This is a genomic window from Alloyangia mangrovi (genome assembly GCF_002300555.2).
Taxonomy (GTDB): domain Bacteria; phylum Pseudomonadota; class Alphaproteobacteria; order Rhodobacterales; family Rhodobacteraceae; genus Salipiger; species Salipiger mangrovi.
In genome coordinates this window covers 1-53,715 of record NZ_NTHN02000005.1, presented here as the reverse complement: position 1 = coordinate 53,715, position 53,715 = coordinate 1, and the positions used below count along the sequence as shown (strand labels likewise).

The window sequence follows — 53,715 nt, the reverse complement described above, 5'->3', positions numbered from 1 at the left end:
CCGCGCCCGAGCGTCCGAAGACGGTCTTCGGTGCCATTGTCGCCGCGCTCAAGCTGCGCAAGGACGCCGGGCTGCCGCCCTTCACCGTGATGAGCTGCGACAACATCCCCGGCAACGGCGAGGTGACCCGCGATGCGGTCGCGGGCACGGCGCGGCTGTCGGATCCCGACTTCGCCGGGTGGATCGAGGCCAACGTCGCCTTCCCCAATTCCATGGTCGATCGCATCACCCCCGCCACGGGCGAGGGCGAGCGCGCGCTGGCTCGCGAATTCGGACTCGACGACCCGGTGCCGGTGACCTGCGAGCCGTTCCGGCAATGGGTGCTCGAGGACAACTTCCCGCAGGGCCGCCCGCGGCTCGAAGAGGTCGGCGTCACCTTCACCGATCACGTGCACGACTACGAGCGCATGAAGATCCGCATCCTCAACGGCGGCCATGCGATCATCGCCTATGCCGGCGCGCTGCTCGGCTGCGAGTTCGCCGACGATGCGATGGCCCACCCGCTGGTCAGCGCCTACCTGCGCAAGGTCGAGACCGCGGAAATCCTGCCCCACGTCGACCCGGTGCCCGAGTTCACCCCGCCGGCCTACCTCGAGCTGATCGAGGGGCGCTTTGCCAACCCGGCGGTGAAAGACACCATCCGCCGGCTCTGCCTCGACGGCTCGAACCGGCAGCCGAAGTTCATCGTGCCCTCGATCGCCGACGGGCTGCGCGAGGGCACGCCGATCGAGGGGCTGGCGCTGGAGAGCGCGCTCTGGTGCCGCTACTGCGCCGGCACCTTCGAGGACGGCACCGAAATCGCGCCAAACGATCCCAACTGGGAGGCGCTCACCGAGTTGGCGGCAAGGGCCCGCGAGACCCCTGCTGCCTGGCTGACCCAGCGGGCGGTCTACGGGGAGATTCAAGGCAATAGCCGCTTCGAAGAGAGTTTCGCGCGCTGGCTCGATAGGCTCTGGTCCGAGGGCGCGCAGCGCAGCATCGAAACCTATCTGAACGGCTGATCCCATGACCACTCACGGCGCCTCCTACCTCGGCATCGATCTCGGAACCTCCGGCCTCAGGGCGCTGCTCTGCGACGAGGCCGGGGTGCCCGTCGCCAGCGCCGAGCGCCACTACGAGGCGCGCCACCCGCACTCCGGCTGGTCCGAGCAGGACCCCTCCGACTGGATCGACGCGCTGGAGGGCGCGGTGGGCGAACTGCGCGGCCACCCGGCCTGGGCCGGGCTGCGCGGCATCGGCGTCGCGGGGCACATGCACGGCGCGGTGCTGCTTGGGGCGGATGACACGGTGCTGCGGCCCTGCATCCTCTGGAACGACACGCGCGCCTTCGCCGAGGCCGCGCAGCTCGACGCCCTTCCGGCGTTCCGGGCGCTTTCAGGCAATATCGTCTTTCCCGGCTTCACCGCGCCCAAGCTCGAATGGGTCCGCGCGCAGGAGCCCGAGATCTTTGCGCAGGTGACGAAGGTGCTGCTTCCGGCGGCCTATCTCAACCTCTACCTGACCGGCGATCACGTGGCCGACATGTCCGACAGCGCCGGCACCTCCTGGCTCGACACCGGGGCGCGGCGCTGGTCGGAGGCGCTGCTCGAGGCCGGACACATGACGCGCGGGCAGATGCCCCGGCTGGTCGAGGGCTGCGCCTCGGCAGGTTCGCTGCGACCCGCACTGGCGCGGGCCTGGGGGCTCGCGCAGCAGGTCACCGTGGCGGGGGGGCGCGGGCGACAATGCCGCCGCGGCCTGCGGCACCGGGGGCGCTCGACGGAGGGGCAGGGCTTCGTCTCGCTCGGCACCTCGGGCGTGCTGCTGGCGGCGCGCAGCGGCTATCATCCACTGCCGGAGAGCGCGCTGCACACCTTCTGCCACGCGGTGCCTGGGCGCTGGTACCAGATGGGGGTGATGCTCTCCTGCACCGACAGCCTCAACTGGCTTGCCCGGATCGCCGGGATGCGCCCGGCCGAGCTGACCGCGCCGCTCGGCGAGGCGCTGATGCCGCCGGGTCGGGTCCGCTTCCTGCCGTATCTCTCTGGCGAGCGCACGCCGCACAATGATGCCGCGATCCGCGGCGCCTTCACCGGGCTCGGGGCGGAAACCGGGCGCGACGACATGACCCGCGCGGTGCTCGAAGGGGTCGCCTTCGGGCTGCGCGACAGCGCCGAGGCGCTGCGCGGCGCCAAGGCAGAGCTCGGCCATCTGCTGGGCGATCGGCGGCGGCAGCCGCTCGCGCTATTGGCTGCGCCTGATCGCGACGGTGCTGGACACGCCGCTGCACCTGCCGGCCTCGGGCGAATTCGGCGCGGCGCTCGGCGCCGCCCGGCTCGGCCAGATCGCCGCCACCGGTGCCGCCCCCGACGAAGTGATCACCCCTCCCGTCACCGCCGAGGTGATCGAGCCCGTCGCCGAGCTGGTGGAGTCATATGACGCCGCCTACCGCCGCTTCGGCCCGGCCTACCGCGCGATCCGCGAGATCCAGTGACCTCGCGATCCCCCTCTTTCTTCTAGGCAAAAATATCCCCGCCGGAGGCGCAAGGGGCCAGACGGCGGGGACAGGCTATCCGTGTCCAGAGGCGCGGCCTCAGATCACCCGCACCTGCGTGCCGACCGGGCAGAGCTGGAACAGCTCGGCGATCTTCTCGTTGTAGAGCCCGATGCAACCGTCCGACGAGGGCCGGCCGATCTTCCGCGTGTCATGGGTGCCGTGGATGATGTAGGCGGGCCAGCTGAGGTACATGGCGTGGGTGCCGAGCGGGTTTTCGGGGCCGGGGCCGATCGGCTTCCAGTCCGGGTAGCGCTCCATCTGCGAGGCGGTCGGGGTCCAGGACGGGCCGACCTTCTTGCGCACGATCGAGGTATAGCCGCGCTTGGTCAGCTCGTCGGTCAGCGGCACAGAGGTCGGGTAAGCGCGGTAGTCGGTGTCGTCGGCGTTCCAGTAGTGCAGCGTGCGCGAGGCGGTGTCGGCCACCAGCGTGGCCTTGCCGAGGGTGTCGAAATGGTCGCGCCAGTCCTGCCTCACCCAGCTCGAGGCGTTGCGGCGGGGGACGCCCTGCGCGTGCAGCAGCGCGGGGGTGGCCAGAAGCGAGGCGGCGGCGAGAGAGCCGCGCAGGGCGGCGCGGCGGGTCAGCGAGGGGCTCATCTTGGTCTCCTGTCTTGCGGCGGGGGTACGCCCCGTCCTTGCCGCGAGAGACCGGCTCCGGCTTAACCGGAGCTTAAGCTTTGACCACGACCCGCCGCGCCTCACGCAAATGCGATCACCCGTGGCGGGTCGCCCTGGATCAGGCGCCGCTGTCCGCGAGGTCGCCGGTCATCGACAGCATGTCGGAGGGCGGCACGGTGCCTTCGCCAGAGCGCTCCTTGGGCAGGACCACGACCTTGGTGCCCTTGGGCGTATTGTCGTAGAGGTAGAGCGAATCCTGGTTGAACATGCGGATGCAGCCCGAGGAGGTGGCGTGGCCGACCGTCCAGGGCGAGGGGGTGCCGTGGATGCGGTAGAGCGTGTCGCGGCCGCCCTTGTAGAGGTAGAGCGCGCGCGCGCCGAGCGGGTTCTCGAGCCCGCCGGGAAGCCCGTTCGCCAGCGGCTTGTAGGTCTCGGGGTCGCGGCGGATCATGTTCGCGGTCGGGGTCCAGTTGGGCCAGTGGCGCTTTACCGCGATATTGGCGTTGCCGGAGAAGGCCAGCCCCTCGGCGCCGACGGCGACCGAGTAGCGCATGGCCGTGTTGCCATCCTGCACCTGGTAGAGCCAGCGCGCGCCGGGATCGACGATGATCGTGCCGGGCTTCTCGTCGGACCAGTAGTCGACCACCTGGCGCTTCTTCTCCTCGGTCAGGTACTTGTCCTCGATCGCCGGGATGGTGATGTCGCCGTCCTGCACCTCCGCATACATCATCCGGGTCTCGTCGGTGATCGCGCCGGGCGTGTTGGGCGGCAGGGCGGAGGTGGTGGCGCAGGCCGACAGCAGGCCGAAGAGGCTCAGCGAAAGGGCGGCGAGGGGGAGGCGTCGTGTAAGGCGACCGGAGAGGGTGTCTGTCATCTGGCGGGTCCGTTGCTCTTGGAATTGGGGCGCAGGGCGGCTGCGCGCCGAAGTGCGTGTGGCGCAGCTAGGGGTGCGCCGTCACGTCGATGGGACGTAGGTAGGGTGAATTCGGCGGTTGTCCGCTGGCTGGTGCCGGCCTGTGGCGGGCGGGCAACAGAAATGGGGGCAGGGCGCACGGCGCGGCGCTGGGAAAAGGCTCTGGGACACATCGGAGGCAACTAGGAATTGGTGCTTAAGTAAGTCTTAAGGTTGACCAGAGAGCCCGCCCGCGCAAGGAGGTTTCATGCGCATCTTGATCGTCGAGGATGACCCTGTGCTTTCCGAGGGACTCTCGGTGGGCCTCGGCCTGTCCGGCTTCACCGCCGATGCCGTGGCCACGCTGGGCGACGCGCGCGCGGCGCTGGCGGGCTCGGAGTTCGCCGGCCTGGTGCTCGACGTGATGCTGCCCGATGGCTCGGGGCTGGAGCTGCTTTCCGAGATCCGCCGCGGCGGTTCGGAGCTGCCGGTGCTGCTGCTCACCGCCCGCGACCAGGTGCGCGACCGGATCGAGGGACTGGACGCCGGGGCCGACGACTACCTCGGCAAGCCCTTCGACCTGCACGAGTTGGCGGCGCGGCTGCGCGCCATCCTGCGTCGCTCCGAGGGCCGGGCGGCCGCGGTGCTGCGCTGGAACGGGCTCGAGCTGGACCCGTCGCGGATGCGCGGCGTGCTGCAGGGTGCGCCGCTCAGCTTCTCTCGCCGAGAGTTCGCCGTGCTGCATGCGCTGATGGAGCGCCCGGGGCAGATCCTGTCGAAGCCGGTGCTGGAGGAGCGCCTCTACGGCTGGCAGGAGGAGATCGAGAGCAACACCGTCGAGGTCCACGTCCACCACCTGCGCGCCAAGCTCGGCCGCGGCTTCATCGAGACGGTGCGGGGCCTTGGCTACCGCGTCGCCGCCGAGGGTTGAGCCCATGTCCCTGCGCCTGCGCCTCTTCCTGATCCTCGCGCTGGCCACCGGCGCGATCTGGTTCTCGGCGGTGATCTGGATCGAGCATTCCACCCGCGCGCAGGTCACCCGTGTGCTCGACGCGCGGCTGGCCGAGGCGGCGCGGATGGTCTCATCGCTGCTTGAGGACCGGCGGATCGCCATGGCCGGCGAGGGCGCGCCGGTGGCGATCCCGCTCGACCCCCATGGCGATTACGCGCATCAGCTCTCGTGCCAGATCTGGTCGTTGCAGGGCACGCTGGTGGGCCAGTCCGAGGGCGCGCCACAGGCGCAGCTCACCGGGGCGCAGGGGACGGGCTATTCGGAAAGCACCGTCGGTGGCGAGACATGGCGGGTCTACACCGTCGAGAACGCCGCGCTCGGGGTGCGGGTCATGGTGGGCGACAGCCTCGGGGTGCGCGACCGGCTGGTCTCGGGGGTGATCGAGGGGCTCCTGCTGCCCATGGCGCTGATCCTGCCGCTGCTGGCGGCGGCGCTCTGGGTCAGCCTCGGGCGCGGACTGGCGCCGATGCACCGGCTGGCCGAGGCGCTGCGCCTGCGCAGCCCCTCCGATCTGGCGCCGCTGCCCGCCGGTCCGGTGCCCGCCGAGATGCGCCCCATGCGCCGCGCGCTCGACGACCTCTTTGCCCGGCTTGCCAAGGCGCGCGAGACCGAGCGCGATTTCACCGCCTTTGCCGCGCATGAGCTGAAGACGCCGCTTGCGGGGCTGCGCGCCCAGGCGCAGATCGCCCGCATCGCCCCCGACGAGGCCACGCGGACCCGCGCGCTGCAGAATATCGAACGCTCGGTGGACCGCACCGATCGGCTGGTGCGGCAACTCCTCGAGCTTTCGGCGGTCGAGCGCGAGGGCGCGGCGGCGGAGTGTGTGGACCTCGGGCAGCTCGGCGGCGAGATCTGTGCCGACCTCGCCCCCCCTGGCCGAGGCGCGGGGCGTCACGTTGCGGTGCGAAATCCCCGAGGGCCGCAAGCAGCCGCTGCCCGCCAGCGCCTTCCTGCTGCACATTGCCCTGCGCAACCTGGTGGAAAATGCCGTGCAGGCCTCGCCCGAGGGCGGCACGGTGCGTATCCAATGCGATGGCGCGGTCGTTGCGGTCGAGGACGACGGCCCGGGTATCCCCGAGGCCCTGCGCGCGCGGGCCTGCGAGCGTTTCGTGCGCGGCACGCAGGGCGGCGATGGCAGCGGGCTTGGCCTCGCCATCGCCCGCGCCGCGATGGAACGGCTCGGCGGAGGTCTCGAGCTGCCGCCGAGCGCCGGGAAGGGCCAGCGCGCCGAGTTGCACCTGCCGGGCGCCTGATCTTCCCTGCCGCACATCGCATGTGCGCGGCAGGGGGCTGTCGCGGTGCCGCCGGGGCCCCTAGATTGCGCTCCAAGACAAGGAGAGTGCAATGGAACTCGGACTTTACACATTCGGCGACGTGGGGACCAACCCGGTCACCGGCGAGAAGGTCGATGCGCAGAAGCGCCTGCGGAACCTGATGGAAGAGATCGAGCTGGCCGACCAGGTCGGGCTCGATGTCTTCGGCCTCGGCGAGCACCACCGCCCGAATTACGCGATCTCGTCGCCCGCCACGGTGCTGGCCGGCGCGGCGCGCACGACGAAGACTATCAAGCTCAGCTCGGCGGTGACGGTGCTCAGCTCGGACGATCCGATCCGCGTCTACCAGCAGTTCGCGACGCTCGACAATCTGACCGGCGGGCGTGCCGAGATCATGGTGGGCCGCGGCAGTTTCATCGAGAGCTTCCCGCTCTTCGGCTACGATCTCGACGACTACAACGCGCTGTTCGAGGAAAAGCTGCAGATGCTGCTCGCGATCAACGAGCAGGAACGGCTGACCTGGCCCGGCTCGGCGCATACGCCCAAGGTCGAGGGCCTCGGGGTCTACCCGCGTCCTGCGCAGGACAAGCTGCCGATCTGGATCGCCGCGGGCGGCACGCCGCAGAGCATGGTGCGCGCCGGCGCGCTGGGGGCGCCGCTGGCGCTGGCGATCATCGGTGGCCAGCCGCGCCGCTTCAAGGCGCTGGCCGATCTCTACCGCAAGGCCGCCGCGCAGACAGGCCACGCCGAGCAGGCGCGGGTTTCGCTCAATGTGCACGGGTTCGTCGGCGAGGATGGCAAGACGGCCGCCGATCTCTTCTTCCCAGCGCAGAAGCAGGTGATGGACCAGCTCGGCCGCGAGCGGGGCTGGCCGCCGCAGAGCCGCGCGCAATACGACGAGAGCATGGGCCCCGAGGGCGCGATGTTCGTCGGCAGCCCGCCGCAGCTGGTGGACAAGATCCTCGGGCTGCGCGAGGATCTCGGCTTTGACCGGGTGACCATCCAGATGGCCATCGGCGTCATCGAACACGCCGAGATGCTCAAGGCCATCGAGGTGCTCGGCACCAAGGTCGCTCCCGAGCTGCGCAAGGCGGGCTGAGCGGCGCCGCTGGCCTGACTTGCCCCCGGCGCAACGCCGCACTGCCTCCGGCGCGCTTGATTTGCCGCGCCGGAGCCTCTAGGTAACTTGGCCGAGAGAGGACGACCTCCCCCATACCGGGACAGCAGACGGGACGGCCCGACGCCATGGAGAGTGTCATGCGCAGCCGGTCCGATCGTATTCGTCACGCCCTCAGCTTCGAGCTGCTCGGCCTTGCCCTCGTCACCCCGCTCGGCGCCTGGGCCTTTGACCGGGACATGCACGAGATCGGCCTCGTCGCGCTGGTCTGCGCCACGGTGGCGACGGGCTGGAATTATCTCTACAACCTGATTTTCGACCTGTGGATGACCCGCCGCTACGGCCACACGCAAAAGAGCGTCGGCCTGCGGGTGATCCACGCGGGTCTCTTCGAGCTCGGCCTGCTGCTGGCGCTGGCGCCATATATCGCCTGGGAGTTGGGCGTGAGCCTCGGCCATGCTCTGGTCATGGACATGGGCTTCGCGGGTTTCTACCTTGTCTATGCCTTCGTCTTCAACTGGCTCTACGACCTGGTCTTCCCGATCCCGCGGTCCCGCGCCGAGGCGCGCGGCTGACGCCGCGGTCCTCGTTCCGCAAGGCGCTTTCTTCTAGGCACAAATATCCCGGGGGGCCGCGCATCGCGCGGCGGGGGCAGCGCCCCCGGATCTGCCGGAACAGATGCCGCAAAGCCTCAGAGCGCGCAGCCGCCGTCCGCCTCCGCGCAGAAGGGCGCGGGCACGGTGTGCTGCGCACGGGCGCCCTGGTAGGCGCCAAAGACGACAAGAGCCACCAAGGCCCCCAGCTGGATAAGGGTTGTTCGTTTCATCTTCTGCCTCGCCCGGGAATGTCGGGGTCGTTGCCCCTGTCCCTTCAGTGCTCCCTCACATGGAGAGCTTTTTCCCAGAATACAGCAGGTTGCGGGCGGGCTGGTGTCGCGAATGCGACGCGAATGCAGAGTTTTGCTCAAACACCGCACATCTGCGCGGAAATCCGGCATTTTGTGGCTTTCAGGTCACGATTTTGCGGCTGACGTTGCGCCAGAACACCACAAAACCGCCCGGAGCAGGCGCTCCGGGCGGTCAAATCGCGACAAGTCGTACGATGGGGTCGCCCGGGACGGGCCGACGTGACGGGGATCAGGACGCCGCGAGGTCGCGCAGCACGTAGTGCAGCACGCCGCCGTGCTCGACGTATTCCTTCTCGATCGCCGTATCGATGCGGCACTTGAGCTGGATGGTCTTCGACGTGCCATCCTTGAAGGTGATCGTGCAGGGCACCTCGGCCAGCGGGGTCACCGTGTCGAGCCCCTCGATGCTCACCGTTTCCTCGCCGGTCAGCCCCAGCGTCTTGCGGGTGTCGCCGCCGGTGAACTCGAAGGGGATGACCCCCATGCCGACGAGGTTGGAGCGGTGGATGCGCTCGAAGCTCTCGGCGATCACTGCCTTGACGCCCAGCAGTGCCGTGCCTTTGGCCGCCCAGTCCCGCGAGGAGCCGGCGCCGTAGAGTTCACCGCCGAAGATCACCAGCGGGGTGCCCTGATCCTGGTAGGCCATGGCGGCCTCGTAGATCGAGGTCTGCGCGCCGTCGGGGCCCTTGGTGTAGCCGCCTTCGACCCCGTCCAGCATCTCGTTCTTGATGCGGATGTTGGCGAAGGTGCCGCGCATCATCACCTCGTGGTTGCCGCGCCGGCTGCCGTACGAGTTGAACTCGCGCACGGGCACCTGGTGCTCGACGAGGTACTGGCCGGCCGGGGTGCTTTCCTTGAACGAGCCGGCGGGCGAGATGTGGTCGGTGGTGATCATGTCGCCCAGCACCGCGAGCACGCGTGCGCCCTCGATGTTGGTGATCACGCCCGGATCCTTGGACATGCCCTGGAAGTAGGGCGGGTTCTGCACGTAGGTCGAGGTCGGCGGCCAGCTGTAGGTCTCGCCGCCTTTGACTTCCACGCCCTGCCACTTCTCGTCGCCCTTGAAGACGTCGGCGTATTTCTCCTGGAAGGCCTTGCGGGTCACGGTCTTCTCGACCAGCTCGGCGATCTCGGCGTTCGAGGGCCAGATGTCCTTCAGGTAGACGTCGTTGCCGTCCTTGTCCTGACCGATGACGTCCTCGGCGATGTTGACGTTCATGTCCCCGACCAGCGCGTAGGCCACCACCAGCGGCGGCGAGGCGAGGTAGTTGGCGCGCACGTCGGGCGAGATGCGGCCCTCGAAGTTGCGGTTGCCCGAAAGCACCGAGGTGGCGATCAGGTCGTAGTCGTTGATCGCCTTGGAGATCGGCCCATCCAGCGGGCCGGAGTTGCCGATGCAGGTGGTGCAGCCGTAGCCAACGAGGTTGAAACCCACCGCATCCAGATCCTCCTGCAGGCCCGCGGCCTCGAGGTATTCCGACACGACCTGCGAGCCGGGGGCCAGCGAGGTTTTCACCCAGGGCTTGCGATTGAGGCCAAGCTCGCGCGCCTTGCGGGCGACGAGACCGGCGCCGATCATCACGTAGGGGTTAGAGGTGTTGGTGCAGGAGGTGATCGAGGCGATCACGATCGAGCCGTCGTGCAGCTGGTAGGCGCCGTCGTCGGTCTTGTACCAGCCCTTGGCGTGATGGCCGACGTCGCCGGGGATGTCGCTCGGCTCGGGGGCGCCGCCCTCGGCCTCCCAGCGGGCCTCGGCGCGGTCGGTCGCCTTGCCGTTGCGCTGGCCCTCGACGAACTTGGCGAAGGCGGGGGCGGCGGCGTCTAGCGCGATGTAGTCCTGCGGACGCTTCGGACCCGAGATGGCGGGCACGATGGTGCCCATGTCGAGCTCGAGCGTGTCGGTGTAGATCGGATCATAGCCGGAGCCGCGCCAGAAACCGTTCTCCTTGGCGTAGGCCTCGACCAGCGCGATGCGGTCCTTGTCGCGGCCGGTCTGCTCGAGGTAGCGCAGGGTCTCGGCGTCGATCGGGAAGAAGCCGCAGGTGGCGCCGTATTCGGGGGCCATGTTGGCAATGGTGGCGCGCTGCGCCAGCGGCAGCTTGTCGAGCCCGTCGCCGTAGAATTCGACGAACTTGTTCACCACGCCCTTGGCGCGCAGCATCTCGACGACCTTGAGCACGAGGTCGGTGCCGGTGGTGCCCTCGACCATCTCGCCGGTCAGCTTGAAGCCGACGACCTCGGGGATCAGCATGGAAATCGGCTGACCGAGCATCGCGGCCTCGGCCTCGATGCCGCCCACGCCCCAACCCAGAACCGCGGCGCCGTTGACCATCGTGGTGTGGCTGTCGGTGCCGACCAGCGTGTCGGGGTAGGCGACTTCGGCGCCGCTCTGGTCAACGTCGGTCCAGACGGTCTGCGCGAGATATTCGAGGTTCACCTGGTGGCAGATGCCGGTGCCCGGCGGCACCACGCGGAAATTGTTGAAGGCCGACTGACCCCACTTGAGAAACTCGTAGCGCTCGATGTTGCGCTCGTACTCGCGGTCGACGTTCATCTGGAAGGCGCGCGGGTTGCCGAATTCATCGATCATCACCGAGTGGTCGATGACCAGATCGACCGGGTTCAGCGGGTTGATTTTCTGCGGATCGCCTCCGAGCGCCTTGATGCCGTCGCGCATCGCGGCAAGGTCGACCACCGCCGGAACGCCGGTGAAATCCTGCATCAGCACGCGGGCGGGACGATAGGCGATCTCGCGCGGGTTCTTGCCGCCCATCTTGCCCCAGTCCGAGAAGGCCTTGATGTCCTCCACCGAGACGGTCTTGCCGTCTTCGAAGCGGAGCATGTTCTCGAGCACGACCTTGAGTGCTGCGGGAAGATTTGCGAACTCGCCGAGACCGGCAGCCTCTGCCGCGGGGATCGAATAATAGGCGATGGTCTTGCCATTCACCTCGAGCGTCTTGCGCGTCTTGGACGTGTCCTGACCAACCGTGATGGGCATGTGTGGCTCCCTCTTCTTGGGTGGAGAAAATCTGGGTCGCTACTGGGTAGATGGCGCAGGGACCATGTTGGATCAAGTCTGGAGGTATATAAATTGTATTCGATGGTATACAGTTGTTGAAAAACCTGCATCACCCGCTCTCGCAAAACCTTGATTGGTTATTTCAATGAGGGTTTTGTACCTCAATTGGGGCAGAGCTACGGGGAAAACTGGCCAAATGATCCGACTCACGACTTGGATGGCACCCATTGCCATGTTGCTGGCAGGCAGTATGGCGCAGGCGCAGCAGGACACGCCGGTCCTCGTCGAGCTCTTCACCTCGCAGGGATGCGCCGCCTGTCCGCCCGCCGACGCGGTGCTCTCGGAGCTCAGCGGGCGCGAGGATGTCATCCCGCTGGCGCTGCATGTGGACTACTGGGACTACATCGGCTGGAAGGATGATTTCGCGGATCCAGCCTTCACCAAACGCCAGAAGGGCTATGCCCGCGCGGCCGGGCGCCGCTCGCTCTACACGCCGCAGATGATCGTGGCGGGGCGTTTCGACGTTGTCGGCTCGCGCCCGATGAAGGTGGTGGATGCGATCCGTGCCGCCGCCAAGACCCCGTCGCCGGTGAAACTGCTGCTGGCGCGCGACGGCGACGAGCTGGTGATCCGCGCCGAGCCGCTGTCCACGCTGCCGCCCGAGACGGTGGTGCACCTCGTGCGCTACTCGCCGGAAAAGACGGTGGACATCGAGGATGGCGAGAATGCCGGGCTCGAGATGACCTACACCAATATCGCCCACGGCTGGCGGGTGATCGGCAGCTGGGACGGGCAGGGCGCCTACGAGACCTCGGTGCCGCTCGAGGGCGACGATCCGGCGGTGGTGCTGGTCCAGGAGCCGCCCTTCGGCCCGGTGCTCGCTGCCGCGCGCTGGCGGAACTGACCGTCCGGCGCGGCGCTCAGGCCGCGCCTTCTGACCCCATGAACATCAGATCCGGCCCGCTTCCGTCGGGCGCCACGAGGCAGCGCCAGGGCGCGCCATTCGCGCCGACGCGCATGTAGATCGCCGTGGCCGCCTCGGAGGTTTCGCTGCCGACCACGCTCACGCCGCCTTCGGTCTGTGTCTCGAGCGCGCTCTGGCAGGAGGCGACCGCGGCGTTGGTCACCTCGGGGGCCATGGTCTCGATGAAGGGCGGGCCTGCGGGCGAGGCGGGCATCGTTGCGCCGGTCGGAGTGGTCGCGGTGTCGGCGCAGGCCGAGGCAATGACGATCGCGGCGAAGCCGGTGGCTGTCCTGAGCAAGGGCATGTGGGATTTCCCGAAAATTGATGAACCAAGGCAGTGCGCAAAGCCTAGGGCAGTGCCTTCTCCGGGAACAAGCGCCTTGCGGCCGGCTCAGGCCTCGCCTTGCTGCCGTGCGCGCTTTTCCGCCCGCTTGCGCTGACGCTTCGGCTTCCAGCGGCGGTGGATCCAGAACCACTGCCCGGGGTCGGCCTCGATCCGCGCCTCGAGCCTTCGGGTCACCTCGCGCATCATCTCGACCGGATCGCCATGCGGGATCGGCGCCTCGAAGACTGCCTCGAAGTTCACCCCGTCGGGCTTGCGGATGCCGAAGAACGGCACGAAGAGCGCCCCGGTCTTTACCGCGATCTCGGCGGCGGAGGTCAGCGTGGGCGCAGGCTGGCCGAGGAAGTCGATGGGCACGCCGGCGCTGTCGTAGACATCGAAGAGCAGCACCCCCATGCCGCCGCCGCGGATGTGCTTGAGCAGCCCCATCGTGCCGCGGCGTCCCTGTTCGAAGACCGGATCGCTGAGCGCGTGCATGTTGGCGGCGTAATGTTCGTTGAAGAAGGGGTTGGCCATGGGCCGGTAGAGCCCGCCGATGCGCCAGCCGCGCGCGACCAGCGCGGCGCGCGGCGCCTCGAAGTTGCCGTAGTGGCCGGTGACGAAGAGGATCGGCTTGCCCTCGGCCCGCGCCGCCTCGATGGCGGCAACGCCCTCGCCGGTGACCGGCGTGTCCTTCATCCGCTCGAGCAGCCCCGGCACGTCGTAATTCTCGATCATCGTGCGGCCGGCATTCTGCGCCACCTCGCGGGCGATGCGGCGGCGCTCACGCTCTGGCATCTCGGGCCAGACGTGGGCGAGATTGGCCATGGCGCGGTCGCGGTAGCCGGTCAGCGGGGCGACTATCCGCGAGACCAGGGCCGCCATCATCCGGCCGCGCAGCGCGGGCGGCAACAGCAGGGCGAGCCGGATCATCCCGCGCAGCGCCTTGTCCGACAGGAGGTCGGCCATGCCGCCGCGTTGCTCCTCGGTCTCCTGGGCCGGAACCGCGCGCGTCGCCGCAGCGCGGCTGGTCGCGTCTTCGTCTGTCGTGGCCTTATGTGTCTTGCCCTTGGTCACATCCCGCTCCGCTGGTCTGAGCGGCAGACTTAAGCCGAGGAACGGCGCGGCACAAGTTCCGGGGCTAGTCCTCGTCGTCGTCACCTGACTTCAGCTCGATCTCGCCGACGCTGACGAGCTCGCGGATGGCACTGACCACGGCGTTCATCGCCGCCTCGCCCTTCTTGCCCTTGACGCTCATCCCCGCCGCATCCTCGCGCAGCGCCGCGGCCATGCGTTTCGACATGTTTTCAAGCAGGTACTCTGCGGCGGGCAGGTCCCCCTCGGAGCTCGCGGCGGCGATGGCCACGGTGAGCTGCTCGGGCGGCACGTCACGGGTGATCTTGGGCACGTCCTGCTTGCGCAGCCGCGCGGGGATGTCGGCGAAAGTGAAGATGGCGCGGCGCACCGCCTCGGCGAAGTCCTTGTCGGTCTCCTCCAGTCCCTCGAGCACTTCGTCGCGTTTGGCCGAGGCGGCATAGTTGAGGATGGCGCCGACCCGTTCGTCGGCGCGCTTGGCAAAGGCCCGGGGTGGCTCGGCATCGAGCTGGGCGGCGAGGCTGAGGCCGATGCGGTCCACTGCTTCGGGCGAGATGCCCGCCGTCATCGAGACGGCATAGGTGATGCGGCGGGCGCGGTCGCCGGGCATCTGCGCCAGCACGGCGGCGGCCTTGGCGGTGTTGATCTTCGAGAGCATGACCGCGGCCACCTCGATCGCCTCGGCGCCGGCGATGGCGGCGATGCGCTCCTCCGGCAGGGCGCCGATACGCTCCCAAGGGTCTCCGCTCTGGCGCACGCCCGCTTCCTTGCGCAGCCGGGCGGCGGTGCGGGCGCTGATCTTGCCCTCGAGCGCGGAAAGCGCGCCGGCCATGTCGCCGGGAAAGGAGAGTCCGACGCCGTCGAGCTCCTCGGAGAACTCCTCGACCACGGTGTTGAGCGTGGCGCGGTCGATGTAGCGCATCCGTCCGAGCTGCAGCGTCAGCTCGGCCTGCAGGTCCTCAGGCAGGGCGGAGAGCGGCACGTCGGTTCCCTCGTTGAGCAGGAACTGCACGATGATCGCCGCCTTGGCGCGCCGCGACAACGGCGGCCGCCCACCGGCGGGCGCGAGATCGGACGGGGAAGGCAGCTGCGACATGGGGGCATCCAGGCTCTTGCTGCTGCCAGAGCTAGCGCAGCGAGGTTAACGATCCCTCATTCCCGGTATGGAAAAGGGCAACCTCGGCGGGCTGCCCTTCGACCTCGGATCAGATGTGCCGCCGCTTTGGTCAGCCCGAGACGACCTTGCAGGTGCCGGTGGCGGAATCATATTCCGATCCGGCGGCGCAGGTCATCTTGGCCTCGTCGTGATAGCTGCAATCCGCCCAGGCGGCGAGCGGGGCGGCGAAGAGGGCCGCGGCAGTCAGCAGGGTCTTGATCGTCATGCGTCGTCCTCCGTGGTGACTGGAGGCGAGGGTAGCATGGCTTGCCGCACCGACCAAAACGAAACGGGCCGGCACCTTGTCTCACGTTCCCGCGAGCGCCGCGCCGGCCCTTTCTTCTAGGTCCAAATATCCCGGGGGACCCCGCGCATCGCGCGGGTGGGGGCAGCGCCCCCGAACCCCTTGGCCGGATCAGCTCTCGCCGAAGACCCGGCGGAAGATCGTGTCCACGTGCTTGGTGTGGTAGCCCATGTCGAACTTCTCGTTGATCTGCTCGACGCCGAGCGCCTTGACCACGTCCTCATCCGCCAGCAGCTGCTCGCGGAAGTCGACGCGCTCTTCCCAGACCTTCAGCGCGTTGCGCTGCACCATGGCATAGGCATCCTCGCGCGACACGCCGGCCTGGGTCAGCGCCAGCAGCACGCGCTGGCTCATCACGAGGCCCGGGAACTTGTTCATGTTGTCGAGCATGTTCTGCGGGTAGATGATCATCTTGTCGACGACCCCCGCGAGGCGGTTCAGCGCGAAGTCGAGGGTGATGGTGGCGTCCGGGCCGATGCCGCGCTCGACCGAGCTGTGCGAGATGTCACGCTCATGCCAGAGGGCGACGTTCTCCATCGCAGGGATCACCGTCATCCGCACGAGCCGGGCGAGGCCGGTGAGGTTCTCGGTCAGCACCGGGTTCTTCTTGTGCGGCATCGCCGAGGAGCCCTTCTGGCCCATCGAGAAGAACTCGGCGCCTTCCAGCACCTCGGTGCGCTGCATGTGGCGGATCTCGATGGCGACGTTCTCGATCGAGGAGGCGATGACACCGAGCGTTGCGAAGAACATCGCGTGGCGGTCGCGCGGGATCACCTGGGTGCTGATCGGCTCGGGGCGCAGCCCCAGCTTCTCGCAGACGTGTTCTTCAACCGCCGGGTCGATGTTGGCGAAGGTGCCGACGGCGCCCGAGATCGCACCGGTGGCAATCTCGTATTTGGCCTTCTCGAGGCGGTTCTTGTTGCGGTCCATCTCGGCGTAGAAGCGCGCGAAGGTCAGACCCATGGTCGTCGGCTCGGCGTGGATGCCGTGGCTGCGGCCGACGCGGACGGTCATCTTGTGCTCGAAGGCGCGCTTCTTCAGTGCGGCCAGCACCTTGTCCATGCCCTCGAGCAAGATGTCGGCGGCGCGCACAAGCTGCACGTTGAGGCAGGTGTCGAGCACGTCCGAGGAGGTCATGCCCTGATGCACGAAGCGCGCTTCCTCGCTGCCGACATGCTCGGCGAGGTGGGTCAGGAAGGCGATGACGTCATGCTTGGTGACGGCCTCGATCTCGTCGATGCGGGCGACGTCGAATTCCACGTCCTTGGCCTTCCAGACGGCCTCGGCGTTCTCCTTGGGGATCACCCCCAGCTCGGCCATGGCATCGCAGGCATGCGCCTCGATCTCGTACCAGATGCGGAACTTGGTGGCAGGTTCCCAGATGGCGGTCATCTCGGGGCGGGCGTAGCGGGGGATCATCGGCTAACCTTCCGTCTCATGCGTGGCAGACGCGGGCGTCATAGGGCGGAAGTGGCGCGGCGGCAAGACCGGTGAGGGCGTGGGGGGCCGGGGCGCGGCCCCGGCGCCGCGCAGCATGGACTGGCGATGGCGTGGCCGGGGGCTCTGCCCCCGTCCGCTGCGCGGACTCCCCCGGGATATTTTTGCCTAGAAGAAACGCGGGCGAGGCGGCTTCGGCGCGCCGGGTCAGCTCAGCTTGTCGAGGCGGGCGCGCAGGTTTTCGAGGACGTGGACGCGGATCGCCGAGGCGAGGCCCGCCTCGACACCGCGGCCGGCGTCGATCTCGGTGGCCAATGCGTTCAGGGTCTTGCCCTCGGCCTCGGCAAGGCGGCGGAACTCGTCCCAGAACGGTGTCTCCAGCGACACCGAGGTGCGGTGGCCGCGAATGGTGAGCGAGTGCTTGACCGGGCGGCCCGTCATGTCTCGGGCTTCTGCTCGTCCGGCGCGTCCAGCTTGTGGCTCTCGAGCGCGCGGGCGGATTTCGCGGCCTCGGCGGCCTCGCGCTGCTTATCGGCCTTGCTGCGGCCATGGCGCGCGGCATTCTCGTCGGCCTGCGCGCGTTTTTCCGCGCGGGCGCGGTCCTTGCGGACGCGGTTGAGGTTGATCACGTTGCTCATGGCTGGAGAGAATAGCGTGGTGCTGCGGGGCGGCAATGGCCAGAGCTGGAAAAGCGGGGCGGGGGGAGCGGTTCCGCGCAGGGCGCAGCAAAACGGGGCCGCGCGGGCCCCGTTTCTGGTCTTGGTCGGGGAAGGCTCAGCCCTTGGGACCGATCATGTCCTCGGGACGCACGATGCGGTCGAAGGTTTCCTCATCGACGAAGCCGAGGGCGATCGCCTCTTCCTTCAGCGTGGTGCCGTTCTTATGCGCGGTCTTGGCGACCTTGGTGGCATTGTCGTAGCCGATGGTCGGCGCCAGCGCCGTCACCAGCATCAGCGATTCCTTCATCAGCTTGTCGATGCGCGCCACGTTGGCCTGCGTGCCGACCACCATGTTGTCGGTGAAGGCCGAGGCCGAGTCGCCCAGCAGCTGCATCGACTGGAGCAAGTTGTAGCTCATCATCGGGTTGTAGACGTTGAGCTCGAAGTGACCCTGCGAGCCGGCAAAGCCGACGGCGGCGTCATTGCCCATGACGTGGGCGCAGACCATGGTCAGCGCCTCGGCCTGGGTCGGGTTGACCTTGCCAGGCATGATCGACGAGCCGGGCTCGTTTTCCGGCAGGATCAGCTCGCCAAGACCCGAGCGCGGGCCGGAGCCCAGCAGGCGCATGTCGTTGGCGATCTTGAACAGCGAAGCCGCCACGGTCTTCAGCGCGCCGGAGAACATCACCATGGCGTCATGCGCGGCGAGCGCTTCGAACTTGTTGGGCGCGGTGACGAAGGGCAGGTCGGTGATCTGCGCCATGTTCTTCGCAACCATCTCCGCCCAGCCTTTCTGGGTGTTGAGACCGGTGCCGACGGCGGTGCCGCCCTGCGCCAGCTCGTAGATGTCGCCGAGGCAGGCCTCGACGCGCTCGATGCCCTTCTTCACCTGGTGGGTGTAGCCGCCGAATTCCTGGCCCAGCGTCAGCGGGGTGGCATCCTGCGTGTGGGTGCGGCCGATCTTGATGATGTCCTTGAACTCTTCGGACTTCGCCTCGAGCGCGGCGTGCAGCTTGCGCAGGCCCGGCAGCAGCACGTCGCGCGCCTGCATGGCGATGGCCACGTGCATGGCAGTCGGGAAGGTGTCGTTGGACGACTGGCCCATGTTGCAGTGATCGTTCGGGTGCACGGGCTTCTTCGAGCCCATCTCGCCGCCGAGCATCTCGATGGCGCGGTTCGAGATCACCTCGTTCGCGTTCATGTTCGACTGGGTGCCCGAGCCGGTCTGCCAGACCACCAGCGGGAAGTTGTCGTCGAACTTGCCCTCGATGACCTCACCGGCGGCAGCGATGATCGCGTCGGCGACCGTGGCCTCCATCGTGCCCAGCTCCTTGTTGGCCATGGCACAGGCCTGTTTCACCACGCCGAGCGCGCGGATGATCGGAACCGGCTGCTTCTCCCAGCCAATGGGGAAGTTCATGATCGAGCGCTGGGTCTGTGCGCCCCAGTACTTGTCGGCGGGAACCTCGAGCGGGCCGAAGCTGTCGGTCTCGGTGCGGGTGTTGGCCATCTGTGCCTCCTGCAAAGCATACCATTGTGTGCCGTTTAGCCGCCTCCCGGTCCGGGGGCAACGGGCAAGCGGCGGGCAAATCGGCTGTTAGCGCCGCAAGACCGCGGGTTTGAAGCGGGGCGACACCCGCCCCGGGTCGACTGGCGGGCGGAAACGCAAACGCGCCGGGGCCCTAGGGCCCCGGCGCGCTGAAGCTGGGCAGAGGGGCGCGGTGCCCCGCCGGCTCACTTGCGGAAAGAATCGAGGCGCACGACCTCGGCGTCCTGCTTGACCGTCTCGCGCGGGCCGTCGTCCGGGCCACCCTCGGGCGGGGTCGGCTCGTCGTCGTCGTCATCCTCTTCCTCGTGGGTCTCGAAGCGCAGGCCGAACTCCACCGACGGGTCGACGAAGGTCTTGATCGCGTCATAGGGGATGTAGAGCCGCTCGGGCGCATCGCCGAAGTTAAGCGTGACGGTGAAGCCGTCCTCGGTGACCTCGAGGTCTTCGTACCAATGCTGCATCACCACGGTCATCTCGCCCGGGTAGCGGTCCGAGAGCCAGTCGGCCAGTTCCACGTCGGGGTGCTGGGTATCGAAGGTGATGAAGAAGTGGTGGTCACCCGGAAGGCCGGTCTCCTGGACCCCCGCGAGCACGTCGTTGATGAGCCCGCGCATGGCGCGGTGCATGAGATTGCCATAGTCGATGCCGCCGGGCATTGGCTGCTCCTCGTCGCTTTCTTTTCACCATATTAGATTTGGCGGCGAGGAAAAGGGGACATGATGGAAAAATACCAATGGCGCGATATTTCCTGAAAATCGCATTTTTAATAATTGGTTAGCATATATCCGGCGGTTGCCGTGAGGGCAAGCGTCAGTGGCACGGAACGGCGCAGCGGGCCCAGCAGGAGCGCGGCCAGAAGCGTCAGGCCGAGCGCGGCGGGCTGCAGGCTGGGCAGCACGGGCAGCTCCGGGGCAAGCGGGCCGAGGCGCGGGATCCGGGTCTCGGCGAAAAGCACGTGCAGCGCGAACCACAGCGCGAGATTGGCGACCACGCCGAGCACGGCGGCGGTGATCGCCTCGAGCGCCGCCTGCAGGCGGGGCCGCGCGAGCAGCCGCTCGAGGTGCGGGGCAAAGGCGAAGATCCACAAGAAACAGGGGATGAAGGTGACCCAGAGCACCATGGCGCCTGCCGCCAGCGCCATCGGCCAGCCGCCTGCGGCGAAGCCGGTGATCATGCCGACGAACTGCGTCACGAGGATCAGCGGGCCGGGGGTGGTTTCGGCCAGACCCAGCGCATCGGCCATCTGCGCCGCCTCGAGCCAGCCGCGGGCGGTCACCGCCTCCTGTGCCAGCCAGGCGAGCACCGCGTAGGCGCCGCCGAAAGAGAAGACCGCCAGCTTGGAGAAGAGCATGCCGATGTCATAGAGGAGCATCTGCCCGGCGAGCGCCGCGGCGATCATCGGTGCGAACCAAAGCGTCACCCAGAGCGGCCAGACCCAGAGCCGGTCCGTCACCGGTGCGGGCACGGGCTGGACCTCGGACGAGGGGCTGGCAGGCTGGCCGATCCAGCCGATCAGCGCGGCGCAGGCGATCACCAGAGGGAAGGGCAGGTGCAGCATGTAGAGTGCGGCAAAAGCGGCGAGCGAGATCAGCAGCGCGCCGCGGCGGGTCAGCACCTTGCGGCCGAGCTTCAGCAGCGCCTGCGCGACCAGCGCGATCACCGTGGCCTTGACCCCGAGCATCAGCCCCGCGACCTCGGGGCGGGCGCCGTAGCTGGAATAGGCCAGCGCCAGCACCGCGATCAGCACCGCGCCGGGCAGCACGAAGAGCCCGCCCGCGATCAGCCCGCCCATGGTGCCGCGCAGGCGCCAGCCGATCCAGGTCGCGAGCTGCATGGCCTCGGGGCCGGGCAGCAGCATGCAGAAGGAGAGCGCCTGCAGGTATTGCCGCTCGGTCAGCCACTGCCGCGCCTCGACAATTTCGCGATGCAGCAGGGCGATCTGCGCGGCGGGGCCGCCGAAGCTGAGCAGGCCGATCCGCAGGAAGGTCGTGAAGAGCTGGGAAAATGGCGTCATGGCAGGCTTTTGCGCCGGCACCCGTGACGCTTTCATGACGCGCTCAGCCGACGACCTGCGCGATCTCGCGCAGGATTTTTCGGCGCAGGGTCTCGGCATAGGCCTGATGGCTGCGCGCGGTCATCACGAAGCCGTCGCGGGTGATCAGCACCTGCCGGTAGTAGTTGCTGACCGGCAGGCCGCTGCCCGGGCCCTCGATGGCGAGCCCGTTGATCGTCACCCCCATGCGCTCGGCCCGGACCCGAGCTGCCGAGGCCGACGGGCCCGAGTTCGGCGTGCCGTCGCCCGACACGTCGATCACCCGCCGCTTGCATGGCGGGGCGAGATCCATGACGTCGAGCGCGGCGCCGAGGGCCGCGCCGGGGGCGGTGTCCGACAGGACGAAGGCACGCTCCATGCCGCCGGCGGCGGCGGCGAAACTGGCAAGATCGGCGGGCTCGGCAATCTCGGTCCAGTCCAGCGTGAGCGCCTGGTGGGCGGGGCCGGACCATTGCAGCACGGCAAGGGCGATGCGGTCCTCGACCATGATCGCCGCGATTTGGGGATCGGTCAGGGCAAGGGCCAGGCCCTCGGCCTGGATGGCGTATTCGGCGGGGTCGATGGAATTCGACACGTCCATGGCCAGCAGCAGCGCGGTCTCGCAGGCGTGGAGCTTCGGCGCACTAAGCGCTGCGAGCAGGGCGATACTGGCAACGGTTACTGGGGCCATGCCGGTCATGCTGACAGGCGGCCTACCTTCGGTCAATCGCGCCGAAATGCGCTGGCCGAATGTCGCGGATGGAGGGGGGGGAGAAGTGCAGGTTTCTGTTGCCAGGTACCTGCGAACCCCGCCTTAAGCTGCTAGGCCCAAGGGCTTAATTTTCGGTTTTTCGGACTGCTTACGCAGCCAGAGCAACCGGAGCACGATTGTTGTTGGCAACTATGCTTTATGAACCGATAACGGTGGTATCTCACCGGGACAAAGCTACATCTTTACGCGTTCGTCGATCCTATTTCGGCCCCATGAACCCCCAACAAGGGTTTATTGGTGGAGCCGCCGGGTACCGCCCCCGGGTCCGATCCGTTTATTACATGCGCGTTTATGCCCATAGTCCCTTGCGGAACAGGGTTGATATAGGACGCGGCGGCGCGGCTTTCAATGGGGATCTGCGCAGGAATGCAGGGTGGGGCGCCGGTGGGCGCCTCCGCGCGGCGTCAGGCGGTGGCGGAATAGAGCTCGGCGAGCGCGGTTTCTTGCTGTCCGAGCTTAGCTAGCGCTGGCGCGACGTCGCGATAGACGTGGATCCGGAAGGGAAACCGCGAGGTGAGCACTTGCTGGGTCATGCGGGCAATGCCGAAAGCGAGATCGGACGGAGCATAATAGACGATCTCCATGTTTGCGCTTTCAAAGGCGTCGGTGTCCATGAGCTGACCGCAAAAGCGCTGCAGATTCTCGAAATCGCCTTGGTAGGAAGTGACCCCGGAGTTATCGATGAACACCGCGTAATCGGAGCACCACTCGGGCGAGGAAATGAGCTCTGATACCGTTTCGAAGCAATCCTCGATTTGGGCAGCACCGGAAAACTTCAAGCAGGCCAAGCGGCGCTCGGCAAATATCTTGAAATTTCCTGGCATATTGTCTCTCCCGAAGATGAGGAAAAGGGGGTTAGCCTTTCACTCGTTTCCTATGTCCGGAAGCTTGTGTCAAATGGTATGTCGCCTATGCGACATATCTTTGGGGGTGACGCTGCGGAAGAGAAATCATCCCGTATTTTCGAGCAATTGAGCGAAACTGCGCTCCGCGAGGCCCAGCAATGTCAGGCAGCCAAGCTCGCTTTGTTGGACCCGGGCGACCACGCTGTCGAGCCCGTCCCAGGAATTGAGCGCCAGCTTGGCGAGTCGGAAACTCAGGGCGCTGGGGGCGAAATAAAGCAGCAATGTGGCGTTTTCACCGCCGAAAAAGGCCTCGGCTTTCAGGGCCTGGACTTTCATGAGTTCGAGATAGTCACCGTCCCAGCCGGTCAGCGCTGACAGGTCTACGAGCTGTTTCTGTCCGCGGCGGTAATCCGTGTGACCCACGTAGTCTGCAAGAACCCGGGTCGTATCGGCGAGGCAAGCATGCCCCTCGTATCGCACATAGACAAGACCGTGATTCTTAAGAATGCGGAAGCTGACGGACATTTCCCACCGGCAAATTAGAGGCTTAGTCGATGGTGACGATGACGTTTAGTTAACGTCAATGATATCTGTGAGATACATGTTTGTGCGGGCGGCAAGCTGCGCGTGCAGCAAGCAAGACGGGCCGCCCGGAAGGATCCGGGCGGCCCGCGTGTCAGTGAAGGGTCCGGGTCGGCAAGGCCCGTGGGATCAATCCATGGCCTTGAAGTTGAACTCGCCGCCTTCCTTGATGCCCGAGAACCAGCGCGCCGTGACGGTCTTGGTCTTGGTGTAGAAGCGGAAGGCGTCGGGGCCATACTGGTTGAGATCGCCGAAGGCCGACTTCTTCCAGCCGCCGAAGGTGTGGTAGCTCAGCGGCACCGGGATCGGGAAGTTGATGCCGACCATACCGACGTTGACCCGGTGGGCGAAGTCCCGCGCGGTGTCGCCATCGGCGGTGTAGATCGCGGTACCGTTGCCGTAGGGGTTGTCGATCACCAGCTCCAGCGCTTCCTCATAGGAGTTCGCGCGGACGGTGCTCAGCACCGGGCCGAAGATCTCTTCGCGGTAGATGTCCATGTCCGGCGTGACGTTGTCGAAGAGCGACGGGCCGACGAAGAATCCGTCCTCATAGCCCTGCAGCGAGAAGTCGCGGCCGTCGATGACCAGCGTCGCACCCTGCTCGACACCCGAGGTGACAAGGCCGTTGATGCGCTCCTTGGCGGCGGCGGTGATGACCGGGCCGTAGTCCACGTCTTCGCCGGCGGTGTAGGGTCCGACCTTCAGCTTCTCGACGCGCGGCACCAGCTTCTCGATCAGCGCATCGGCGGTTTCCGCGCCGACCGGGACGGCCACCGAGATCGCCATGCAGCGCTCGCCCGCGGCGCCGTAGCCGGCACCCACCAGCGCGTCGGCGGCCTTGTCGAGGTCGGCGTCGGGCATGATGATCATGTGGTTCTTGGCGCCGCCGAAGCACTGCGCGCGCTTGCCGTTGGTCGCGGCGCGGCCGTAGATGTACTGCGCAATCGGGGTCGAGCCGACAAAGCCCACGGCCTGCACAGTCTCGTTGTCCAAGATCGCGTCGACCACTTCCTTGTCACCGTTTATCACCTGCAGCACGCCCTCGGGCAGGCCGGCCTCGGTGATCAGCTCGGCAAGCCGCAGCGAGGTCGAGGGGCAGCGCTCGGACGGCTTGAGGATCATCGCGTTGCCGGCGACCAGCGCCGGGGCCATCTTCCACAGCGGGATCATCGCCGGAAAGTTGAACGGGGTGATCCCCGCGACCACGCCGAGCGGCTGGCGCATCGAGTAGAGGTCGATCCCCGGGCCGCCGTCATCGGTGAACTCGCCCTTGAGCATGTGCGGCGCGCCCATGCAGACCTCGACCACCTCGAGACCGCGCTGCACGTCACCGCGCCCGTCGGGCAGGGTCTTGCCGTGCTCGCGCGAGACCAGCTCGGCAAGCTCGTCCATATGCTCGTTGATCAGCTGGCCGAACTTCATCATGACGCGGGCGCGGCGCTGCGGGTTGGTCGCGCCCCAGGCCTTCTGCGCCTCGGCGGCCTTGGCCACCGCGTCGTTCAGCTCTTCGACGGTCGCCAGCGGCACCTTGGCCTGAACCTCGCCGGTGGCCGGGTTGAAGATGTCGGTGAAGCGGCCCGAGGTGCCCTTTACATGGGCGCCGTTGATGAAATGGGTCAGTTCCTGCATTGCAGCCTCCTTCTGTTGGCGGGCACAGTAGCCTTGCGGAAATGCAGCGAACAGGGGTAATTCGGCAAATAGGTTTTGCAAAAATACAGGTACTCCATGCGCGAGAACTGGGACGACCTGCGGATCTTCCTTGCCGTGGCGCGGGGCGAGAGCCTCTCGGCGGCGGGCAGGGTGCTGCGCATGGACCCGGCCACCGTGGGGCGGCGCGTCGCGCGGCTCGAACAGGCGCTCGGGCATCCGCTCTTTGCCAAGTCGCCGCAGGGCTACACGCTGTCCGAGGCCGGTGCCCGGCTGCTGGTCCATGCCGAGACCGCCGAGCAGGCGCTGGGGCAGGGCGCGCAGGCGCTGATGGGCTCGTCCGAGGGCTTCGCCGGGCAGATTCGCATCGGCGCGCCCGACGGCTGCGCCAACTTCCTTCTGCCACAGGTCTGCGCCAAGATCGCCGAGGCCAACCCCGGCCTCGACCTGCAGATCGTCTCGCTGCCGCGCGTGGTGAACCTGTCGCGGCGCGAGGCGGACATGGCCATCGCCGTCTCGGCGCCCACGGCGGGGCGGCTGGTCGTGCAGAAGATCTCGGACTATCGGCTGCATCTCGCGGCCTCGGATCAGTATCTCGCGCAGCACCCGCCAATCCGCAGCCGCGCCGACCTGCAGGGGCACCGGATCGTCGGCTACATCCCCGACATGATCTTCGACCGGGAACTCGACTACCTCAGCGATCTCGGGCTGGAGCGGGTGCGTCTGGCGTCGAACTCGGTGGCGGTGCAGTTCCACTGGCTGCGGCTCGGGGCGGGGCTGGGAATCGTGCACGACTTCGCGCTGCCCACGGCGCCGGGGCTGCGCCGGGTCCTGCCCGAAGAAGTCTCGCTCACCCGCAGCTTCTACCTCGTGCGCCATGCCGACGACCGGCGTCACGCGCGGCTTAACGGATTCGCAGCGCTTCTGGCCGACTCTGTGCGGCGCGAACTCGCGGCACTTGAAGCGGCGGCCTGATGCCGGGCGGCCCGCTTTTCAGCGCCATTCGGCGGGGCGCGGGATCGACCGGAGGTCGGTGTTGACAGAACCTTACGTCGGGCGGACGCTAGGGAATGTGAGCAGCGCTTAGGAGGAAAGCCGCATGCAGGTACAACAGATTCTCAAGGACAAGTCCGACGACGGCGTGGTCACCGTCACCCCGGGCAGCAGCGTCGGCGACGCCGCGCAGGTGCTGGCCGAACGCCGGATCGGCGGGGTGGTGATCTCGGAAGACGGGCAAAGACCGCTGGGGATCCTTTCGGAGCGCGACATCGTGCGCGCGCTGGCCGCGCAGGGCGCGGGCGTTCTGTCGCTGACTTGCGATGACCTGATGACCCGCAAGCTGCAGGTCTGCACCCGCGACGAGGACACCAACGTGGTGCTGGCCCGGATGACCGAGGGACGGTTCCGGCACATGCCCGTGGTCGAGGACGGCATGCTCGTCGGCATCATCTCGATCGGCGACGTGGTCAAGGCGCAGATCGCCGAACTTGCGATGGAGAAGGATGCCCTGCAGGGCATGATCATGGGCTTCTGAGCGGAGGATCCGCTCGGGGAATGCTGGTTTCGGGGTTGCATTCCGGCGCGCAATATCGTTGCGTGCGCCGGACTGCCCCGGCTGGCACTCCTGGAGGACCCTCATGCGCATCGGCCTTTATCCCGGCACCTTTGATCCGATCACGCTGGGCCATATGGACATCATCCGCCGCGCTTCGGCGCTGGTGGACAGGCTGGTGATCGGGGTCGCGATCAATCGCGACAAGGGGCCGCTCTTCACACTCGAAGAGCGCGTGGCGATGATCGAGACCGAATGCGCCGGGCTGTCGGAACAGACCGGCACGGAAATCGTCGCCCACCCGTTCGAGAACCTGCTGATCAACTGCGCCCGCGATGTCGGGGCGCAGATCATCATTCGCGGGCTGCGCGCCGTTGCGGATTTCGAGTATGAATTCCAGATGGTGGGGATGAACCGTGCGCTCGACACGAGCATCGAGACGGTCTTCCTGATGGCCGAGGCCAAGCACCAGGCGATCGCCTCGAAGCTGGTGAAGGAAATTGCGCGGCTGGACGGCGACGTGAGCAAATTCGTCACGCCCACCGTAAACGAAGCGCTGAAGGCGCGCTTCGCCAAGCGCTGATCCGGCGCTGCTCAGCCTCCGTAGACGGCGGCGCGGGCGGTTTCTTCTTCACGGCCGAGCAGGTCGCAGTCGATGCGGGTGCGCATCGGCAGCGACATCAGCGCCTGATGGGTGCGGCGATAGGCGAAGCGGCGGGCGAAGCTGTCACGAACGGCATTGATGGCTTTGGTCATGGCATTGTTCCATTTCATCGGCGGCGCCTCCATCGGGAAGGCGCTGCATTGGCGGATGGGTGTTTGTGAAAACTGGGGATTGTAAACGCGGCTAAGGTTGCGTTGTCGTTGGCGCTAACTTAGGCCTTGCTGCGCCGCAGAACAATTGACAGTTCCCCAAATCCGCCTTGCAATTGCTGCATGGCCCGATGGGCCGCTGCCCCTGTCGCCGTCAAGGCAATCTCAATGTTTGGCCATTAACCCTAATGGCGGATCAACGCGGCGTGGCTGCCCGATCCGACCGCCGCAGAAACGCGGTGTCCAGCCTGCCAGAAGGGAGATGTGTGATGGAAATTCCCCGCGATACGGCCGGTTACGCCCGGCAGAGCCGCCCACGGCAGAGTCCGGCCCGCAGCCCTCTTGGGGCCGATCCGCCAGGCGAGTCGCTGCAAAGGCCACTGCCGCCCCCGGTCCCAGTCACCACGCAAAGCCTGCCGCTTTCGGTCCTGTCGCAGGTCACGCCACGCGCCCGCCCGCCCGGGCTCGTCGCCGAAGAGGGGTACGGTGCGGCGCTGGGAATCGTGCGCGAGTGAGTTGATCAGATCGCCACGCCGAAAAGTGTCGGCGGGATGCAAAAAGGCGAGGCACCCTGGCCCCGCCTTCCGGTTTTCATGGATCCAGCTTGGATCAGAGGGGGCTCAGATCAGCTTGCCCATCGCCACGGCGGTGTCGGACATGCGGTTCGAGAAGCCCCACTCGTTGTCGTACCACGACAGGATGCGCACCATGGTGCCCTCCATGACCTTGGTCTGGTCGGTGTGGAAGATCGAGCTGTGCGGGTCATGGTTGAAGTCGATCGAGACGTTCTTCTTGTCGGTATAGTCGAGGATGCCGCTGAGCTTGCCGTTGGCCGCCACACGGATCGCGTCGTTGATTTCTTCGACGGTGGTCTCGCGCTCGGCCTCGAACACCAGGTCGACGACCGACACGTTCGGAGTCGGCACGCGGATCGCCACGCCGTCGAGCCTGCCGTTGAGCTCGGGCAGCACGAGGCCCACGGCCTTGGCCGCGCCGGTCGAGGTCGGGATCATCGACATGGCCGCGGCGCGGGCGCGATAGAGATCCTTGTGCATCGTGTCCAGCGTCGGCTGGTCGCCCGTGTAGCTGTGGATCGTCGTCATGAAACCCTTCTTGATGCCGACGGTGTCGTTCAGCACCTTGGCGACGGGAGACAGGCAGTTGGTGGTGCAGGAAGCATTGGAGACCACGAGGTCATCCTTAGTCAGCGTGTCGTCGTTCACCCCGTAGACGATGGTCTTGTCGGCCCCGGCAGAGGGGGCAGAAACCAGCACGCGGCTGGCGCCATTGGCAAGGTGCGCGGCGGCCTTCTCGCGGTCGGTGAAGATGCCGGTGCATTCCATCACCACGTCGACATGCGCCCAGGGCAGATCGGCGGGGTTGCGCTCGGCGCTCACCTTGATCGCGCCGCGGCCGACGTCGATTGTGTCGCCGGAAACGCTGACCGGATGCGGGAAGCGGCCGTGCACGCTGTCGAACTGCAGCAGATGCGCATTCGTCTCGACCGGGCCGAGATCGTTGATCGCCACGACCTCGATGTCGGTGCGGCCGGATTCGATGATTGCGCGCAGCACGTTGCGCCCGATGCGGCCGAAGCCGTTGATCGCTACCTTGACGGTCATGATGTCTCCTCGCTGTCCGAGAGTCTGGGGTTGCCCAGAGGTCAACAGGATACGTCAGGCAAGTCAATACTTGGACTGTTAGCGCTCACCGCCAAAACGCCATCCAATCGAGCAGAATGAAAATTTTCCGACCCAGGAACAGCAGGTGACGACTGTCGAAGAGCGTCACATCCAGCGTTATTGCGAGGATCAGCAGGGCTCCGAGCCAGAGGGCGATGCGATTGGTCATTTTGTCGTGATGCCAGAGACTTGACGCGATGTCATCTGCATTCTTGTGGGGCCGGGACGGGGGGGATCCTGCGGGTCCGCGCCGCTCATGAGCTCCTCGATGAAGTGGCTGAGCAGCGCGCCGCGCCCCGACAGACCCGCCTTGCGGTAGATGGCATTGAGGTGGGATTTCACCGTGCCCTCTGCCGATCCGCGCAGCTCGGCGATCTCGGGGATGGTCATCCCCTTGAGGGTGAACATGGCCACGTCGCGCTCCGAGCCGGTCAGCCCCCAGGCCGAGAATTGCGCTTCGACAATCTCGTGGAAGGCACCGGTGGCCAGCGAGATCTGCTGTTCGAGATGGGCGTTGTGCCGCAGCAGCCGCAGCAGGAAGCGCAGTTCGACCCAGATCGCGGCGGCAAGGCAGAGCACCATGCTGCCCTCTAGAAAGGCCTCGGGATCGGTCACCGGGTTCCACCCGGCTTCGGTCGCATCGAAGATCACGTCGACCACGAAGAAGGCCGTGCAGATCAGCTGCACGGCAATCAGCAGGGTCAGGATGATCGGGCGTTCGGAGCTTTGTGGCGTCATGCCTCGATCTTTGCGTCATCCGGAACGCATTTGACACCCGTAACCATGGCCTTGGGCAGATTTACCCCGGTTCGGCGGCTTTCCCAGAGCACCGCACCCACGTGCAGCACCACCGAGACCTCGGCCCAGCTCACCAATGCCTCGTGCAGGCTTTCGACCCAGGCGATCCCCCAATAGGCGTCGGTGGTCATCATCACCCCGGTGGCGATGATGCCGCAGAGGGTGAGCAGCAGGTTGAAGATCATGAGCGCCCCGAGCGGCGTATGCATTAGGTGCACGCGGCGCCGTCCGGTGGCCATGTCGGTGATCTGTTGGATGAGACCGGCGCGGGTGGGGAAGAAGCTCGAGAACCGGGCCGAATGGGGGCCGGCGAAGCCCCAGATCAGGCGCAGCAGGATCAGCCCGCCGATGGCGTAGCCGACCCAGCGGTGCAGATGCGACTCGGGGTCGTCGAAGAGCGCGTTGACCGCGAAGAGGGTCACCAGGCTCCAGTGAAAGATCCGCAGCAGCGGGTCCCAGATGAAATGACGGGTCATGCGCTCAGGCATCGGGGCGGTCCTTGCAGGGAGGGCGGGAAGAAGCGACGGCGCGGCCCCGCGCAATGGCGGGGCCGGGCGGGGGTCAGTCGGTCTTGCTGCGCACGATCTGCAGGCTCTCGTCGAGGTAGAGCTCGACCTTCTTGCCGTCCTTCATGGCATAGACTTCGATCATCCCGTCCTCGCTGTCGATGCGGCGGACCTCGTAGCCCTCGGCGGTGAGCTTCTCGCGCACCTGCGCCTGGGTCTGTTCGGGGACCTCGGGAGACGCAAAGGCGCTGCCGGCGGTGAGCAGGGCGGCGACGAGGCCGGAGGTCAGAAGGCGGTAGGTCATCGATGGGTCTCCTGTATGAAAGGCACGGGACATCCGCGCCTCGAAGACCGATCTGACGTGGGGCCGGCGGCTCTGCCATGCCACTCAGGGGGCAGAGACCGCCCCCTGCAACTTTGGTTCAGGTGGAGTTTTGCCTGGTCAGGCTCAGGCGGTCCGCCGCCAGACGGCGATCCAGGTCAGCGTAAGGCCAAGGGAAATCAAGGCGTTCCAGCTCGCCATCGACAGGCCGAAGAGTTGCCAGGCGACCTCGTCACAGCGCACCAGCGGCGCGTTCATGATCTGATTGAGCAGGTCGTCGGTGGACATGCCGCCGATCGGGCCGGAGGTGCAGGTGGTCGGGCCTTCCCACCAGCCGCGCTCGACGCCGGTGTGATAGACGCCGATGCCCGAGGTGGTCAGCGCGGCCGCCGCGCCGAGCAGCGGCAGGATGCGGGCGCGGAAGGCCAGCGCCAGCGCGCCGATCAACACCGCGGCGGCATGCGGCCAGCGCTGCAGGATGCACAGGTGGCAGGGCGCCAGCCCGCCGATGTATTGCGAGCCGATGGCGCCGAGCAGCACGGCCGCCGATCCGCCGGCGGCGATCAGGATGAGGAACTTGCGCAGGTCAGTCATGGTCTCAGAGGTACTTTACCAAGAAGAAGCCGCCGGCGAGCAGCAGCACGAAGACAGTAAACACCAGACCGAGCCGCTTTTCGATGAAATCCCGGATCGGCGCGCCGAAGGCCCGCAGCAGCGCCGCCACGATGAAGAAGCGGAAGGCGCGGGCGATGATTGCGGTGGTGACGAAGACGCCGAGCGGCATCGCGGTCCAGCCCGACATGATGGTGATCACCTTGAAGGGGAAGGGGGTGATTCCGGCGATGAGCACCGCCCAGAAACCGACGCCATTGAAACGGGCGTTGAACGCCTCCATCGCGTCGGCCTTGCCGAGGGTTTCGAGGATCGGCCGGCCGATGCTGTCGAAGAAGAAATGCCCGATGGCGTAGCCGAAGAGACCGCCGACCACCGAGGCGACCGTGGCCACCAGCGCGATCAGCCAGGCCCGACGCGGCGCGGCGAGGATCATCGGGATCATCAGCACGTCGGGCGGGATCGGGAAGACCGAGGCTTCGATGAAGGAGACCGCTGCCAGCGCCCAGAGTGCCTTGGGGTGATCAGCAAGCGACATGGTCCAGTCGTAAAGGCGGCGCAGCATCGAAGGGCAGGTCTCCGGCGATTGTTTGCAACGCAGGAAGCACGCGGGGCGGCGGGGTGCAACCCATTGATGCGGCGTCGGCTGTGACAGTTCCGTCAGAGCAGCGTGCAGGGTGACGATTGCCGCTTTACGCGGCGCGGCGGGGCGGATAAATCGGGGTCAGTGCCCAAGTGGCGGAATGGTAGACGCAGGGGATTCAAAATCCCCCGGCCGTGAGGTCATGTCGGTTCGAGTCCGACCTTGGGTACCACATCCCGCATCCCGTTTTGACGCATGTCGGCTGTCCAGCCGCTAGGATCGGCGGGTAAGCGGCTGTTTTGTCGCCAAAACTCCCTCGTCGCGCCGCGGAGACACCGCGCGACCGCCGCAATTGTTCCTCATTTGCCCATCAGACCGGCCCGGTACTGACTAGAAAGGTCTATCTGAATGTTAGGTTTGATTTCGGGCTCCGGTTCGGGGAGCTACTCGGGTCTGTTCGGCGGGATCGCCAATGCGATCAACTCGGCGCGGCAGACCGGCAGCGAGTCCCAGGACGAAGAGGCGCAGGCCGTAGACGCGCCGAGCGGAGTGGAGCCGTCGGAAAGTGCCGCCGCGACCGAGGCCAGCCCGGCCGAGGATGGCACCTCCAAGCCGTCGGCGGCCGAGCGCGTGCAGGCCGCTGAGGCCAGCGCCGAGAGTTCCGAGGTCGCCGCATCGGTGGACACCGACGCGGTCGAGGACGAGCCCAAGGCGAAGGATTCGCTGGCTGAGGCGCGCGCGCAGGCGCTCGCCACGCAGGAAAGCTTCGTGAAGTCCCTTGTGATCGCCCAGATGGGCGCGGGCGCCGACGAGGATGGCCTTGCCCAGCGGTTGCGCCGCGGTGCCGAGAGCTACGCCGCGACGCGCGCTTCGACCGGCGAGGAAAGCGCGCCGCAGCGCGCCAGCATCGAGGCCTGACCCGGCTCACCGCAGAACGAGCCCCATGATACGCGGCGTGCGGAAGAAACCGCGCGCCGCGTTGTCATTTCCGGCGCCTGGCCCGGGGTCCACAACCCTGCCGAGCCTTCAGGCGTTGATCAGCGTCAAGGCTCGCCCGAATGAGCAGGCTTTGGGCGGCTGGCAGCACGGGTTTGCCGATGCGGCAAGCGCGCGGATGACGGAAGCCGAGGGGGGCCTGCGAGCGGCACTTGTCGGAAGGTATCGGGGGGGAGGCATCAGAGTGCCATGGTGGCCCGCAGCGTCGTTGAGACGCGGCTGGACAACCATGGCACTATCCGAAGTAAGTAGCTACTTTCCCGAAGGAAAGTGGCGGAGAGACAGGGATTCGAACCCTGGGACCCCGTGAAGGGTCAACGGTTTTCGAGACCGCCCCGTTCGACCACTCCGGCACCTCTCCGCGGGGGTCGTGGGGGGCCGTTTAACGACAACCTCGGGGGGGGTGCAACAGGGAATTTTGAAGTTTTTTCATCCGGACGAAATTCTTTTCCGGCGAAGCTCCGCCAGTGGGGATTTTGCTCACCTTGGAAATGCCGCTGCCGGGCCCTAGGCTTGTTGCCTGTCATATTCCGGAGTTGTCCTGTCTCATGTTCTCGCGTCTCGCCGCCTGCGGTCTTGCCGTCACTCTAGCCCTGCCCGTCCACGCGGATCCCGCAGAAGATCTGCTGGATGCGCTGAAGATCGGCGAGATCGTCGAGCTCATGCGAGTGGAGGGGCAGGGCTACGCCGAGGGCATGGCGAAGGACCTGCTCCCGGCGGGCGGGACCCCGGCCTGGCAGCAGGCGGTCGACCGGCTCTATACGCCCGAGGCCATGGAAGAGGTGGTGCGCGCGGGGTTCCTCAAGAGCTTTGGCGATACCGATGCGGCACCGCTGCTCGCGTATTTCGGCAGCGATGCCGGGCAAGAGGTCGTGACACTGGAGATCGAGGCCCGGCGCGCCATGGTTGATCCCGACGTCGAGGCGGCGGCGCGCGAGGCCTGGCGCGAACGGGCAGGGAGCGGCGATGCGCGGCTCGACCAGCTCGACCACTTCGTCGAGGCCAATGATCTTCTGGAGACCAACGTGGTTGGCGCGCTCAATGCCAGTTTCCAGTTCTATCTCGGCCTCGTCGACGGCGGCGGGCTCGAGATGACCGAGACCGAGATCGTCGAGGAAGTCTGGATGCAGGAAGAGGCGACTCGCGCCGACACGCTCGAATGGCTCTATGGCTACCTCCTGCTGGCTTACCGGCCGCTGAGCGATGCTGACCTTGATGCCTATATCGACATTTCCGCGACCCCCGAGGGCAAGACGATGAACCGGGCATTGTTCGCCGGGTTCAATGCCATGTACAATGAGATCTCCTATGGCCTCGGCCTTGCCGCCGCACATGAGATGCTGGCGCAGGAGCTCTGAGTCGGAGCGGGGCAGGTGACTCAGCGGGGCGGACGCCTTGCCGGACGGCCCGCAAAATAAGGCGCCAAAACCGCTCTGCGCGGGTTGACACATGGGCAATTTGCCCCGATAAGCCGGGCCTCGTGACGGGGCCATTGTGCGCCCCGCTTTCGATTCTTACATCCATACAGCCCGAAAGGGCGCGCTGTTCGACGGCGGAGCGGGCCGACCCGCACCACGAAGTCTCCAACAAACCGGGGCGCCACAGGACGCGGTAGACAAAGGAAGACGCAGATGTTCGCGGTGATGAAAACCGGCGGCAAGCAATATAAGGTCCAGGCGGGCGACGTGCTCCGCGTGGAGAAGCTGGCTGCAGACGCGGGTGAAACCGTTCAGTTCAACGAAGTCCTGATCCTCGGCGGCGACAGCGTCACCGTGGGTGCTCCGCTCGTGTCCGGTGCTGCCGTCCAGGCGACCGTGATCGACCAGATCAAGGGCGAGAAGGTCATCAAGTTCGTCAAGCGTCGCCGTAAGCACGGCTCGCAGCGTACCCGCGGCCACCGTCAGCAGCTCACCCTGCTGCGCGTGACCGAGATCCTCGCATCCGGCGCCGAAGGCACCGGCGTGAAGGCCGCCGCTGGCGCCGCCTCCGCACCGAAAGCCGCTGCTCCGAAGGCAGCTGCTGCCGCCGCAGGCGACGACCTGACCAAGATCACCGGTGTCGGCCCCGCCGCCGCCAAGAAGCTGAACGAAGCCGGCATCGCCACCTTCGCACAGCTCGCAGCCGTTGACCCCGAGAGCTTCGACGCCGTCAAGGTGAAGCCCGAGTGGGTTGAACAGGCCAAGACCCTGGCCTGATAGACAGTTAAGGAGACCAACCCATGGCACATAAAAAAGCAGGCGGTAGCTCCCGTAACGGCCGCGACTCCGCTGGCCGCCGTCTCGGCGTGAAACTCTACGGTGGCCAGGCGGCCAACCCGGGCAACATCATCATCCGTCAGCGCGGCACCAAGTTCTGGCCGGGCGAAGGCGTGGATATGGGCAAGGATCACACGATCTTCGCCGTGGCCGAAGGCTCGGTCAAATTCCACAAGGGCCTGAAGGGCCGCACCTTCGTTTCCGTCCTGCCGCTGGCGGAGGCTGCTGAGTAAGCCGATCCCGGATCGAAAAATTGGAGGGGATCGGCACGGGCCGGTCCCCTTCTCCGTTTCGGGGGGGAGACGAAGCGGCCCGCGGGAACTCTCGCGACATGAGGAGCAACACCATGAGTCTGGCCGAAGACGACCAGCTGACCGCGCAACCGGTCATCGAGACACCCCGCTTCCTGCTGCGGCCGCTGCGCCGCTCGGATGCCGGGCTGATTGCGCATTACACGTCCGAGCTGCGCCTCGCGCGCATGACCACCTCGATTCCGCACCCGCTGCCGCCGGGCGCCACCGAGGCCTTCATCACTCGCGCCACGGACCCCAAGCGGGTCGAGGACGTCTGGGCGATGGATGCCTCCGAGCAGGGTGGTGCCGAGGTGATGGGCCTGATCTCGCTCGAGCGCCTGACCGACGGCAACCAGGCCGAGATCGGCTACTGGGTCGCGCCGCCGTTCTGGAACACCGGCCACGCCTCCGAGGCGGTCCGTGCCATGGTGCAGGCCAACCCCTTCGGCAGCGCCACGATGTTCGCCTCGGTCTTTCAGGACAACGCGGCCTCGGCCCGGGTGCTGACCAACTGCGGCTTCGAGTACATCGGCGATGCCGAGGCCTTCTCGGTGGCGCGCAATTCCGCCGTACCCACCTGGACCTACCTGCGCCGGATGGACTGATCGCAGGCCCCGGCCCGCGCACCCCCGCGACAAAGTGATCCCGCCCGGCCGACGAATTCCGTTGGCCGGGCGTTGCCTTGGTGCCTATAAGCAAGGCATGATCACCGAATTCGGACATTTCGCGCTCATCCTCGCCTTCCTCGTCGCCTGCGTGCAGGCGGTGGTGCCGATGATCGGGGCGCAGAAGCGATGGCCCGGCTGGATGGCCGTCGCCGAGCCCGCCGCCACGGCCCAGTTCCTGCTTGTCGCGCTGTCCTTCGGCGCGCTGATGCACGCCTTCATCGTTTCCGACTTCTCGCTGCGTCTGGTGGTGCTGAACTCGCATTCCGCCAAGCCGCTGCTCTACAAGATCAGCGGCGTCTGGGGGAACCACGAGGGCTCGATGCTGCTCTGGGTCCTGATCCTGGCGCTCTTCGGCGCGATGGCGGCCTGGTTCGGGGGCAACCTGCCGCCGACGCTGCGGGCGCGGGTCCTCGCGGTGCAGGCCTCGGTCGCTGTGGCCTTCTTCGCCTTCATCCTCTTCACCTCGAACCCCTTCCTGCGCCTCGCGGTGCCGCCCTTCGACGGGCAGGACCTCAACCCGCTGCTGCAGGACCCGGGGCTCGCCTTCCATCCGCCGTTCCTCTACCTCGGCTATGTCGGCCTTTCGATCTGCTTCAGCTTCGCGGTCGCGGCGCTGATCGAGGGACGTGTCGATGCGGCGTGGGGCCGCTGGGTGCGCCCCTGGACTCTGCTGAGCTGGGTGTTCCTGACCATCGGCATCGCGCTCGGCTCCTGGTGGGCCTATTACGAACTGGGCTGGGGCGGCTTCTGGTTCTGGGACCCGGTCGAGAACGCCTCCTTCATGCCCTGGCTGCTGGCGGCGGCGCTGCTGCACTCGGCCATCGTGGTCGAAAAGCGCGAGGCGCTGAAGAGCTGGACCATCCTGCTGGCGATCCTCGCCTTCGGCTTCTCGCTCATTGGCACCTTCATCGTGCGCTCGGGCGTTCTGACCTCGGTCCACGCCTTCGCCAGCGATCCGCAGCGCGGGGTCTTCATCCTCGGCATCCTCGTCTTCTTCACTGGCGGCGCGTTGACGCTCTACGCCGCCCGCGCGGGCGTCATGCAGGCCAAGGGCGTCTTCGGCCTCGTCAGCCGCGAGTCGGCGCTGGTGGTGAACAACATCCTGCTGGCGGTGGCTTGTTTCGTCGTCTTCACCGGCACGCTTTGGCCGCTGGTCGCCGAGATGCTTTTCGGCCGCAAGCTCTCGGTCGGGGCGCCGTTCTTCAACATGGCCTTTACGCCCTTCATGGTCCTGCTGGGGCTCATCCTGCCAATCGGCGGGATGATCAGCTGGAAACGCGGCAAGCTCGGCCGGGTGGTTCAGCAGCTGGTGCCGGCACTGGTGCTGGCCCTGGCGCTGGCGGGTCTGGTCTGGGCGATGCAGACCGGACGCAGCCTGATGGGGCCGATCGGGGTCTTCCTCGGCACCTGGCTCGTCGCTGGCTCGGCCACCGATCTGCTCGGCCGCATCGGCCAGAGCCGCGATTGGCGCCGCCTCGCGCGGCTGCCGCGCGCCGACTGGGGCAAGGCGGTGGCTCATGCGGGTCTTGGCGTCACCATGCTGGGCGTTGCCGGGCTGATGGCCTGGGAAGAAGAGGACATCCGCGTCGCGCAGATGAACGCCCCCTTCACCGTCGGGGCCTACGAGCTTGAATTGCTCGGCGTCGAGCGCGTGCAGGGTCCCAATTACTTCTCGGACATGGGAGAGGTCTCGCTGCGCCGGGACGGGGCCGAGATTGCCCATCTCTACCCCGAGAAGCGCAGCTATCCGGTGGCCGGGATGCCGACCACCGAAGCGGCCATCGACGGCGGCTTCCTGCGGGACGTCTATGTGGTGCTGGGCGATGCGCAGGCGGGCGGTGGCTGGACCATGCGGGTCTACGTGAAACCGCTGGCCAACTGGATCTGGGGCGGGGCGATCCTCATGGCGCTCGGCGGTGCCCTCAGCCTGTCGGACCGCCGCTTCCGCGTCGCCGCGGGCGCGCGCAAGACGGCACCGGCGCGCGGAGTGCCGGCGGAATGACTTTCGCAAAGCCCTTCCGTGCGCTGCTCTTGCTGGCGCTGCTTGCCCTTCCGCTGATGGAGGCGGCCGTGGTGCATGCGGTGCAGCCCGACGAGATGCTCGCGGACCCGGCGCTCGAGGCGCGGGCGCGCGAGCTGTCGAAACACCTGCGCTGCCTCGTCTGCCAGAACGAGAACATCGACGATTCCAATGCCGCGCTTGCCCGCGACCTGCGCCTGCTGGTGCGCGAGCGGCTGGTGGCGGGCGACACTGACGACGAGGCGGTTGCCTATCTCGTGGACCGCTACGGCGAATTCGTCCTGCTGCAGCCCACCACCCGCGGCTGGAACTGGCTGCTCTGGGCCGCCGGGCCGATCCTCTTCGTGTTGGCGCTGATCCTCGCGGCGGTCTACCTGCGCGGTCGCTCGCGCGCCGAGGCGAGCACCGAGGCCCGGCTCAGCCCCGAGGAAGAGGCCCGGCTGAAGCGCATTCTGGACCAAAACCCCTCCTCCTGATAGGACTACCTGCAGGGTCGGCAGTTCACCCAGTCTCCGCCGTCCGGCTGATCCGGGCACGCTGAACCTGCTTTTTGGATCGCAGACCTCTCCGGACATGCCGGCGATGCCTGACGGACAAGGGCGGAACTCCAGCCCCGCAAGGGGTCGGGCAAAAGGCGCCGGAGGATCTGGAGGATCCGATGACCCATCCGATGAAGATCAATGCCCCGTCGCGGGAGGCAATCCCGCTTGCCATCGACGATCTCTCGCAATTCGCCCGTGCGCTGCGGGCCGGCCTCGAGACACCGCCGTCGCACCAGCAGATGCTCGGGCTGATCGCAAAGGCTGCGGGCTACCGCAACTACCAGCACCTGCGCGCGCAGACCGAACCCGCTCCGCGGCCCGACGTAAGACAGGTCTCACGCGCCCTGCGCCATTTCGACGGGCAGGCGCGCTTGCTGCGGTTTCCCGGGAGGACGGCGATGCAGGCGCTCTGCCTCTGGCCGCTCTGGGCCCGCATTCCACCTCGGCAGAGCTTCACCGAGCGCGAGATCAGTGCCCGGATCGACACGCTCTGCGCCTTCAGGGACGCCGCGCAAATCCGCCGCACAATGGTCGAGAACCGCATGCTGGAGCGCACCATCGACGGTGCCGTCTACACCCGTATCGAGACTCGCCCGAGTGCGGACGCGCTGGCGCTGATCGCAGCGCTCGGCCGGGTCTGAGGCAGGTTGACCAAGGGGTCTTGCACCCCGGGCGCGCGCGGGGGAGAGTTCCCCCGCGCAGCCGCGCCAACCTGGAGGACCCCATGCATTACGACACCATCCGCTACGAGATCGTCGACGACGTGGCGTTGATCACCCTGGCGCGGCCCGACGTGATGAACGCGCTCTCGGCGCCGATGAGGGCCGAGCTGACCCATGCCATCCAGGCGGGCGGCAAGGAGGCGCGGGTGGTGGTCCTGACCGGCGAAGGCCGGGCCTTCTGCTCGGGGCAGGACCTTGGCGACCGCGAGAGCGCGGCGAACATCGACCTCGAGCGGGTGCTGCGCGATGAATACATGCCCATGCTGAGCGCGCTGGTCGATTGCCCGCGTCCGACCATCGCCGCGGTGAACGGCGCGGCGGCAGGGGCCGGGGCCAACCTCGCGCTGGCCGCCGACGTGGTGATCGCCGCCGAGAGCGCCTTCTTCATGCAGGCTTTTACCCGCATCGGCCTGATGCCCGACGCCGGCGGCACTTGGATGTTGCCGCGGCAGATGGGCATCGCCAAGGCCATGGGTGCGGCGCTTTTCGCCGACCGGATCAGCGCCGCGCAGGCCGAACGCTGGGGGATGATCTGGGAGGCGGTGCCCGACGCCGAGTTCGAGGCGATCTGGAAGTCCCGCGCCGCGCATCTGGCGCAGGGCCCGTCCGAAGCCTATGCCCGCATCAAGCGCGCCATCCGCGGCGCCTTCGAAAAGGACTTCGACGGTCAGCTCCTGCTCGAGGCGCAATTGCAGGGTGAATGCGGCATGACGCGGGACTTCAAGGAGGGCGTGGTGGCCTTCCACGAGAAGCGACCCGCGAAGTTCGAGGGGCGCTGAGCGCCTAGCCCGCGGTCTGGGCCGCCCGCCAGCACGGTGCATCCACCCGCAGCGGCCCGGCCGGGATAGTCCAGCGCGGGGGCTGGCCGTCCAGGATTACCGGGAAGCGCAGCCGACGCGCCGGTCCCCAGCCGGTTGCCTCGATCTGCGGGGCGAGATCCGCCGCGCTCTCTACGATGGGGGCACCGGTGAGATCACGGGCGCCGCCCGAGACCAGCAACGCGCCCGTGCGGGCCAGCGACAGCCGGGCCGAGACCACCCGACCGCTCGCCTGCCGGAGGCGCAGGGCGCGCAGAACGGCGGCGGCCATGAGGTAGCCCGTGGCATGGTCGAGCGCCTGCACCGGCAGCGGCACCGGGCACGCGGCGCTTCGACGCCGCATGCCCTCGTAGGCGATGCCGCAGCTCATCTGCACGAGGCTGTCGAAGCCTCGACGTCCCGCCCAAGGCCCGGTCCAGCCGTAGGCGCAGAGGCTCACGTCGATCTGTCCGGGCGCGAGCCTGCGCCGCACCTCGGGCCCATAGCCCAATCCCTCAAGAGCGCCGGGGCGGTAGCCGTGCACCAGCACGTCGGCCCGCTTCAGCAGGTCTTCGAAGGTGGCGCGATCTTCTGTGCGGGTGAGGTCGAGTCCGGCACGGCGCTTGCCCAATGTGACCTCCGGCTCCACCCCCGGCTCGCCCCACCATGGCGGGTCGATGCGCAATACCTCGGCGCCATAGGCGGCGAGGAAGCGTGTCGCCACAGGTCCGGCGAGCACGCGGGTCAGATCGAGCACCCGCAGGCCTTCCATGGCGAAAGGGGCCGCAGAAGCTCCGGTCTCGCGCCAGTCGATCAAAGGCTCTGCGGCCACGGCCTTGCCTTGAGGGTGGGTGGCCCATTCCGTCATGCTGTGCATCGCCGCCACGGCACCGCCTGCCGCCACCACGGCGGCTTCGAGCGCAGCCTTGTCCCATGTCGCGACGGCTTTGGTGACCTCGCCTCGCTCGGCGGCGCAGCCGAGCACCGAGAGCGCCGCGTCGCGGTGGTGCGGGGCATTGGTATGGAGCCGGATCCAGCCGTCCTTCGCCGCGTAGTCCCCGGCGATCGGATCCCAGGCCGAGGGCAGCTCCCAGCCGATGGGCCGCAACGTCCTGTCGAACCACATAGAGGCTAGGCGGCGGTCGACCGCCGCCTCCCGAACGCCAAGCAACGGAGCAATCTCCCGTGATGCCGCCTTCAGCGAGGCGGTGGCCAGTTCCGAGACGTGGAAGCAGGACGGCAGTTCGGCCTGCCCGATCTCATGAATCTCCGGGGCGGGTGCGAGATTGTCGCCGAGGGCTTCGGCAATCTGCGGATCAAACGGGGATGTCATGATGGCCTCCAGGTCGTGTGTGTTGCCATCAAGCGCGCGGATTGACCGGCTGTAAATCTTGATCAATATAATCAATATGAATTCCATGGATTGGATCGATGCCGGTGCAGCCTGCGCGTTGCTTGGGGTGAAGCCCCAGACGCTTTATGCCTACGTCAGCCGCGGCCAGCTTCGGGCCGAGGCGGATGCGCAGGACGCGCGGCGCAGCCTCTATTTCCGCCCCGACGTCGAGACGCTGCTGCGCCAGAACCGCCGCCCGCGCGCCCGCGCCGAGGTGGCCGAGCGGGCGATCCGATGGGGCGATCCGGTGCTGGTGACCGGTATCTCCGAGGTGCGGGACGGCATGCTCTGGCTGCGCGGTCGCTCGGTCGAGGAGTGCGCCGAGAGCATGACCCCCGAGCAGATGGCGACGCATCTCTGCGGCCTTGACCGGCTGGAGTTGCCGGACGCGCCGGGGCGCGGCGCCGGGGATACGCCCGCGGCGCGGGCCGTGCAGGCGCTCTCCGCTGAGGTCGACGGGGCGGTGCCGCTCGGTGATCTCAGCGACACCGACTTCGGAGCGGAGGCGGCGCGTCTGATCTCTCTGGTCGCCAACGCGCTGCTGGGGCGGCCCGGGGGCGGCGTATTGACGGCGCGCTTCGGGGCGGCCTGGGGCCTTGACGGGCGTGGCGAGGATGACATTCGCCGGGCGCTGGTGCTGCTGAGCGATCATGAGCTGAACCCATCCACTTTCGCCGTGCGGATCGCTGCTTCGACCGGGGCGAGCCTGCCTGCCGCGCTGCTCTGCGGGCTCGCAACCCTGAGTGGGCCGCGGCATGGCGGGGCCTCGGCACTTGCGCGCGCGGCGCTGGAGGCGGCGATGCGGGGCGAGACGGAGACCTTCCTCGCTACACAGGAGGGGCAATCGCCCTACGGCTTCGGCTATGGTCATCCGCTCTATCTCGACGGTGATCCCCGGTCACGGCTGCTGCTGGAGCGACTGCCGCATGACCACCCGGTGCGTCACGCGCAGCGCGGGCTCTCTGCGCGGCTCGGGCAAGCGGCGAACGTCGACACCGGGCTGGCGGCGCTGGAACTGGCGCATGGCCTGCCTCGGGACGCGGGGTTCACCCTGTTTGCCACGGCGCGGCTGGCGGGCTGGATCGCCCATGCCCGCGAGCAGGCAAGGAGCGGCGCTCTGATCCGTCCGCGGGCACGCTACGTGGCTGGATAAAGCCCTGCCACACAAGCAAAAGGCCCCGCCAAAGCGGGGCCATTCGTACGTCTGAAACCCGGATCAGCGGCTTTCGATGTCGGTGTAGTCGCGCAGCGCCGAGCCGAGGTACAGCTGGCGCGGACGGCCGATCTTGTGCTGCGGATCCGCGAGCTGCTCTTTCCACTGCGAAACCCAGCCCACGGTGCGCGACAGCGCGAAGATCGGGGTGAACATGGAGGTCGGGAAGCCCATCGCCTCGAGGATGATGCCCGAGTAGAAGTCGACGTTCGGGAAGAGCTTCTTGTCGATGAAGTACGGATCCTCCAGAGCCTGCTTCTCGAGCTCTTTCGCCACCTGCAGGATCGGGTTGTTCTCGACGCCGAGCAGGTCGAGCACCTCGTCCGCGGATTGCTTCATCACCGTCGCGCGCGGGTCGCGGTTCTTGTAGACGCGGTGACCGAAGCCCATCAGGCGGAAGGGGTCGTTCTTGTCCTTGGCGCGGGCGATGAACTCGGGGATGCGGTCGACCGAGCCGATCTCTTTCAGCATCTCGAGGCAGGCCTGGTTGGCGCCGCCGTGGGCCGGACCCCAGAGGCAGGCGATGCCGGCCGCGATGCAGGCAAACGGGTTCGCGCCCGAGGAGGAGGCGAGGCGCACGGTCGAGGTCGAGGCGTTCTGCTCGTGGTCGGCGTGCAGGGTGAAGATCCGGTCCATGGCGCGGGCGAGGATCGGGTTCACCTCGTATTTCTCGGCGGGAACCGAGAAGCACATGTGCAGGAAGTTCGCCGCGTAATCGAGATCGTTGCGCGGGTACACGAAGGGCTGGCCGATCGAGTACTTGTAGGCCATGGCCGCGATGGTCGGCATCTTGGCGATCAGGCGGTGCGAGGCGATCTCGCGCTGGCGCGGGTCCGAGATATCGGTGCTGTCGTGGTAGAAGGCCGACATGGCACCGACCACGCCCACCATGGTTGCCATGGGATGCGCATCGCGGCGGAAGCCGCGGAAGAAGTTGTGCATCTGCTCATGGATCATCGTGTGACGGGTGATCGTGTTCTCGAATTCCTCGAGCTCCGCCGCGGTCGGCAGCTCGCCGTACATCAGCAGGTAGCAGACTTCGAGGTAGTGCGACTTCGACGCGAGTTGGTCGATCGGGTAACCGCGGTGCAGCAGGATGCCTTCGTCGCCGTCGATGAAGGTGATGGTGCTGTCGCAGCTGGCGGTGGAGGTGAAACCCGGGTCGTAGGTGAACACCCCGGCCTGGCCGTAGAGCTTGCGGATGTCGAGCACGTCCGGGCCCACGGTGGGCGAATAGATCGGCAGGTCGTAGCTTTGCTCGCCGATGGTCAGTTTCGCGCTTTTCGCTGTGTCAGCCATGCTTGCTTGTCCCTTCATCTGGATAAGGCCAGGCGCGTCGGGCGCGCCCGGTCGGTATTGTCACACATGGCCCGTGGCGGGGTCGGAGAGGCCGGTTTGCCGGACCGTCACGCCGCCTCGGAAGCCGCTGCCTGCTCGAGCCGGAGGAGCGTTTCCTCGCGGCCGAGCACCAGCATCATGTCGAACACGCTCGGGGTCACGGAGCGGCCTGCGAGCGCCGCGCGAAGCGGCCCGGCCAGCTTTCCGAATTTTGTGTTCTGTTCTTCGGCGAAACGCGCCGTTACCCCCTCGAGCTCTTCTCGCGACCAGCTAGCACTTTGCAACTGCGGCGTCAACGAGACCAGTATACCACGGGATACTGCATCGAGGTTCTTGGCCGCTTTCTCATCCGGAACGATCGGGGTGTCAGTCAGAATGAAATGTGCTTTTTCAAGAAGTTCCGGGAAAGTCTTGGAGCGGTCCTTGAGGCAGTACATACCCCGCGTCATCCCGGATTTTTGTGCCTCGGTGAAGGCTGGAAGGTCCGCTGCCTCGAGATATGCCTCGATTTCATGCAGCAGTGCGGCATCGTCCCCGACCGCGATGTGCTGGCCGCAGATATTTTCCAGTTTCTTGAAATCGAGCCGCGCCGGCGACTTCCCGATTCCCGTCAGGTCGAACCATTCTTTTGCCTGAGCATCGGTGAAGAATTCGTCATCGCCGTGACTCCAGCCAAGCCGCGCAAGATAGTTGCGCATGCCGGCGGCAGGGTAGCCGAGCTTCTGGTACTCGTCCACGCCGAGCGCGCCGTGGCGCTTCGAAAGCTTCTTGCCGTCCGGCCCATGGATCAGCGGGATGTGCGCGTAGACCGGCAGCGGCCAGCCCATGGCGGTGTAGATGCCCATCTGCCGCGCCGCGTTGTTGAGGTGATCGTCGCCGCGGATCACATGGGTGACGCCCATGTCGTGGTCATCGACCACCACGGCCAGCATGTAGACCGGGGTGCCGTCGGAGCGCAGCAGGATCATGTCGTCAAGCTGGTCGTTGCGGATCCGCACGGTGCCCTGCACCTGGTCCTCGATCACTGTCTCGCCCTCTTCGGGGGTGCGCAGGCGGATCACGTAGGGCGCATCGGGGTGGCTCGCCGGATCGGCGTCGCGCCAGGGGCTGCGGAACAGCGTCGAGCTGCCGGCCTCGCGGGCCGCCTCGCGGAAAGCCTCGATTTCTTCCTGTGTCGAGAAGCACTTGTAGGCCGCGCCCTTGGCAAGCAGCTCATGTGCAACCTCGGCATGGCGGGGCGCGCGCTCGAACTGGCTGATCACCTCGCCGTCATGGTCGAGCCCGAGCCAGTCGAGGCCCTTGAGGATCGCCGCCGTCGCCTCCGGGGTCGAGCGGGCGCGGTCGGTATCCTCGATGCGCAGGAGGAACTTGCCGCCGCGGCCGCGGGCGTAGAGCCAGTTGAAGAGCGCAGTGCGGGCGCCGCCGATGTGGAGGTAGCCGGTGGGAGAAGGGGCGAAACGGGTAACGATTGCCTGGGGGCTCGGAGAGGGGCTCGTCATGGGTATTAACCTCGCGGTAACCGTGGTGGGCCTAGGGTTTTGCAGGTTCCTTAAACAGCGCGGGGGACGGGGGCAAGCATGGGCCGGCTGCTGACCTTGCTGGCGGTCTTTCTGGCTCTCGGCGTGCCGCGCCGCGCCGGGGCGGCCTTGGCGGCGCAGCGGGGACATCTCTTTGCCTGGGTACCGGTCTGCCTCGGCGCCGGCATCGGGATCTACTTTGCCCTGCCGGTGGAACCTGCCGTGTCATGGCTCGCGGCGAGCGCCGGTCTCGGGGCCGCGCTCCTGCTGTGTTCGCGCCGGCTCCCGGCCGAGGGCGGGCCGTTGGCTATCGGAACGGGGCTGCTGCTTCTGGGGCTGGCGCTTGCCGGAACGCGGGCGCATCAAGTTGCCGCGCCGCAGCTTGGGTTCCAGTACTATGGCCCGATCGAGGGAAGGGTGATCGCGCTCGACCGCTCCGCTTCGGACGTTCCGCGGCTGACACTCGATCAGGTGGCTCTGTCGCGGGTCGCCCCAGACAAGACCCCCGTCCGCCTCCGGGTCTCGCTGCATGGGCCGCCAGATCTGCAGGGGCGCGCGCTCGATGTGCGGCCGGGTCAGAGGGTGGCCCTGACCGGCCACCTCGTGCCGCCCGGCGGCCCGGTGGAGCCTGGCGGCTTTGATTTCCGCCGTCACGCTTGGTTCGAGCGGATCGGCGCGGTGGGATACAGCCGCACGCCGGTGGTTCTGAACACGCGGGCCGCGGGCAGCCAGCGGCTCTTGCGCCTGCGACTGGCCCTATCGCGACGCCTGCAGGCGCAGCTGCCCGGCGAGATCGGCGGCTTCGCCGCTGCACTGATGACCGGTGATCGCAGCGGCATGGGGCAAGAGACGCTCGAGGTACTCCGCCGCTCAAACCTTGCCCACCTCCTGGCGATTTCGGGCCTTCACATGGGGCTGCTGACCGGTTTTGTCTTTGCCGCCCTGCGCATGGCGCTGCTGCTTGCCCCGCGCAGCCGTCATCACTGGCCCGGCAAGAAGATCGCGGCGCTGGGGGCGTTGGTGGCGGCGACGGGCTACCTCGCGCTCTCAGGTGGAAATGTTGCGACCCAGCGCGCCTTCATCATGGTGGCGGTGATGCTGGGCGCGGTGCTCGCGGACCTGCGGGCGTTGTCGCTTCGGGCGGTGGCGCTGGCGGCGCTGCTGGTACTGCTGCTGCGCCCCGAAGCGCTGCTCGGGCCCGGTTTCCAGATGTCCTTCGCCGCGACCACCGCGCTGGTCTGCGTCTTCGGCAGGCTGGAGGCACAGCTTCCCGGGCCGCGATGGATCCGGCCAGCGCTGGCACTGCTGCTTTCGTCGACGGTCGCCTCCGCCGCGACCGCGCCGTTTTCGATGGCGCATTTCAACCTCATCTCGCGCTATGGGCTGCTGGCCAACCTGTTGGCGGTGCCGGCCATGGGTCTCGTCGCCGTGCCGATGGCGGTGCTCGCGGCTTTGCTGATGCCACTCGGCCTCGACGGCGTGGCGCTGCAGGGCATGGCGCTGGCGCTGCGCTGGATCCTGAGGGTGGCGCAGGTCGCCTCCGGCTGGGGCGGGGGCGTCGGGCAGGTGGTGGCGCCGGCTCCGGCCGTGCTGCCGCTGATGATCGCCGGCGGGGTCTTGCTTTTGCTTTGGCAAGGGCGCGGGCGTTGGGGCGGCCTTCTGCCGCTGGCGCTGGGGGTGGGCCTCTGGCTGCAGACCGAGCGCCCGGCGCTGCTGATTTCGGAAAGCGGCGGGCTGGTCGGCGTGATGACTTCAGAGGGTCGCGCGCTCTCGCGCGACGTTGGAGAGGACTTTGTCGCCAAGATCTGGCTCGAAAACGATGGGCAGCCCGCGGATCAGGCTGCCTCGGCGGAGCTCTGGCCCGGCGCGCCAGGGCGGCTCCGATTTGCGCGCGTCGAGGGTGTCGAGGTGCTGCATGTCTCCGGGCGCCGGGCCGCTGGGACGGTCTCGGGCTGTGGAGGGGCTGGGATCCTCGTGGCGAATGTGCCCGTCGCGGCGGTGCAGGGCTGCGAGATATTTGATCCCGAGAGGCTCAGGGCCACCGGGGCCGTCGCCTTTCGACGCGGCCCCGGCGGTCTGGAGATGGAAATCTCGCGCCGTCATCCGCCGCGTCTATGGCAGAGCGGCGGCGCAGACCCTCAATAGGAACGGATCAGCCCGACGAGGCGGCCCTGCACCGAGACCGAGCCCGAGGGCAGCACGCGCGCTTCATAGGCCGGGTTGGCGGCTTCGAGCACGATGCTGCTGCCCTTGCGGCGGAAGCGCTTGAGGGTGGATTCGTAGCCTTCGACCTGGGCGACGACGATCTGCCCGTTCTCGGCCGAACTGGTCTCACGGATGATCACCACGTCGCCGTCGTTGATTCCGGCCTCGATCATCGAGTCGCCCTTCACCTCGAGCGCGTAGTGGCGGCCGCTGCTGGAGAGCATCGCGGAGGGCACGGCGACATTCGGCGGGATGTCGGAGATCGACTCGATCGGCACACCGGCGGCGATCCGACCCATCAACGGAAGCTCCATCGCGCCCACGGCTTCCAGCGCGTCATTGGCCGAGGCCTTCGGCGCGGCGCCGCGGTCGCCCTGGATCACCTGCGGCACAAAGCCGGTGGGGCGCCCCGCGAGACTGTCGGGCAGCTTCACGATCTCGATCGCGCGGGCGCGGTGGGCGAGGCGGCGGATGAACCCACGCTCTTCCAGCGCGGTAATCAACCGGTGGATGCCGGACTTGGAGCGCAGGTCCAGCGCATCCTTCATCTCGTCGAAGCTGGGCGGAACGCCGTCGCGCGCCATGCGTCGGTTGATGAAATCCAGCAGATCGAGCTGTTTCTTGGTCAGCATGCGCCTTGTCCCGGGTCTTTGCCTGAAGAGATGTTCGACTTTGTTCTAGCCATGTTCCCGTTTTGTGTCAATCCCTGCAATCATTAAAGCAAGGTTAAAGCGGGATTAATTCTTGAGGCTGTCCAGGTGCTTCGACCGAAAAACCTTGCGCTTCGGATGAACCCGAAACGCAGGTCAGAGGCGGATCACCTCGATCTCCTCTCCGGCGGCGCGGGCGGGATCCCGCGGAGGGCGCACCGCCAACGCATCCGCAGCGCCAAGTACACTCAGCAAGGCGCTATCCTGGCGGTCGAAAATCGAGACGCCTTCGGGCGTGACCCGGGCGCGCATGTAGTGCTCGCGCGGGCCGTTTTCGCCGACGGGCGCCGCGAGGCGCAGCGTCTCGCGCGGTGCTGCGGCAGCGTCGAGGCCGAGCATGGCGCGGATCACCGGGGCGAGGAAGACATGGCCGCAGACCATGGCCGAGACCGGGTTGCCGGGCAGGCCGACCATCATCGCCTCGCCAAAACGACCAGACATCAAGGGTTTGCCCGGGCGCATGGCGACCTTGTGGAAGGCGCGTTCGAGCCCCATGCCCTCGGCCACGCGGGCCACGAGGTCATGATCGCCCACCGAGGCGCCGCCGATGGTCACCACGAGGTCGGCATCACCGACCATGCCGAAGATCGCGCGCAGCGACGCCTCGTTGTCGCGGGCGATGGGCAGCAGGCGCGGCTCGGCGCCGAGTTGCTGGAGCAGCACGTAGAGGCCGAAGGTGTTCGAGGCGATGATCTGGTCAGGTCCCGGGTCTTCGCCGGGCATCACCAGCTCGTCGCCGGTCGAGATCAGAGCGACCTTGGGGCGGCGGGTCACCGGCACGCGGGCGATGTTCATCGCGGCCAGAAGGGCGATGTCTTGCGCGCCGAGGAGACGGGGGGCATCCAGGGTGAGACCAGCGCGGAAGTCATTGCCGTAGGGACGGATATTGTCGCCTTCACCGAGCCGGTCGGTGATCGTGATGACCTCACCGTCGCGGGTGACATCCTCTTGGATGACAACGGTTTTCACGCCCTCCGGCACCGGAGCGCCGGTGAAGATGCGGACCGCTTCGCCGCGGCCGACCTGACCGTGGAAAGCACGCCCCGCAGCAGCTTCGCCGATCACGGTGAACTTCAGCCCCGGTGCCGCTTCGGCCACGCCGTAGCCATCCATCGCAGAAGCGGCAAAGGGGGGCTGGTCGCGGCGCGCCGCGACGGGGCGGGCGAGCACGCGGCCCCCGGCCTCGCGCAGCGGCACCTCTTCCACGTCCAGTGGGCGGGCGAGGGCAAAGAGATGGTCGAGCGCTTCCGAGACGGAGATCATTTGGCCTCGTAGCGCCCTGATTTGCCGCCGTCCTTCAGCAGCACGCGCAACCCGCCGATCTCCATTCCGCGGTCCACCGCCTTGACCATGTCGTAGACGGTGAGCGCGGCGGTCGAGGCCGCAGTCAGCGCCTCCATCTCGACGCCGGTCTGGCCGGTGGTCTTGACGGTCGCCTCGATCTGCAGTCCGGGCAGCGCGGCGTCGGGGGTGATTTCGACCGTTACCTTGGTGATCGGCAGCGGGTGGCAGAGCGGGATCAGTTCGGAGGTCTTCTTCGCGCCCATGATGCCCGCGAGACGCGCCACGCCGATGACGTCGCCTTTCTTCGCCTGACCTTCAGAGATCAGCGCGAAAGTCGCCTGCTCCATTCGGATCCAGGCGGCGGCGGTAGCGATGCGGGACGTTACGGCTTTATCCGAAACGTCGACCATATGGGCATCGCCCTTGGCGTCGAAATGGGTTAGGCCGCTCATGCCGGCACCGGGTCGGCGAGCAGGGTGCGGGTGGCCTGCTCGACGTCCTGCTGCCGCATCAGGCTCTCGCCGATGAGGAAGGCGCGGGCACCGTATTGCGCCATGTCCGCCAGGTCGGCCGGCGTGTTGAGCCCGGACTCGGAGATCAGGAAACGGCCCTCGGGCACACCCTTGGACAGCACGCGGGTGGTGTCGAGCGAGGTCTCGAAGGTCTTGAGGTTGCGGTTGTTCACCCCGATCAGCGGCGATTTCAGTTTGAGTGCGCGCTCCAGTTCCTCGGCGTCATGCACCTCGATCAGCGCGTCCATGCCCCAGCGCAAGGCGGCGTCCTCGAGCTCGGCGGCCAGCGCGTCCGAGACCGAGGCCATGATGATCAGGATGCAGTCACCGCCAAGCGCGCGGGCCTCGGCGACCTGGTAGGGGTCGTACATGAAATCCTTGCGCAGCGCGGGCATGTTGGTGGCCGAGCGCGCCTCGGTCAGGAAGGCCTTGGCACCCTGGAAAGAGGGCGTGTCGGTGAGCACCGACAGGCAGGTCGCACCGCCGCGCTCATAGGCCTGCGCCAGCGTCGCGGGGTGGAAGTCTTCGCGGATAAGCCCCTTGGAGGGCGAGGCCTTTTTTTACCTCCGAGATGAGGCCATAGCCGGTCTTGGCAGCCTCGAAGAGCGCCTGCGCGAAGGGGCGCACGGGGTCTGCGGCGCGGGCCTCGGCCTCGACCTCGCTCAGCGGTTTCGCGGCCTTGTCGGCGGCGACCTCTTCGAGCTTGTAGGCCTTGATCTTGTCGAGGATCGTCTGGGTCATGGCGGGCTCCGTATCGTACTCGCGCCGGTCCGTCAGGCCGCGCCGGGCGTGGTCCAGTTGATCGGCGTCTCCCCTCTGGCTTTAAGCCAGTCGTTGACGCGGGAAAAGGGGCGCGAGCCGAAAAAGCCGCGCCGCGCCGAGAGCGGTGAGGGGTGGGCCGAGGTCAGAATGAGATGGTCTTCGCCATGGATGCACGGCGCGAATTTCTGCGCGTGTCCGCCCCAAAGGATAAAGGCGCGGGGCTGGTCGGAAAGCGCACCTAGCACCTGCGCGGTCAGCGTCGACCAGCCGAGCTTGGCGTGGGCGCCGGCGTTGCCCGCGGGAACGGACAGCGCGGTGTTGAGCAGCAGCACGCCTTGACGGGCCCAGAACCGCAGGTCGCCATTCGGCGGAGCAGCGCCGAATTCCTCCTGCAATTCCTTGTAGATATTCGTCAGCGAGCGCGGCAGCGGGCGCACTTCGGGTTCTACCGAAAAGGATAATCCGTGGGCGTGGCCCGGCGTCGGATAGGGATCCTGCCCGAGGATCACCACGCGTACCTTTTCAGGCGCGCATGCGTCGAGCGCCGCGAAGCGCTGCGGCTCGGGCGGCAGGATCTCGCGTGTCTCCTCCGCCAGCGCGGCGGCGATACGAGGGAACTCCTCGGCGAAAAAGGGCAGGTGGCCCCAGTGTGCAGGCAGGCTCATGCGGCGGCTTGCGTGGCCTTGGCGAGCGCCGCGACCTTGCCCTTGGCTGCGCCGCTGTCGATGCTCTCGCGGGCCATGGCGACGCCTTCCTGCAGGTCGGCCGCCTTGCCCGAGACTACCAGCGCGGCGGCGGAGTTCAGCAGCACCGCGTCACGGTAAGCGTTCTTGGTCCCGTCCAGCAGCGCGCGCATCGCGGCGGCATTCTCGGCGGGATCGCCGCCGATGATGTCTTCGAACGGGTGTTCGGGAAGGCCCGCATCCTCGGGGTGCAGCTCGACCTCGCGGATGGAGCCATCCTCTTCCAGCGCCGCCACCCAGCTCACACCGCAGATCGCCAGCTCGTCGGTGCCGTCCGAGCCATGCACCAGCCAGGCGCGCTCCGAGCCGAGCTGCCCCAGCGTCTCGGCCATCGGCCGGATGAGATCGCGCGAGAAGGCGCCGGTGAGCTGGCGCTTGACGCCGGCAGGGTTGGTCATCGGCCCGAGGATGTTGAAGATCGTGCGGGTGCCAAGCTCCATGCGCGGCGGGCCGACGTGCTTCATCGCCGGGTGGTGCATGGTCGCCATCATGAAGCAGATGCCGACCTCGTTGAGGATCGGCGCGATCGCCGAGGCGGGCAGCATCACGTTGATGCCGAGCTGCCCGAGCGCATCCGCCGAGCCCGACTTCGACGAGAGGTTTCTGTTGCCGTGCTTGGCGACGGTGACCCCCGCACCGGCGACGACAAAGGCCGTGGCGGTGGAGATGTTCAGCGTGCCCTTGCCGTCGCCACCGGTGCCGACGATGTCGATGGCGCCCGCGGGGGCCACGACCTTGTTGCATTTCGCGCGCATTACCGCGGCGGCGGCGGCATATTCCTCGACCGTTTCGCCGCGGGTGCGCAGGCTCATCAGCAGCCCGCCGATCTGCGCCGGGGTGGCCTCGCCGGCAAAGAGGATCTCGAAGGCCGCCTCGGCCTCCTCCCGGCTCAGCGGACGGGTACAGGCGGCGCCGATCAGCGGCTTCAGTCGATCGCTCATGCAGGGACTTTCATGGTCTTCAGGAAATTCTCGATGAGGGCATGGCCGTGCTGCGAGGCGATGCTCTCGGGGTGGAACTGCACGCCGTGAATGGGCAGCTCGCGGTGCCGCAGGCCCATGATCGTGCCGTCCTCGAGCCAGGCGTTGGCCACCAGCTCCTCGGGCAGGTCGTCGCGCGCCACGACGAGGCTGTGGTAGCGCGTCGCCTCGAAGGGCGAGGGCAGCCCGGCGAAGACGCCGGTGTCGTCGTGATGCATCAGGCCGATCTTGCCGTGCACGATCTCGTCATGGCGTTTCACCGTGCCGCCAAAGGCCTGGCCGATGGTCTGATGGCCAAGGCAGACGCCGAAGAGCGGCGTGCGGGTCTCGGCGGCGGCCTCGGTGAGGGCCAGGCAGATGCCCGCCTCGGTCGGGGTGCAGGGCCCCGGCGAGAGCAGGATGCCGGCGGGTTTCAACGCCATCGCTGCCTGAACGTCGATCTGGTCGTTGCGGACGACCTTGGTCTCCACGCCCAGCTCGCCCACGTAATGCACGAGGTTCCAGGTGAAACTGTCGTAATTGTCGATGAGAAGCAGCATGGTAGACTCTTCAGGCTGGCGGGCGGACCCGCGGTGGGGGTATACATGCGCCCGCAGGTGGTGCAGCGTCAAGGCCATGTCCCGAACAACTCCGCGGGACCGGCATGCGCGCCGTAACACGGCGACAAAGGGTCCGGCAACGGGACCCGGGGCAGAGAAGAGGACGGGCAGGGACATGGCACGCGGTTTCTTGGCAGGGGCGATCTGGGGGCTGGTGGTCTCGGGGGTAGGGGCTGGTGTGCTGTCGGTGGCCATGGGGCCGCCCGCCAACCGCCCGACACGCCCCGAGATGCCGATCGCCACCGATCCGGTCGCCGAGGCTGTCGACAGCCTCGGTGAGCGCGCCGCGCCGGTGTCCAGAGCGCCTGAGGCGGAAGCGCCGGAGAGCGCGGTGGAGACGGCTGAAACGCAGGAGCCTGCGGCCGTGCCCGAGCCACCGGACCGAAGCTTCGAAGCGGGAAACTCCGAGCAAAAAGCGGCGGCGCCGGAAACACCTGCCGAACGACCCTCGGTCGAAACCGCGCCTGACGCCATTTCGGAAGACGCCGAAACGCCGCCGCCGGCGCATCGCCCGGCCGGGGAGCAGGGCGTGGCCCCCTCGGCGGCCGGGACCGGCGGCTAC

General features: G+C 67.3%; 56 protein-coding genes, 2 tRNA genes, 1 other RNA gene and 4 pseudogenes (1 of these 63 only partly in view). 25 read left to right on the top strand and 38 right to left on the bottom strand.

Translation table 11 applies throughout. The features are described 5' to 3' along the window. From CLG85_RS04285 to CLG85_RS27655, 3 genes and pseudogenes are all read left to right on the top strand, one after another. On the top strand, positions 1-1,001 hold the 3' portion of the coding sequence (locus CLG85_RS04285; protein WP_260348488.1) for a mannitol dehydrogenase family protein. It extends 466 nt beyond the left edge of the window; only the last 1,001 of its 1,467 coding nucleotides appear in the window; the start codon falls outside the window, past its left edge; its stop codon occupies positions 999-1,001. Positions 1,002-1,005: 4 nt separating this feature from the next. Continuing rightward, positions 1,006-2,115 (top strand): annotated as a pseudogene (gene xylB / locus CLG85_RS04280) (xylulokinase); the annotation flags it as partial. A gap of 133 nt (positions 2,116-2,248) precedes the next feature. Beyond that, complete coding sequence (locus tag CLG85_RS27655) at positions 2,249-2,473, top strand: hypothetical protein (protein ID WP_260348487.1); 225 nt, start codon at positions 2,249-2,251, stop codon at positions 2,471-2,473. Positions 2,474-2,572: 99 nt separating this feature from the next. On the opposite strand, the gene CLG85_RS04270 is transcribed toward CLG85_RS27655, so the two are convergent. Next, positions 2,573-3,130 carry a L,D-transpeptidase gene (locus CLG85_RS04270; protein ID WP_095884397.1) on the bottom strand — a complete coding sequence of 186 codons (558 nt, stop codon included), beginning with the start codon at positions 3,128-3,130 and terminating at the stop codon, positions 2,573-2,575. A gap of 139 nt (positions 3,131-3,269) precedes the next feature. Beyond that, positions 3,270-4,025: a L,D-transpeptidase gene (locus CLG85_RS04265; protein ID WP_224847017.1), complete on the bottom strand. Its 756-nt coding sequence runs from the start codon at positions 4,023-4,025 to the stop codon at positions 3,270-3,272. Positions 4,026-4,311: 286 nt separating this feature from the next. Here CLG85_RS04265 and CLG85_RS04260 point away from each other — a divergent pair, with 286 nt between their 5' ends. From CLG85_RS04260 to CLG85_RS04240, 5 genes and pseudogenes are all read left to right on the top strand, one after another. Then, positions 4,312-4,974 (top strand): response regulator, encoded by a 663-nt coding sequence (locus CLG85_RS04260; protein WP_260348486.1) that lies wholly within the window; start codon positions 4,312-4,314, stop codon positions 4,972-4,974. A gap of 4 nt (positions 4,975-4,978) precedes the next feature. Then, a pseudogene (locus tag CLG85_RS04255) lies at positions 4,979-5,794 on the top strand (sensor histidine kinase N-terminal domain-containing protein); the annotation flags it as partial. Positions 5,795-5,876: 82 nt separating this feature from the next. Beyond that, complete coding sequence (locus CLG85_RS27310; RefSeq protein WP_311734955.1) at positions 5,877-6,308, top strand: sensor histidine kinase; 432 nt, start codon at positions 5,877-5,879, stop codon at positions 6,306-6,308. A gap of 91 nt (positions 6,309-6,399) precedes the next feature. Next, positions 6,400-7,428 (top strand): LLM class flavin-dependent oxidoreductase, encoded by a 1,029-nt coding sequence (locus tag CLG85_RS04245; protein ID WP_095882616.1) that lies wholly within the window; start codon positions 6,400-6,402, stop codon positions 7,426-7,428. 158 nt (positions 7,429-7,586) lie between these two features. Further along, positions 7,587-8,021 (top strand): PACE efflux transporter, encoded by a 435-nt coding sequence (locus CLG85_RS04240; RefSeq protein WP_095882617.1) that lies wholly within the window; start codon positions 7,587-7,589, stop codon positions 8,019-8,021. A 116-nt stretch (positions 8,022-8,137) separates the two neighbouring features. On the opposite strand, the gene CLG85_RS04235 is transcribed toward CLG85_RS04240, so the two are convergent. Together CLG85_RS04235 and acnA are read right to left on the bottom strand one after the other, a co-directional pair. After that, the gene (locus tag CLG85_RS04235) at positions 8,138-8,272 is read right to left on the bottom strand and encodes a hypothetical protein (protein WP_260348485.1); all 135 of its coding nucleotides are present in this window, start codon (positions 8,270-8,272) and stop codon (positions 8,138-8,140) included. A gap of 310 nt (positions 8,273-8,582) precedes the next feature. Further along, positions 8,583-11,351 (bottom strand): aconitate hydratase AcnA, encoded by a 2,769-nt coding sequence (acnA, locus tag CLG85_RS04230; protein ID WP_095882618.1) that lies wholly within the window; start codon positions 11,349-11,351, stop codon positions 8,583-8,585. A 217-nt stretch (positions 11,352-11,568) separates the two neighbouring features. Between acnA and CLG85_RS04225 the strand changes: the two genes are divergently transcribed. Continuing rightward, positions 11,569-12,276 carry a DUF1223 domain-containing protein gene (locus CLG85_RS04225; RefSeq protein WP_095882619.1) on the top strand — a complete coding sequence of 236 codons (708 nt, stop codon included), beginning with the start codon at positions 11,569-11,571 and terminating at the stop codon, positions 12,274-12,276. Between the two features lie 16 nt (positions 12,277-12,292). Here the strand turns inward: CLG85_RS04225 and CLG85_RS04220 are convergent, their stop codons facing one another. From CLG85_RS04220 to CLG85_RS04150, 15 genes are all read right to left on the bottom strand, one after another. Further along, on the bottom strand, positions 12,293-12,640 hold the full coding sequence (locus CLG85_RS04220; RefSeq protein ID WP_095882620.1) for a hypothetical protein: 348 nt from the start codon (positions 12,638-12,640) through the stop codon (positions 12,293-12,295). An 87-nt stretch (positions 12,641-12,727) separates the two neighbouring features. After that, positions 12,728-13,627 (bottom strand): lysophospholipid acyltransferase family protein, encoded by a 900-nt coding sequence (locus tag CLG85_RS04215; protein ID WP_095882624.1) that lies wholly within the window; start codon positions 13,625-13,627, stop codon positions 12,728-12,730. 172 nt (positions 13,628-13,799) lie between these two features. After that, a complete protein-coding gene (locus CLG85_RS04210) occupies positions 13,800-14,849 on the bottom strand; it encodes a flagellar motor switch protein FliG (RefSeq protein ID WP_095882621.1) in 1,050 nt (349 codons plus the stop codon). A 130-nt stretch (positions 14,850-14,979) separates the two neighbouring features. Further along, positions 14,980-15,135: an adenylosuccinate lyase gene (locus CLG85_RS04205; protein ID WP_095882622.1), complete on the bottom strand. Its 156-nt coding sequence runs from the start codon at positions 15,133-15,135 to the stop codon at positions 14,980-14,982. 189 nt (positions 15,136-15,324) lie between these two features. Continuing rightward, positions 15,325-16,632, bottom strand: a complete 1,308-nt coding sequence (purB, locus tag CLG85_RS04200) for an adenylosuccinate lyase (protein WP_095882623.1) — start codon at positions 16,630-16,632, stop codon at positions 15,325-15,327. 225 nt (positions 16,633-16,857) lie between these two features. Further along, positions 16,858-17,091, bottom strand: coding sequence for a ribbon-helix-helix domain-containing protein (locus CLG85_RS04195; RefSeq protein ID WP_095883727.1), 234 nt, complete (start codon positions 17,089-17,091; stop codon positions 16,858-16,860). After that, positions 17,088-17,288 carry a DUF4169 family protein gene (locus CLG85_RS04190; protein ID WP_095883726.1) on the bottom strand — a complete coding sequence of 67 codons (201 nt, stop codon included), beginning with the start codon at positions 17,286-17,288 and terminating at the stop codon, positions 17,088-17,090. The genes CLG85_RS04195 and CLG85_RS04190 overlap by 4 nt, the downstream gene beginning before the upstream one ends. A 136-nt stretch (positions 17,289-17,424) precedes the next feature. Continuing rightward, positions 17,425-18,819 (bottom strand): class II fumarate hydratase, encoded by a 1,395-nt coding sequence (fumC, locus tag CLG85_RS04185; protein WP_095883725.1) that lies wholly within the window; start codon positions 18,817-18,819, stop codon positions 17,425-17,427. A 224-nt stretch (positions 18,820-19,043) separates the two neighbouring features. Further along, a complete protein-coding gene (locus CLG85_RS04180; RefSeq protein ID WP_095883724.1) occupies positions 19,044-19,514 on the bottom strand; it encodes an SspB family protein in 471 nt (156 codons plus the stop codon). Positions 19,515-19,621: 107 nt separating this feature from the next. Then, positions 19,622-20,872: a chromate efflux transporter gene (gene chrA, locus CLG85_RS04175; RefSeq protein ID WP_260348483.1), complete on the bottom strand. Its 1,251-nt coding sequence runs from the start codon at positions 20,870-20,872 to the stop codon at positions 19,622-19,624. Positions 20,873-20,915: 43 nt separating this feature from the next. Beyond that, the gene (locus CLG85_RS04170; protein WP_095883533.1) at positions 20,916-21,581 is read right to left on the bottom strand and encodes a DUF1194 domain-containing protein; all 666 of its coding nucleotides are present in this window, start codon (positions 21,579-21,581) and stop codon (positions 20,916-20,918) included. 84 nt (positions 21,582-21,665) lie between these two features. Continuing rightward, positions 21,666-22,015: a transfer-messenger RNA gene (gene ssrA / locus CLG85_RS04165) on the bottom strand. A 51-nt stretch (positions 22,016-22,066) separates the two neighbouring features. Then, complete coding sequence (locus CLG85_RS04160; protein WP_095883526.1) at positions 22,067-22,486, bottom strand: hypothetical protein; 420 nt, start codon at positions 22,484-22,486, stop codon at positions 22,067-22,069. A gap of 126 nt (positions 22,487-22,612) precedes the next feature. After that, entirely contained in the window at positions 22,613-23,032 is a 420-nt protein-coding gene (locus tag CLG85_RS04155) for a hypothetical protein (RefSeq protein WP_095883527.1), read from the bottom strand. Between the two features lie 186 nt (positions 23,033-23,218). Continuing rightward, positions 23,219-24,718 (bottom strand): CoA-acylating methylmalonate-semialdehyde dehydrogenase, encoded by a 1,500-nt coding sequence (locus CLG85_RS04150; RefSeq protein WP_224847060.1) that lies wholly within the window; start codon positions 24,716-24,718, stop codon positions 23,219-23,221. Positions 24,719-24,814: 96 nt separating this feature from the next. Between CLG85_RS04150 and CLG85_RS04145 the strand changes: the two genes are divergently transcribed. From CLG85_RS04145 to coaD, 3 genes are all read left to right on the top strand, one after another. Continuing rightward, positions 24,815-25,711: a LysR family transcriptional regulator gene (locus CLG85_RS04145; RefSeq protein WP_095883528.1), complete on the top strand. Its 897-nt coding sequence runs from the start codon at positions 24,815-24,817 to the stop codon at positions 25,709-25,711. Positions 25,712-25,835: 124 nt separating this feature from the next. After that, positions 25,836-26,270: a CBS domain-containing protein gene (locus CLG85_RS04140; protein ID WP_095883529.1), complete on the top strand. Its 435-nt coding sequence runs from the start codon at positions 25,836-25,838 to the stop codon at positions 26,268-26,270. A 103-nt stretch (positions 26,271-26,373) separates the two neighbouring features. Beyond that, on the top strand, positions 26,374-26,871 hold the full coding sequence (gene coaD / locus CLG85_RS04135; RefSeq protein WP_095883530.1) for a pantetheine-phosphate adenylyltransferase: 498 nt from the start codon (positions 26,374-26,376) through the stop codon (positions 26,869-26,871). A gap of 11 nt (positions 26,872-26,882) precedes the next feature. On the opposite strand, the gene CLG85_RS04130 is transcribed toward coaD, so the two are convergent. The 8 genes from CLG85_RS04130 to CLG85_RS04095 form a co-directional block, all read right to left on the bottom strand. Continuing rightward, entirely contained in the window at positions 26,883-27,044 is a 162-nt protein-coding gene (locus tag CLG85_RS04130) for a glyceraldehyde-3-phosphate dehydrogenase (protein ID WP_095883534.1), read from the bottom strand. Positions 27,045-27,721: 677 nt separating this feature from the next. After that, positions 27,722-28,723, bottom strand: a complete 1,002-nt coding sequence (gap, locus tag CLG85_RS04125; protein ID WP_095883531.1) for a type I glyceraldehyde-3-phosphate dehydrogenase — start codon at positions 28,721-28,723, stop codon at positions 27,722-27,724. An 85-nt stretch (positions 28,724-28,808) separates the two neighbouring features. Continuing rightward, entirely contained in the window at positions 28,809-28,952 is a 144-nt protein-coding gene (locus CLG85_RS04120) for a hypothetical protein (protein WP_176476675.1), read from the bottom strand. Beyond that, positions 28,949-29,521, bottom strand: coding sequence for a helix-turn-helix transcriptional regulator (locus CLG85_RS04115; RefSeq protein ID WP_260348481.1), 573 nt, complete (start codon positions 29,519-29,521; stop codon positions 28,949-28,951). The genes CLG85_RS04120 and CLG85_RS04115 overlap by 4 nt, the downstream gene beginning before the upstream one ends. Next, positions 29,518-30,069 (bottom strand): cytochrome b/b6 domain-containing protein, encoded by a 552-nt coding sequence (locus tag CLG85_RS04110; protein ID WP_311734953.1) that lies wholly within the window; start codon positions 30,067-30,069, stop codon positions 29,518-29,520. Before CLG85_RS04110 ends, CLG85_RS04115 begins: the two co-directional genes overlap by 4 nt. Positions 30,070-30,142: 73 nt before the next feature. Further along, positions 30,143-30,391 carry a PepSY domain-containing protein gene (locus CLG85_RS04105; RefSeq protein WP_224847069.1) on the bottom strand — a complete coding sequence of 83 codons (249 nt, stop codon included), beginning with the start codon at positions 30,389-30,391 and terminating at the stop codon, positions 30,143-30,145. A 144-nt stretch (positions 30,392-30,535) separates the two neighbouring features. Then, the gene (locus tag CLG85_RS04100) at positions 30,536-31,003 is read right to left on the bottom strand and encodes a disulfide bond formation protein B (RefSeq protein WP_260348480.1); all 468 of its coding nucleotides are present in this window, start codon (positions 31,001-31,003) and stop codon (positions 30,536-30,538) included. 4 nt (positions 31,004-31,007) lie between these two features. Then, a complete protein-coding gene (locus tag CLG85_RS04095; RefSeq protein WP_095883874.1) occupies positions 31,008-31,586 on the bottom strand; it encodes a YqaA family protein in 579 nt (192 codons plus the stop codon). A gap of 164 nt (positions 31,587-31,750) precedes the next feature. Between CLG85_RS04095 and CLG85_RS04090 the strand changes: the two genes are divergently transcribed. Both CLG85_RS04090 and CLG85_RS04085 read left to right on the top strand, forming a co-directional pair. After that, a tRNA-Leu gene (locus CLG85_RS04090) sits at positions 31,751-31,836 on the top strand. A 176-nt stretch (positions 31,837-32,012) separates the two neighbouring features. Then, on the top strand, positions 32,013-32,522 hold the full coding sequence (locus tag CLG85_RS04085) for a hypothetical protein (protein WP_141244698.1): 510 nt from the start codon (positions 32,013-32,015) through the stop codon (positions 32,520-32,522). A 349-nt stretch (positions 32,523-32,871) separates the two neighbouring features. Here the strand turns inward: CLG85_RS04085 and CLG85_RS04080 are convergent. Further along, a tRNA-Ser gene (locus tag CLG85_RS04080) sits at positions 32,872-32,961 on the bottom strand. A 187-nt stretch (positions 32,962-33,148) separates the two neighbouring features. Here CLG85_RS04080 and CLG85_RS04075 point away from each other — a divergent pair. From CLG85_RS04075 to CLG85_RS04040, 8 genes are all read left to right on the top strand, one after another. Then, positions 33,149-33,958: a DUF2059 domain-containing protein gene (locus tag CLG85_RS04075; RefSeq protein ID WP_095883876.1), complete on the top strand. Its 810-nt coding sequence runs from the start codon at positions 33,149-33,151 to the stop codon at positions 33,956-33,958. Between the two features lie 273 nt (positions 33,959-34,231). Further along, positions 34,232-34,795: a 50S ribosomal protein L21 gene (rplU, locus tag CLG85_RS04070; protein WP_095883877.1), complete on the top strand. Its 564-nt coding sequence runs from the start codon at positions 34,232-34,234 to the stop codon at positions 34,793-34,795. 23 nt (positions 34,796-34,818) lie between these two features. Beyond that, entirely contained in the window at positions 34,819-35,088 is a 270-nt protein-coding gene (rpmA, locus tag CLG85_RS04065; protein WP_095883878.1) for a 50S ribosomal protein L27, read from the top strand. Positions 35,089-35,201: 113 nt separating this feature from the next. Further along, complete coding sequence (locus CLG85_RS04060) at positions 35,202-35,753, top strand: GNAT family N-acetyltransferase (RefSeq protein WP_095883879.1); 552 nt, start codon at positions 35,202-35,204, stop codon at positions 35,751-35,753. Between the two features lie 97 nt (positions 35,754-35,850). Continuing rightward, complete coding sequence (locus CLG85_RS04055; RefSeq protein WP_260348479.1) at positions 35,851-37,818, top strand: heme lyase CcmF/NrfE family subunit; 1,968 nt, start codon at positions 35,851-35,853, stop codon at positions 37,816-37,818. After that, positions 37,815-38,312, top strand: a complete 498-nt coding sequence (locus CLG85_RS04050; RefSeq protein ID WP_095883880.1) for a cytochrome c-type biogenesis protein — start codon at positions 37,815-37,817, stop codon at positions 38,310-38,312. The genes CLG85_RS04055 and CLG85_RS04050 overlap by 4 nt, the downstream gene beginning before the upstream one ends. A gap of 182 nt (positions 38,313-38,494) precedes the next feature. After that, positions 38,495-39,019 carry a DUF2087 domain-containing protein gene (locus tag CLG85_RS04045; RefSeq protein ID WP_224847081.1) on the top strand — a complete coding sequence of 175 codons (525 nt, stop codon included), beginning with the start codon at positions 38,495-38,497 and terminating at the stop codon, positions 39,017-39,019. Positions 39,020-39,102: 83 nt separating this feature from the next. Continuing rightward, the gene (locus CLG85_RS04040) at positions 39,103-39,879 is read left to right on the top strand and encodes an enoyl-CoA hydratase-related protein (RefSeq protein WP_095883881.1); all 777 of its coding nucleotides are present in this window, start codon (positions 39,103-39,105) and stop codon (positions 39,877-39,879) included. A 4-nt stretch (positions 39,880-39,883) separates the two neighbouring features. On the opposite strand, the gene CLG85_RS04035 is transcribed toward CLG85_RS04040, so the two are convergent. Further along, the gene (locus CLG85_RS04035; protein WP_260348477.1) at positions 39,884-41,230 is read right to left on the bottom strand and encodes a CoA transferase; all 1,347 of its coding nucleotides are present in this window, start codon (positions 41,228-41,230) and stop codon (positions 39,884-39,886) included. Between the two features lie 85 nt (positions 41,231-41,315). On the opposite strand from CLG85_RS04035, the gene CLG85_RS04030 reads away from it, so the two are divergent. Next, positions 41,316-42,443, top strand: coding sequence for a citrate synthase family protein (locus tag CLG85_RS04030; RefSeq protein WP_260348476.1), 1,128 nt, complete (start codon positions 41,316-41,318; stop codon positions 42,441-42,443). Between the two features lie 63 nt (positions 42,444-42,506). On the opposite strand, the gene gltA is transcribed toward CLG85_RS04030, so the two are convergent. Then, positions 42,507-43,802: a citrate synthase gene (gltA, locus tag CLG85_RS04025; protein ID WP_095883482.1), complete on the bottom strand. Its 1,296-nt coding sequence runs from the start codon at positions 43,800-43,802 to the stop codon at positions 42,507-42,509. A gap of 107 nt (positions 43,803-43,909) precedes the next feature. Next, entirely contained in the window at positions 43,910-45,340 is a 1,431-nt protein-coding gene (gltX, locus tag CLG85_RS04020) for a glutamate--tRNA ligase (protein ID WP_095883481.1), read from the bottom strand. A gap of 78 nt (positions 45,341-45,418) precedes the next feature. Here gltX and CLG85_RS04015 point away from each other — a divergent pair, with 78 nt between their 5' ends. Further along, positions 45,419-47,503, top strand: coding sequence for a ComEC/Rec2 family competence protein (locus tag CLG85_RS04015; RefSeq protein ID WP_260348475.1), 2,085 nt, complete (start codon positions 45,419-45,421; stop codon positions 47,501-47,503). Here the strand turns inward: CLG85_RS04015 and lexA are convergent. The 7 genes and pseudogenes from lexA to CLG85_RS03980 form a co-directional block, all read right to left on the bottom strand. Next, positions 47,497-48,195: a transcriptional repressor LexA gene (gene lexA / locus CLG85_RS04010; RefSeq protein ID WP_095883480.1), complete on the bottom strand. Its 699-nt coding sequence runs from the start codon at positions 48,193-48,195 to the stop codon at positions 47,497-47,499. The two genes, CLG85_RS04015 and lexA, sit on opposite strands and share 7 nt — an antisense overlap. A 174-nt stretch (positions 48,196-48,369) precedes the next feature. Beyond that, positions 48,370-49,536: a molybdopterin molybdotransferase MoeA gene (locus CLG85_RS04005; protein WP_260348474.1), complete on the bottom strand. Its 1,167-nt coding sequence runs from the start codon at positions 49,534-49,536 to the stop codon at positions 48,370-48,372. Next, positions 49,533-50,009 carry a cyclic pyranopterin monophosphate synthase MoaC gene (gene moaC / locus CLG85_RS04000; RefSeq protein WP_095884375.1) on the bottom strand — a complete coding sequence of 159 codons (477 nt, stop codon included), beginning with the start codon at positions 50,007-50,009 and terminating at the stop codon, positions 49,533-49,535. Before moaC ends, CLG85_RS04005 begins: the two co-directional genes overlap by 4 nt. Continuing rightward, positions 50,006-50,810, bottom strand: a pseudogene (gene trpC / locus CLG85_RS03995) (indole-3-glycerol phosphate synthase TrpC). The gene moaC and the pseudogene trpC overlap by 4 nt, the downstream one beginning before the upstream one ends. A gap of 32 nt (positions 50,811-50,842) precedes the next feature. Then, a complete protein-coding gene (locus CLG85_RS03990) occupies positions 50,843-51,496 on the bottom strand; it encodes a uracil-DNA glycosylase (RefSeq protein ID WP_095884377.1) in 654 nt (217 codons plus the stop codon). Beyond that, positions 51,493-52,515 (bottom strand): anthranilate phosphoribosyltransferase, encoded by a 1,023-nt coding sequence (trpD, locus tag CLG85_RS03985; protein WP_095884378.1) that lies wholly within the window; start codon positions 52,513-52,515, stop codon positions 51,493-51,495. Before trpD ends, CLG85_RS03990 begins: the two co-directional genes overlap by 4 nt. Further along, complete coding sequence (locus tag CLG85_RS03980; protein ID WP_095884379.1) at positions 52,512-53,093, bottom strand: anthranilate synthase component II; 582 nt, start codon at positions 53,091-53,093, stop codon at positions 52,512-52,514. Before CLG85_RS03980 ends, trpD begins: the two co-directional genes overlap by 4 nt. Before the next feature lie 175 nt (positions 53,094-53,268). On the opposite strand from CLG85_RS03980, the pseudogene CLG85_RS03975 reads away from it, so the two are divergent. Next, positions 53,269-53,715, top strand: a pseudogene (locus CLG85_RS03975) (hypothetical protein); the annotation flags it as partial.

Coding starts and splice junctions, on each gene's coding strand:
- CLG85_RS04270 (WP_095884397.1), bottom strand. CDS start 3,130: ATGAGCCCCTCGCTGACCCGCCGCGCCGCCCTGCGCGGCTCTCTCGCC.
- CLG85_RS04265 (WP_224847017.1), bottom strand. CDS start 4,025: ATGACAGACACCCTCTCCGGTCGCCTTACACGACGCCTCCCCCTCGCC.
- CLG85_RS04260 (WP_260348486.1), top strand. CDS start 4,312: ATGCGCATCTTGATCGTCGAGGATGACCCTGTGCTTTCCGAGGGACTC.
- CLG85_RS04245 (WP_095882616.1), top strand. CDS start 6,400: ATGGAACTCGGACTTTACACATTCGGCGACGTGGGGACCAACCCGGTC.
- CLG85_RS04240 (WP_095882617.1), top strand. CDS start 7,587: ATGCGCAGCCGGTCCGATCGTATTCGTCACGCCCTCAGCTTCGAGCTG.
- CLG85_RS04235 (WP_260348485.1), bottom strand. CDS start 8,272: ATGAAACGAACAACCCTTATCCAGCTGGGGGCCTTGGTGGCTCTTGTC.
- acnA (WP_095882618.1), bottom strand. CDS start 11,351: ATGCCCATCACGGTTGGTCAGGACACGTCCAAGACGCGCAAGACGCTC.
- CLG85_RS04225 (WP_095882619.1), top strand. CDS start 11,569: ATGATCCGACTCACGACTTGGATGGCACCCATTGCCATGTTGCTGGCA.
- CLG85_RS04220 (WP_095882620.1), bottom strand. CDS start 12,640: ATGCCCTTGCTCAGGACAGCCACCGGCTTCGCCGCGATCGTCATTGCC.
- CLG85_RS04215 (WP_095882624.1), bottom strand. CDS start 13,627: ATGGCCGACCTCCTGTCGGACAAGGCGCTGCGCGGGATGATCCGGCTC.
- CLG85_RS04210 (WP_095882621.1), bottom strand. CDS start 14,849: ATGTCGCAGCTGCCTTCCCCGTCCGATCTCGCGCCCGCCGGTGGGCGG.
- CLG85_RS04205 (WP_095882622.1), bottom strand. CDS start 15,135: ATGACGATCAAGACCCTGCTGACTGCCGCGGCCCTCTTCGCCGCCCCG.
- purB (WP_095882623.1), bottom strand. CDS start 16,632: ATGATCCCCCGCTACGCCCGCCCCGAGATGACCGCCATCTGGGAACCT.
- CLG85_RS04195 (WP_095883727.1), bottom strand. CDS start 17,091: ATGACGGGCCGCCCGGTCAAGCACTCGCTCACCATTCGCGGCCACCGC.
- CLG85_RS04190 (WP_095883726.1), bottom strand. CDS start 17,288: ATGAGCAACGTGATCAACCTCAACCGCGTCCGCAAGGACCGCGCCCGC.
- fumC (WP_095883725.1), bottom strand. CDS start 18,819: ATGGCCAACACCCGCACCGAGACCGACAGCTTCGGCCCGCTCGAGGTT.
- CLG85_RS04180 (WP_095883724.1), bottom strand. CDS start 19,514: ATGCCCGGCGGCATCGACTATGGCAATCTCATGCACCGCGCCATGCGC.
- chrA (WP_260348483.1), bottom strand. CDS start 20,872: ATGACGCCATTTTCCCAGCTCTTCACGACCTTCCTGCGGATCGGCCTG.
- CLG85_RS04170 (WP_095883533.1), bottom strand. CDS start 21,581: ATGGCCCCAGTAACCGTTGCCAGTATCGCCCTGCTCGCAGCGCTTAGT.
- CLG85_RS04160 (WP_095883526.1), bottom strand. CDS start 22,486: ATGCCAGGAAATTTCAAGATATTTGCCGAGCGCCGCTTGGCCTGCTTG.
- CLG85_RS04155 (WP_095883527.1), bottom strand. CDS start 23,032: ATGTCCGTCAGCTTCCGCATTCTTAAGAATCACGGTCTTGTCTATGTG.
- CLG85_RS04150 (WP_224847060.1), bottom strand. CDS start 24,718: ATGCAGGAACTGACCCATTTCATCAACGGCGCCCATGTAAAGGGCACC.
- CLG85_RS04145 (WP_095883528.1), top strand. CDS start 24,815: ATGCGCGAGAACTGGGACGACCTGCGGATCTTCCTTGCCGTGGCGCGG.
- CLG85_RS04140 (WP_095883529.1), top strand. CDS start 25,836: ATGCAGGTACAACAGATTCTCAAGGACAAGTCCGACGACGGCGTGGTC.
- coaD (WP_095883530.1), top strand. CDS start 26,374: ATGCGCATCGGCCTTTATCCCGGCACCTTTGATCCGATCACGCTGGGC.
- CLG85_RS04130 (WP_095883534.1), bottom strand. CDS start 27,044: ATGACCAAAGCCATCAATGCCGTTCGTGACAGCTTCGCCCGCCGCTTC.
- gap (WP_095883531.1), bottom strand. CDS start 28,723: ATGACCGTCAAGGTAGCGATCAACGGCTTCGGCCGCATCGGGCGCAAC.
- CLG85_RS04120 (WP_176476675.1), bottom strand. CDS start 28,952: ATGACCAATCGCATCGCCCTCTGGCTCGGAGCCCTGCTGATCCTCGCA.
- CLG85_RS04115 (WP_260348481.1), bottom strand. CDS start 29,521: ATGACGCCACAAAGCTCCGAACGCCCGATCATCCTGACCCTGCTGATT.
- CLG85_RS04110 (WP_311734953.1), bottom strand. CDS start 30,069: ATGCCTGAGCGCATGACCCGTCATTTCATCTGGGACCCGCTGCTGCGG.
- CLG85_RS04105 (WP_224847069.1), bottom strand. CDS start 30,391: ATGACCTACCGCCTTCTGACCTCCGGCCTCGTCGCCGCCCTGCTCACC.
- CLG85_RS04100 (WP_260348480.1), bottom strand. CDS start 31,003: ATGACTGACCTGCGCAAGTTCCTCATCCTGATCGCCGCCGGCGGATCG.
- CLG85_RS04095 (WP_095883874.1), bottom strand. CDS start 31,586: ATGCTGCGCCGCCTTTACGACTGGACCATGTCGCTTGCTGATCACCCC.
- CLG85_RS04085 (WP_141244698.1), top strand. CDS start 32,013: ATGTTAGGTTTGATTTCGGGCTCCGGTTCGGGGAGCTACTCGGGTCTG.
- CLG85_RS04075 (WP_095883876.1), top strand. CDS start 33,149: ATGTTCTCGCGTCTCGCCGCCTGCGGTCTTGCCGTCACTCTAGCCCTG.
- rplU (WP_095883877.1), top strand. CDS start 34,232: ATGTTCGCGGTGATGAAAACCGGCGGCAAGCAATATAAGGTCCAGGCG.
- rpmA (WP_095883878.1), top strand. CDS start 34,819: ATGGCACATAAAAAAGCAGGCGGTAGCTCCCGTAACGGCCGCGACTCC.
- CLG85_RS04060 (WP_095883879.1), top strand. CDS start 35,202: ATGAGTCTGGCCGAAGACGACCAGCTGACCGCGCAACCGGTCATCGAG.
- CLG85_RS04055 (WP_260348479.1), top strand. CDS start 35,851: ATGATCACCGAATTCGGACATTTCGCGCTCATCCTCGCCTTCCTCGTC.
- CLG85_RS04050 (WP_095883880.1), top strand. CDS start 37,815: ATGACTTTCGCAAAGCCCTTCCGTGCGCTGCTCTTGCTGGCGCTGCTT.
- CLG85_RS04045 (WP_224847081.1), top strand. CDS start 38,495: ATGACCCATCCGATGAAGATCAATGCCCCGTCGCGGGAGGCAATCCCG.
- CLG85_RS04040 (WP_095883881.1), top strand. CDS start 39,103: ATGCATTACGACACCATCCGCTACGAGATCGTCGACGACGTGGCGTTG.
- CLG85_RS04035 (WP_260348477.1), bottom strand. CDS start 41,230: ATGACATCCCCGTTTGATCCGCAGATTGCCGAAGCCCTCGGCGACAAT.
- CLG85_RS04030 (WP_260348476.1), top strand. CDS start 41,316: ATGGATTGGATCGATGCCGGTGCAGCCTGCGCGTTGCTTGGGGTGAAG.
- gltA (WP_095883482.1), bottom strand. CDS start 43,802: ATGGCTGACACAGCGAAAAGCGCGAAACTGACCATCGGCGAGCAAAGC.
- gltX (WP_095883481.1), bottom strand. CDS start 45,340: ATGACGAGCCCCTCTCCGAGCCCCCAGGCAATCGTTACCCGTTTCGCC.
- CLG85_RS04015 (WP_260348475.1), top strand. CDS start 45,419: ATGGGCCGGCTGCTGACCTTGCTGGCGGTCTTTCTGGCTCTCGGCGTG.
- lexA (WP_095883480.1), bottom strand. CDS start 48,195: ATGCTGACCAAGAAACAGCTCGATCTGCTGGATTTCATCAACCGACGC.
- CLG85_RS04005 (WP_260348474.1), bottom strand. CDS start 49,536: ATGATCTCCGTCTCGGAAGCGCTCGACCATCTCTTTGCCCTCGCCCGC.
- moaC (WP_095884375.1), bottom strand. CDS start 50,009: ATGAGCGGCCTAACCCATTTCGACGCCAAGGGCGATGCCCATATGGTC.
- CLG85_RS03990 (WP_095884377.1), bottom strand. CDS start 51,496: ATGAGCCTGCCTGCACACTGGGGCCACCTGCCCTTTTTCGCCGAGGAG.
- trpD (WP_095884378.1), bottom strand. CDS start 52,515: ATGAGCGATCGACTGAAGCCGCTGATCGGCGCCGCCTGTACCCGTCCG.
- CLG85_RS03980 (WP_095884379.1), bottom strand. CDS start 53,093: ATGCTGCTTCTCATCGACAATTACGACAGTTTCACCTGGAACCTCGTG.